This is a genomic window from Fibrobacter sp. UWH4, assembly GCF_900142475.1.
Lineage (GTDB): Bacteria > Fibrobacterota > Fibrobacteria > Fibrobacterales > Fibrobacteraceae > Fibrobacter.
Map to the genome: position 1 here is coordinate 1 of NZ_FRAY01000010.1, position 57,671 is coordinate 57,671.

Below are 57,671 nucleotides of genomic sequence, written 5' to 3' on the forward strand. Positions count from 1 at the left end.
GTATAAAGCCAAACCACCAAGGTATCTGCCCCGACGACTGGCGCCTGCTCACCTACGATGATTTCGTTGTCATTCTCAATTCCAACGGCAACAACCATGGCATCGAGGGAGTCCGTTCCACCTTCGGCTTCGGCGGTTACAACACCACTGGGTATAGCCTTGTGGGCGCGGGGTATAACTGGAATTATGGATTTAAGAATATAGGTGAAGCGGTGTATTGGTTCTATCCAGAAGAAGATGCAGATTCTCCAGCAACAAAGGCTTCGGACTCCTTTACGGGGCAGTCCTTAAATAGTTTTGCGAAATATTCAACGAAAAAGATAAATGGTTTTTCCGTCCGTTGTGTTAAGTCAAAATAAAATTTATAAGTAAGATTACAAAATGAACATGAAAAAAATAAAGAAATCCGCCAAGAAGTCCACCAAGAACAACTACCGTATTGAGGCTCTTGAACCTCGTCTGATGATGAGCGCCGACCCAGTCATTGATGTGGACGATCTCAGTAACCTTTCTACGCAATTCGAGACAATTTCGGATAGAGTATTTGACGAAACGACTTCTTTGTTCAATACGTTTTGCGTGATTGACGCGGAACTGGATAACCTTAATATTGTAGACAGGGTAAATAACGGCGTCAATTCGATCAAGGACCTTGTCGAGGATTCGCTCGCTACCGCCAAAGGAACTCTTCAAAACCTTCTTGGTGAGGCTTCAACCTATATAAAGGGCGAAGTAGATAATTTCAATGATAATATTGCTGCACAGGCAGAAAACACACAAAGTGCTATAACGCAAATAAGCCTCAAAGATTTTGCCACGAAGTACTTAAAGGATTTCGTTAATGCTCACCCTGAATATAAAGATTTCACGTTTAACTATACAGACTCAAAACTTGTCGTGGAATATGACCTTGAGACAGTTAAAGAAATTGGGAGCCTCGAGATTATCGCCGGAGGTGAGACCTTCAATTTGACTGGCGATGGAACAAACCTTGCCGTCAATGCAAGTATAAGTGCCGAAATAGAGCTGGATGCGGATGTATCTGGTACAATGCTGGACAATGTTAGCGATATTGGCTCACCGACCGTTGCCGCAAAAAGCCTTGATGTTTCGATTGCCAACCTCGGCCTGAATGCAGAATTCCTCGGGTTTGGGATAACTGAAGTAGATAACGATTCCACGCCGGATCTAAAAATCAGCTATAATGCGGAGCAGGAAACCCCGTCGGCTTCCGTTGATGTTGATTTGGAGTTTAGCCTGTCTCCTGCAAATGCAGATAGTCTCCCCTTTATGTTCAAAGAAGGGGAAATGCTTAAAATATCCAAGGTTGGGACGGATTTCGAACTGAAAATTCCGGATATCGTAAAAAATGAAAGCTTTACTCTTGCGGATTTTGCCGGATCGCTGAAAAATATAGAACTTGATAAGCTCCCCTTCCTGAAATCCCATGCAAGCGAATTGAAAAATGCCTTGGATAAGATAACGGAACTTGAAAATTATTGGGCGAAAGTTTCCATGGCCTTCGGTGGTGCCGTTGAAAAAGTCGAAGGGGAAACGGATGCCTTCCAGCTAAAAATCAACCAGCTGGCCTCGTGGCTTGGAAAGTTTGTCGGTGACAAAGCCGACGAAATGAAGGAAAATGTAAAGCAAATAAGCCTAGCGACGCTCAATGGAGGAAATGTTGGCTCTTTGGTGAATGTGTTCGATGGCGTTACTGACTTTACAAGTGCGACCGATACCCTTGGGTTGAAGACAGGAGACAATACCTTGAGGCTTTTCCTGACTGCAAATTCGGGAACCCTTGAAAAGCTCAATCTGAACTTGATTGAACTCGAAGATTTGCTCATGGAAGCGACAATTGAGCTCGATGTGACCATAAATGTCAGTTCCGAAGGCAAGGTGAGTTTCGGGTCTGTTGCTGTCGGTGACTTTACAGCCTCAATTACTAAAAAAGAATCGGTGACCAAGGAGTTGGATTTAGGGCTTTTTACGGCGTCCATTGAAAATCTCAAAGCCAAGTACCAAATCAAAGTTGACTCCGCTAATGGTTCAAAGGTGACAAGCACGCTTGAATTATCCTGTGGACAACTATCTCTCAAGTCTGGCTCGATCGATATTTTTGGACCGGTAGCAGACCAGAATATTTCGTACAACTTTAGCGAAGACATCTGGATTTTCCCAGAAGCAATCAAAAAATATACCAGCCTTACGGGTGATACCTTGGTGAACCAGGTCGCTATTTACCTGGATACCGTGCAGACGGCGCTCCGTGGCTTGATCGAGAAGAATGTGAAACTGGACTTCTTGGGCGGTTCGACAGATACGATTGTCAATATTGTAGATAAAGTCGAAAAAGTCGTGTTCGGTGAAAAGGGTCTTGACAGTCTAGGTAAAATAGATGATTCTTTGGTGAAGGTTGGTTTGCTGAAGTATGTGGACGGAGCCTATACAAAGAACTTTGCCGATTTTGCGGATTTTCAGAAGGTATTCAATTACTCTTGGGCTCATTTTGTTCTGGGGAAGGACCTTAATCAAATAGAGACTGTCCTAAAATCGACCGATATGGAAATCCAAAAATCTCTAGACTTTCTTGATATAGAGTTCATGGATAAAAATGGTAAAGAGCTTGTCCAGAAAATTGAATCCGATGTCGAGGAGGAAGTTGCGGCTGAAGTTGCTGATGCTACTGAAGTTGCACTCCTCGATCATTGTAAACTGACATTTAATTTGGGCTTCAACTTAGCCAAGGTCTTTGACCTGAACTTTGAGAATACATTGAAAAGCGATGGCCTAGTGGGCGTGTCTACGAACGGTTTTGCGACGGCAAGCGGGAATGCCGGTATGAGCTTTACCCTAGACATTCACTTTAGCTCCGAGACCATCGGTGAAGATACCGAGCTGCCTGCAAGTATAGAAAGGGAGAATAGTTCCTATTCGATTTTCTCCCTGCCTGAGGAATATACACTGGACAGTGAATTGACATTCAATGTCATCAACAAGAACGGTAAATCGAAACTCGCTACCATCAAAGGCCAGGAGAAATACGGGATTTCTGGCACGTCGACATGGACTGTGATTCCTGAAGGGACATCCGGCAAAAATGTCAAAATTTTCGCGACATCTTCAAAAGACCGCTTGCTTGTCACTAATGATGCCAAATTTGATTTGGAAAGAGGTAAAGATGTGAACGCCTTCTCGGAACTTCGTCTTACTAGCTCGAATCTGCAGACGACCTTCCTTGCAGAAAATGTTTCGGAAGATGGAAAAATAAAAATCTACGTCAGCAAGCAAGATCCTAGTGCTTCGCCGACATCTGCAGGGAATCCTGTCGAGATTGAAATAGACTTGGCCGAGATTATGGGCGGGGATTTTTATAAGGAAATCTTGTGGGAGAGTGATTTGAAGGGCCGGCTCAATGAGTTCTTCTCGCTGCAAAAGTCGGACGGCATTCCCCTTTTGGAGGTTAAGGACTCTATTATTGGTAGCGGCCGTTCCGTCATGAACACTTTTGGCCTCTATGTAGTGGATTCTACATATAATAGTGATACTAAAAAATACTCGATCCGGTTTGGCTGCGACCCGAAACGTTTGCAAGATTATGTGCAGGGCGACAATGGCGACCCCAGCGGACTTTATTATGAACTTTGCGATGCCGAGGGTTCTAATGTCACCTATATGCGCATTTCCGGTGAAATCAAGCCGAATGCCACCTTGGGCGAGGCTGGTATTTTAATTGGAAAGGATACCTTTTTCCCAACCGAAATGGTGTATACCTTATACGAAACAGCAACGGAAAGAGATAATGTCCTCAGTGATTTTAGAAAAAATCATCCTATCTTGGAATCAGTATTGACGTATACTTCATTTGATGTGGAGGATGCCAATGATGCTAGCAAAACAAAATATGGCGTTTCGGTTTCTGGAACAGATGTGACTATCAGTAATAGCGTTGCCCAGTTGGTCATTTCCAAAACGGAGGGCGCTTCAACGACTTCGGACACGTATATTGTTAATACCGAGAACAGTCATAACCTTTCAAGCCTTGCAAATGCAATCAGGGATGCCTATGTATCTGGAATCAAGGATGTTCAGGTCATTGACAGTAAACTTGTGTTTACAACTGATGTGGATGTGACCGTAACCCTGGAGGGGACTCCATTAGACGCCGAGAAGGGTGATTTTAAGATAAAGGGGCATGATCCCATCGATTTCCAGGACCTCAAGAAGGGCACTGAAGAGCTAACCCTTGATGACTCTACGACTATATACGATATCGTAGCGGCTGTTAATCAGGAGTTGGATGGCAGTGACGTTTCTCTGTATTATAACGATACTAAAGGCAATGCCCTGGACCACTTGGAGTTTCGCAGTGCCAATCCGTTTTCCTTAGAAAATATCGGTGCCAGTACGGTACTGCAGGGGCTCGGGTTCGTGGCTGGCGAAGCCCGTGCAGATAGTAATGGCGAGTATAGGATTGTGGGCGCCACGCTTACGGGACCTGACTGGTCGAAGCTTTTCTCGTTGGAATCTATAGAAGATGCTAAAATCAAGTTGAGCGCAGATGCGACGTTCCAAATCGGTGCGGATATCAGTTTCTTCAAGGATCCTGTAGCGTCTGGAGATAACTATAAGATTACCCTTTCTGAAGAATCTGCCCAGTATCCGATTGATGAAGGCGGCCTCTTGATGGTGGGCTCCGACTATTATCGTGTACTGGGTGTGGAGTCGGAAGAAGTTTCCGGAAAAACGTACAAAGTTATTATCGTATCAAAAGGTGCCGTAAATGCTGAAGGGTCGGACTTTGTGGCCACGAAGGATAGCGTTGCCACCTATGTGGCTAGCGCAAATGCGAGCGTCGGCTTCTTGGGTGTAGATGCCGCTGTTGACGGCAGTATTAGGGTCTCCGCAGAAATGAATCTCAAGAAGGATTCTGTGGCCACTGAGACTTCTTCGGATAAGGATGCTATTACAGGCAATATCCTCGGGTTTGACTATGAAATGACATTCGATGTGACATCCGCCGATACAGAAGAGGAAACCGATGCGGATGTACCTAAGTTTGAGCTAATGGCATGGAGCTCAATTGGCGACAAAACATATAAAGTAGCAAGCGGCGATGTATCGTTGCGAAAACCTGTAGATGGTGTTCCTATTTCCCCTTCTACCACTGTAGGTCCCTACGCTGTTACGTCAAGTTTTAATTTAGATGATGGCTTTTCACAAATGGTGGGGGATCTGAAGAGTATTTCCGTTGAACAGATATTTACGGTTCTGGAAAATGTCATTAAGCGCGTTACGGATATTCTCGATAAAACGAATGATGTGAAGATACCCGTCATAAACAAGTCGGTGGGTGACCTCGTGAATGTGGCCAATGACCTTCGCGATATCGTGAGAAAATTGCGTCAGGAGAAGGTGACAAACTTCCAGCAGCTGGTGAAACTGCTCAAGGCGCAGCTTGAAGATTTCGGGCTTACTGCTTATGAGGGTGCAAGCGGCGCTGTGAAGGATTTGATAGGGCTTGATGTTGTCCCTGTTGAGGAAGGTGGGATTACCAAGTATCAGCTTGCCATTGACTTCAACATCGATAAGGGTTTCAAGGATTCTTACGAGTTCAACTTCGGTAATGGAACTGTTGGAGTAAATGGCAGTGCTGCCCTTGAAGTACAAGGAGACTTCTGGTTTACCTTGGGGGCAAAAATTAACCTGAATTCTACGAGCATAGATCTTTCGCTTGAAAACGCTATTCAGTTCGGCGCCAATGTCGAAATTCTGGGCGATAAGCTCAGCTTCAACCTCGGGGTGGATGGCCTAAGCGATTCTGCTGCGGGCGCGTTCCTCAAGAACCTCATTACCGTAGGGGCCAAGGACAATACGGCGTACGTGTACGGCAAGGCCGAACTGCTTGGGTCGTATGGTAATAGTGGTTTATCTGTCACTAGCTTTGATGCTTTGCATACTCCCTTTAATTTCGCCCTTCCGGCGGTAGTACTAGGCAAACTCCCGGTGAGCGTATGCGGCGTGGACATGGGCGAGATAAAGCTCGGCGAATGGGATGGCTCTGTAAATTGCCCCGATTCTGCAGATGAAGCGAAAAATGACCTGACTTCCATATTCGATGATTTCAAAAATGCCTGGTTGGCAACAGCCAATGGTTCGGGTGATGCTGCTAGCCTGACGACAGCGAGAAACGATTTGAATGCGAAGGCCATTATCATTGAAAAGGGTACTTTTGCTGAATCCTCCAGCAAGTCAAACTTTGATTTCGACCTTTATACCGGTCCCAAAGATGAAACTCCCGATTCCGGCACCTTAGTAGCCGATGTTTCCGGTGTGTACGACAAGATTATCGAGTACTCCAACTTTGGTACCATGGACTGGTTTGAAAAAATCAAGCTGGTCGTGGGCGCTCTCAACAACATGCTCGATTCGCTCGAGGGGAACCTTAACGGCAACCTTGCCAGCACCATGAAATCGATGCCGGTTATTGGCGATGCCCTTTCGAACGGAGTTGACTTCTTGAGTGTGCTCAAGAAGAAGGTTCTGGAACCGCTTTCGAACTACCTGTATGAATCGACTGGCCTTACCGCCGAACTTCTCGCTCAAAAACTGGATTCTCTGTTCTCTGGCTATTTTGATGAGGAAACTTTCGCATTGTTGCCCCCGGTGGATAATAATGACCTTTGGAAACGTTCAAAGCAAGGCACCTGGTACCGTTCTGGGGATGGTTTTGCCGAGTGGTACTTGAACCTTGGGCAGGTCTATTCGCTGGGCCGTAATATCGATTTGAACCTTGGGCTACCAGGCCTAGGCCTCGAGACCAATGGCGGTGTAAGCATTTCGCTTGATTGGAACCTGCAGTTCGGTTTTGGTGTCTCACAAGAGAAGGGGTTCTATTTTATTTTTGATGATGGTAACGAACTCGATGTGACTGCGCAGGCGAGCCTTAATGGCAAGGTCATCGGCAAACTGGCTGGCCTCGGGCTTGAATTGGACGCCTCCGATGCTGATGCGGCGAAAATAAAACTTTCGCTCGGTGTTGACCTCGGTGGAAATGGGGGGAAGGCTGATGTAGGCAACGGGCTTTTGCTCGATGAAACTGAGAAAGCTGCCTATGATGCCAAGTCTAATGAATCCGAGAAAAAAGAGTACTTGGAAAACCTTAGGGCTGATGCTGCCCGTGAATTGAAGAATCTCAGTACCGTCAATGTTGCCCAAGCCATATCAATGCCTGTGTTCAGCTATGATGCGAGCGTGAACCTCAATCTCGGCCTTATGGTGGGTATTGCTAGTGACCTCAAGATTTCGGATGAAAGTACGCCCAAGTTCCCGAACATTACAGGAATGTTTGTGTTCAGTTGGGCATATGGTAGTGCATCAGAATCTACTGATAATGCTATCCAACGACTTGGATTCCAGAATTTGGAATTTGATATGGGCTCGTTTATTGGCGGCGTATTGGGTCCCATTGTTTCTAAAATCCAGAAGGTGGTAGAACCTTTGGAACCGCTTATCGAGTTCCTCACCACGCCGTTCCCAGTTCTTGACGATTTGGGTATAGAAATTACACCACTTGACCTCGCGAAGAAATTCGGTAATGCAAAATCGTTTGATGACAGCATGGTCTATGCCATCAAGGATCTCATTGCCATGAGCAAGAAAATTTCTGCGGCAAAGGGAAAGAGCCTGAAACTGAGTTTGGGTAATTTTGATTTGATAGGTGGAGATGGCGACTATTTTGATGCTTTGGATGTCTTAAATGGCTATAAATCAAAAGATTCTTTAAATTCGTCTATAGCTGATTATGCGCCTTCGTTAAATACTGCACCAGACAGTAAAAATTCCATCAATAATCAAGCCAATTCTATGATGGCTGCAAATGGCTTCAATAAGTCGGAAAAAGATGGCAAAAGCGATTGGACGTTCATTTGGGATGAACCGTCAAAAATCTTCCAGTTGCTGCTGGGTAATGATGTGCCTCTTGTTGAATACGATATGCCGGCTTTGAGGTTTGACTTCAACTGGGATACCTTTGTCCGTATCTGGGGACCGTTGGGTGTGCGCCTGGGTGTTTCGTTCAATGCGTCTATCGACCTTGCCTTTGGCTACGATACTCTGGGTATTCGCCAATGGGTGGGTGGCGGCTACAAGGATTTCGGCTCACTTCTGAACGGCTTCTACGTGAACGACCTCGACAAGAATGGTAATGACATCAATGAACTTTCGTTCTATGGCGGTGTAAAGGCTTCTGCAGAACTCAATGCAGGTGTAAGTGCTGGTGTTGGCGGTGGCGTCGGTATCGATGTCGGGTTCAACCTGTACGACCCCAACAAGGATGGCGAAATTCGCTTGAACGAAATCGCGACCTTGTTCAAGGAAGAGGGCCTGTTCGGGTTCTTTGATGTGAATGGTAAGATTACGGCGAAGCTGTATGCGTATGTTGACCTGTGGCTCACCAAGAAGGAATGGAATATTACAGACGATATAACGCTGTTCAGCTTCGAATACACGCATAGTACACCCCCTGTCATGGCGTCTGAAGCCAATGGCGACGTGGTAGCGAACATTGGCCCGAATTCTACGAGCCGCGTGGCGACTGATGATATAAATCCGTCTCTTGATGATGGTGATGAAACGCTGAATCTTTATCTTGATGACTCATCTGTATATAAAGAAAGTGATAAAGAAAAAAAGTACGGCTCAATTAAAGAAAATGACGGAAAATTATTGGTTGACGCTGGTGCCGGAAACGATAGAATTACTTTATTTGGAAATTTCAATCGCAATATTGAAATCAATGGCGGTGACGGAGACGATTTCATAGACCTTTCCAGGTTGACAATCAATGGAGACCATTCCGTTATTATTTGGGGTGGTGCGGGTAACGATACCATCATCGGTGCCGCAGGCCTCAACATCATCTTCGGCGATATGGGTGTGGCCCGTATCGAGGAAAAGGAAGAGGAAGAAGGTAACAAGAGTTATAAGTATGTTGCCGAAGCGAATGTGGACGCAAACGTTGCTGGCCAGGATACCATTTATGGCGGTTCCAACCGCGACATCATATTCGGTGGTGCCGGTATAGACCAAATCAACGGCGGTACAGGCAATGACCTCATCTTTGGCGATGGCGGGCGAGCCTTGTTTGATGGTGCGGATAATTGGGCCAGCGTGGATGGAAACGATAAGACGACATATGATTATACGAAAATATTTGGGGATGTTAAGACTAACAGCGCGGCAATCGATCGTACGGACATCAGCCTCGATGGTGCCAATGATGTTCTGATTGGCGGCGCCGGTGACGACGCGATTTATGGTGGCGGCGGTCATGACTACATCGATGGTGCTGCCGGTGAAGACACCCTTGATGGTGGTAAGGGTAACGATCGCATTCTTGGCGGCTCTGACAGTGATAACATAAGCGGCGGCGAAGGCATGGACATGATTTTCGGCGATCGCTTTGCGGACAGCGGTGCTGAATTTTTATTTAATTTTGTGGCGCCCTTCACAGCAGAATCCTTTAGCGAAGACTTCAAGGCCGCATACGATGTGACTGACCAAAAAATCAATGCAAAGTACTTCGACATTAATTTGGATGAAGACAAAGGTCGGGGAATAAACAAAAATAAGTATAAAGCAAATCTAACCAAAATATTGGGCTCTGATGCCGTGAAAAAGGTATACGTAGCGGATACCACTACGACTCGCGCTACCGACTACATTTCTGGCAACGATGGCGACGACCTCATCTTCGGTGACGGTGGTGCACATGATGGCGAAACAGATTACATTGAAGGCGGAATCGGTAACGACCTTATCGATGGCGACGGCGGCAATGACACCATTAATGGTGGTATCGACAACGATGTGATTTACGGCGGCGCTGGCGATGATATCATTGATGGCGGAGCTGGGAACGATAGTCTCTACGGTGATGAAGGCTTTACTGCGTATGGCGAAAAGGAAGGGTTTGAAACGCTGGCGGATGGTTCCGTTACTCCGACAGATCCTGCCGACATCAAGGAATACATCGATAACAAGCTGGCGTTTGGTGATAACCTCGGGATTGGCAAAAAGCTTTATACCAATGCTAAGAGTACGACTACGGAATCTGGCAACGACAAGATTGTTACCGGTCCGGGCATGGACTTCGTGGATGGCCAGGACGGTAGCGACAAGATTATCGTGAACCTCATGGGCGAAAGCGTGACAAGCTACGCAAACGTTACTGATTCCGGTGTGAATGGTTCTGATTCTCTGACGGTCGAGGGGACCGAGGTCGACGACGATTTGCTTATGCGCATGAACAAAACGCATAAACTTGGTTTCGTAGCTCTGCTACCCGATACTTTGAATCAACTGGAGGGCGAGCAGAAGACCGCCGATGATCTTTCGAAGAATACGAACATCGAACGCGTCAATTTTACAAATGCGATGGATGTCGTGAACCTGAACGGCAACGGCGGAAAGGACACGATTAGGATTGACGGTACGGCGAAGGTCACGAATGTGGATGGTGGTGCAGGTTCGGATACTATCCAGGTGGGCCAACTCTACAACTCGGAACGCAACGACCAATCTTCTGCGGTTGTTACCGTGAATGATGCCTTTGATACAGTGAAGACCTCCGAAGAGAAGTACCTGAGCGATGGCGTTACCGATAATACAACGCTCAATGTGGATGGAGGCCTTGATGAAGATTTCCTGCTTACGCTGGGCAACAAGGGCCGTCTGAATATGGCCGGTGGCAAGGGAGACGACGCTTTTGTCATTGCAAGCTATAGCGTGGAAGACCCGGATAATATGGTTGAGGGCCCTGACGGAGTTAAAACCCCGAAGCTTGTCGCCATCAAGAAGGGGCCCGTTTCCATTGACGGTGGCGACGGTAATGATTCGCTGCTGATTGGCGGCACGAATGGCGATGATAGTATTGTCGTTTCCAAGGAAGGCGTGTTGAGCAACGTGGTGGGTGTTAAGGCGGCCGGTGTCGAAAAGACAACGTTCGACGCGGGCGCCGGGGATGACATCTTTGACGTGGTGAGCTCCAATGCGAATGACGCGACCATCATCAATGGCGGCAAGGGCAACGATACTGTTGTCGCGGGCGGCCTCCAGGAATCCATGACTCTGTATAGCGCGGAAACCGATGGACAGTCATGCTTTGTGAAGTACGAAGTCTTCGAACCCGCTGAAGAGGGCAAGGATGAGAAGGTCCTTGAATCCCATTCCGACAAGTTTGTTGTTATCGACACGTCCTTGAATACACCTGCGGTATTCATTTCGGGCGACGCCCAAACGATTACCGACCCGCAAATTTCTATTTCGGAAGGTTCCGCGAAAACATTCTACCTTCGTGCATCGAATATCGCTGAAGGAGAGACTGTCAAGGTGCAACTTATGGCGCCGATGGTTTCCTCAAATGACTTTATGCGTGGCGATCGCGGACTTTTGATTGCAGCTTGTGTTGGCTCGAAATTGTACAATGGTACGGTCAAGTTTGATTCTACGGGTGCCGTCATCGAAGGCTCTGACTCCAATTGCGTTTCTGGCTACGGAGAAACCATCGACCTCTACCTTGATGCCTCTCACACTAGTGTGGAAATTAGCGTATTCGCCTTGAATGATCTGTTTGTGGAAAGCGAGGCGAGCAAGTCCATCTCCATCTCCAGCGCGCAAGTTAATGCAGCTGGTGAGGTTGTCAAGGAACTCTCGAAGTCGATGACCGTTGCCCCTGTCAAGGTGGTTTCGGATTCTGGTGCGCGCGACACGATTAATTTGCTGACCTATGCCGAAGAGTTTTCGGGCTCTGCAAGTGTTTCGCTCCCGAAGGGCCTTGGGAGTAAGGTAGCGGCTGTTTATGCTGCAGGTGTAAATAATGCTTTGACCTTGGGTACCGACTATTCGGTTGATATCGATACGCTTAACATAAAGACCGCCACGTATATCGGTAAAAAGATTATGGTCTTGTTCCGCGGTTCGAATATGCGAATTGATGGGGCAAAAGCGACGCTTGTTTACGATGACTTGAGTCAGCTTGATGTCCAGTTCACAGATGAAGCTGGTTCCCAAAAAACTGTCCTAGCTGAAGGTGCGGTGAGACCCGCTGGCGTGACTGCGCTTGAGGGCGTATACTATAGGCTTGAAGGGAACACCATAGTGTTCTTCAACAGCGGTAACAAGCGCCTTATGACGTTGCACGGCACCCTTAGTGTAAGCCTCAAGACCAGTGCGCCAGCTGCACCCGCTGGCGTCGCAGCATCGGGTACGACTTCAACGCCTACGGGCTCAATCCCGAATGAAGCAGTCACTGGCGAAACCCAGCAAGTGTCTGTCCCAGCTATTTCTATAGCCGAACACTCTTCTATGTTGGTGGAAACAGAAGGCGAAAATGAACCGAATTCTGTGACGTATGCGGTAACCTGCAATAAGGATATCGCCGAAGGCGAAACCCTGACTGTCAGGATATCTGCGATAGACGCTGTCCGCGATATGGGTGAAGATCCTACCCAGCAGCTCACGATCGGTGCGGTTATCCCTGAAGAAGTCCTTGCCGCCCTTGTTGCCGAAAACAGCGATTTCAAGAGCGATGATTTCATTGCCAAAGACAGCGCTAACAGCAAATATGTCATATTGACATTTACGTCTAAGATTAAATCGTTCAACATTACTGTTACTGCTAAGGCCGACGATGTTTCTGAAACCTATGGCGTGACAACGGTTATGGAAGGGGACAACCTCATTGGCGACATTGATGGTGCTGTATATGCCTATGGCGAAGGTACCAGCATGGATATTTCGACGGATTCTCCGTCGCTCCTCAGGTACAACCATAGGATAGAACTCGACGATGAATCGGAACAGGTGGGTGTCACATCTGAACAGGCGGAACTTAAATATATTGTCGCGAGCAAGTACAACGAGAAGAACGAGTATCCTTCTGATGCCTTGAAGGCGATTGGGAACCTTGATGCCAAAACATTGACCGTTGCTCTCACCGCTATTGATCCCGAGGCCGATGCAGAAGGCTACAAATTCGAAGAAGGTAAGTATAAAGGAAAGACGGTGCGTTTTGTCGCCAATGACAGCGAGAATGGCATCAAAGTTGGCGAAAATGAAAACGCGAAGGAATCGGAATGGTTCCGGATAAACGAATGCAAGCTCTCCGAAGGCAATATTGTGCTTACCTTGAACAAGGCTGTCGTTGGTTTCGATGCTGCCAATTCGATGGTGTTGTTCTCTACGCCCAAGGATTACCTCTTTGTGGATGAAAAGACCTGCGTCGATCGTATTTTCGTGAATAACCAGGCTGCTTCGAGGGATGCAAATAGTACATTTGAAGCCTTTGCCACCAAGCTCGCTGAAATGAATTTCGACCCCACCAAGACTTATACCAGCGAAGAGGTTGCCCAAATCGCGGCGGAACTTGGCTTGGTTGGCATGGATGCCGAAAATGTCCTGAGTTTCTTTAAGAATGTAAGCGAAACGGAAGGCTCCATGAACAAGGATCCGAACGCGTTGCGCTTCACGCATACTGAAATCGGTAAACGTGGTATTTCTGTTTCGGATTTCGAGTTCGGCGAATACAACCTTGGCACGGGTTCCGATACAGTCGATATTTCCAAGACGCTGCACCGCGAAGACGGCTTCCAGACATTCACGGTCGTGAATACGGGTGATATCAATTCCGCAAAGAGTAATACGGTTGGCGAGGTAATCGGGACTGCTACTTTCAGCGCCTCTAGTGTTTCTGCCGCAGGCCTTTTCCATTATGACATAGCTGTCGATACGGGAGTAACGTTCGAAAAGACCGCGGAAGATACCAGAATCTATTACGTGGATGCCGAAATCGTCAAGACAGAGAATGGTGAAACAGAAGTCGTGGGCACTCAGCGCCGCGAGATTGTCGGTGTGTTTGACTGCATCTCGGGTTTTGATGTCAAGGATGACTTTATCCTTCGCGACGGTGAAAGTATTGCTGGGTTCACGTTCATTCAGGCAAAGTTCGATGACATCATCAATGTCAACAGCTACAAGGAAGATGTGGCCTCTACCGTCATCGCGGAGAGCGTTGTGGTTGATTTGGATGAAGAAGAAACTGACGAATCGCCTGCTACTGAAACTGAAGAGTCCGATACCGAAGAAACCGTCGTAATGGATGGTTTCGCGTATAACTACACGATTAAGGACGAATACGCCGCGACAATCGAAGCAAGCGCTGCTGCCGCTACCGAAGCGGGTAAGTCAATCTATGTAGATGCAAAACTCAGCGATGGTACTATCCAGCGTAGGCTAGTCGTGGCTGGGTCGCTCACATCCTCGAGTTTCCGCACGGATCGCGCATTCACGCTCCCATCAGATGATTCCATCTACATTAAGAGTTTCTCGTTCGGTTATGGTTACGTGGGTGACGGCCAGCTCGTCGTGAACGCCGAAAGCGGCAACGACCAAATTTTTGGTGTCAATCCCGATGTTACGCGTAATGACATGGTGCTTTTCGGAGGCAAGGGTGCTGACTATATCAACGTGAGCCAGGGTGGTATTGCCTTCGGTGACATGGGTGTGGTTGAGTACGCTAGCCTTACGAAGGCTGATGAATTTACAACCAGGCTCGGTTACGAGCTTATTGATGATGAACCCGAAACCATTCACACGACTATTGCGAAGGATGCCAGTGGCAAGCTTGACAAGCAGACCGATGGCATACGTCGTAACGCTACGAATGTCCGGTCGGTCGCCGATGATATTGGCGATATTGACATGATTACTCTCGGCGGTACGGACAGTAACGTGATTGGTGGTGCAAAGGGCGATGTGCTCTCGGTTTCGGGAAACATGAACGTGGTGCTTGGCGATAGTGGCTCTGTGCAGTACGACGCTGGCAACCTTGAAAATGCCGTGTACGGTGATTCCGTGGGTAAGGGCTTGCATATCGTTGAGACGACCTCCGATGACATCGGTGGTGTGGACAACATCTCCATCAGTGGCGGCAAGAATATTGTGATGGGCGGCTTCGCTGGCGATGATATCCGCATTACGGGCGCAGATAACATTGCTGCAGGTGATGGCGGTAAGCTCGAAGTATTCGAAAAGCGTCAGGTTCTCGAAACGACGAGCGATGAACTCGGTGGCGAGGATTTCATTACCACGGGTGACGGTGCGAACGTCGTGCTTGGCGGAACAACGCACGATGTCATTCACACGGGGGACGGAAACGATACCATCGTGGGCGATGGCGGCAAGGTCGTCATGGATCTCAACCGCAACGCTCTCCTTGTGACGAACGAAGGGCACGACATTCCTGTGCTTGAAGGCGAGGGCGAAAATGCCGCTCTCAAGAGTAGTGCGGGCAAGGACCGGATAGACGCCGGTGACGGTGACAACGTGGTAATGGGCGGTCTCGATAATGATACGATTGACACCGGGACCGGTAAGGATGTCGTCTTTGGCGACAACGCCTATGCGACATTCCGCGGCAATGCTTCCGAGGCGCAGAACCAGTTGGACGAATTCCAAAACATCCCTACCATTTACGATGAATCGACCCTCAGTTTCAACTTCCAGGGGCCTGCCCAGACGGGTGTTGCCGCAAACGAGCAGGCCGGTGCCGTTGCTGACTACACCTTCAGCCAAATGGATGAAACCACGGGCGAGTTCGTGGATGTTACCGAGCATGCGGACTATCGCGTTGGCAACTGGAACAATATCAAGAACCCCTCCGGCATCGAGGCGGGCACCTACGGTAATGAGGATGATGAAATTGTGCTGTTCGACAACGGCTCCCGTGCTAGTGCCGTGAGCGTAACGTACGGCGCAACCGAGGCCCACCGCATTGACACGACTACGGGGCAACAGATACGTTTGCACGGCTACGATCAGAGCAATATGGTTCACGGTTCCGACCCGGGCGACGTAAACCTGATGAAGAGCGGCCTGGATACGAGCCGCAACAACGACCAGACCAAGCTGCTTGTACAGGTTGACGGCCTCTCGCAATACTTTACGGATTATGACGTGGTAGTTTACCTTGATATGGTCCGTGAAAATTCCTGGTCACCCGACAGTGTCCGCATGGTTACTCTCTACCGCGACTATGTGGACAAAAATGGAGTGTCCCACAGCGATGTAGCCGGGTGCTACTTTGTGAATGACCCTGAGTCGAATACGTTCAACGGCAACTGGATTGTCGCCACGGCTACGACTGCCGAACAGGCCAGGAACGCAAGGGATATCGCGGGTAACCCGGTATATGCCAATTGCGTCATATTCAAGGGTATCAGTGGAGACCGGTTCCATGTTGAGATTACCGATGGCGACCCCAGCAACGGTCAGAACGGCAAGGACCGTGCTGGCATTGCGGGCATACAGGTGCGCGGTCGCCACCACAAGCAGGACGTGGCTGCATCGACAGATATTGCCTATGGCGGAAACGATACCGTCAGGACATCCGGTGGCGACGATATCGTCGTGGGCGGGACAGGCAATGACCAAATCAACACTTACGGTGACGAACATTACGGTATCAATGACAATGACGTGGTTTTTGGCGACAATGCCAAGATGCTGTTCACCGACCGCGATGACGCCGCCACTACGGCATCCACGATAACGACCGCGGAATCCGTCATTTCGACTGACATGTCTGCCTCCTATGACGACACCATTTTGACTGGCGACGGTGATGATACGGTGGTGGGCGGCCTCGGTGTCGACAAGATTGATGCTTCTGCGACTCCCACCGCTGATGGGACCCTTGATGGGGTTGATGTCGTGTCGCTCAACTTCGTGGATATCTCCACGCCGGAAAGCCTGCTTATGCGACAGGGCGAGTCTGCCGGTGTCGTTGTCGATTCGAACTGGCACAATGTTTACCAGGCCGGCTCGCAGCAGAGGGAATTCGGACAGGACCCGACGGACGTGCATTTCCGTTACCATATCAACGGCAATAACGACGCCCCGACAGAAAAGGTTAACGCGTCCATGGATGCTGACACCGGCAACAATAAAATGTTCAAGACCTATGTCTGCGGTCAGGCCCATGACACGCTTACGCTTGAACTCTCCAACATACCCGCAAGCGAGAGCGATCCACGCGATGTCTATGTTTACATAAGCGGAATCGACAACGAGCGCGACGGTTACGACTATATTTTCAAGATTACGGGTAGCAACGGCCAGACCTACTTCCTTAACGACTGGATGGGCGACTGTTTCGATGGGGAATACAAGCAGGTCACCTGTACCAGCTATCAGAAGGGGGCTCTTGCATCTGGCATAACACCGAATGTTACGATGATTGGCAACTATGTTGTGTTCCGCAATGTGAAGGCTAGTTCGCTTACGGTAAGCATTAGTCGTTATGATTCCACCATGGGAGATGCGAAGTGGAACAATATTCCCGTATTTAGCGGTGTGCAGATTGTGAAGAGCTCTCTGCCGACCGAGGCTATCGAAGTTGGTGGCGACCACGACAAGGACCTTGTTTTTGGTGACGAGGCCAGATTGCACTTTGATTTGGACATCCCGTTCGCGGGTGACGAGAACATCGTCGACTACAGGAACAGGGTGATTACATCGGAATCGGTTGCAATGACTGATGACAATGTAGCGAAGGGTGCTGGCGATACGATTGTGACTGGCAAGGACCGCGATGTCGTCGTAGGTGGTGAAGGAATTGACGAAGTCTATTCCGGTGCTGGTGACGACGTGGTTATTGGTGACAGGGCATCGCTTAAGGTGGAGCACAACAATCCTGTCGGCGTGTTCAGCCAGAATGTCGAGATTGTCCTTGAGGACAACGACTATACCAAGGCACAGAGGCGGCGTTTCGTCGATGGCGACACCGGTATGAGCGTAAACGAGATGCAAGACCAGGTAAGGCAGGGGCGTATCGAGGGCATAGCCCTTGAGACTGCTGGCGACACGGGCGACCACGTGTATGACGAATCGTCCAAGAACCTCGTGTTCAACGGAAATCTGACTGCAACTGGATTCGAAGTCCCGGACATCGAATTTGCCGGTTCTGAAACGGCTCCGGACGATGGCAATAACCAGACGGAGCCCGACGACAACAATAATCAGCCCCTGGATGGCGAAACCGGGAACGGTGAAACCGGCAACGGGCAAGGCAGTGAAACCGGGGACGGCGAAACCGGCAACGGGCAAGGCGGTGAAACCGGGGACGGCGAAACCGGCAACGGGCAAGGCGGTGAAACCGGGAATGGCGAAACCGGCAACGGACAGGGCGATGAACCTAGCATAACGACCATAGAGTCGTACGACATGCAAACTCCGCTGTTCCTTACTGCCGGTGAAACTGTGAAGGTCGTTTTCCACGAGTTCTACCGTGACACAAACTATGTCCCCAACCTGAAACTTATCTTTATCGGAAGTCAGGGCCGGTTCCCGGCTATCGATGTTGACCTTGAAACTGCTACCGGACCGCTGCACCTGGATATTCCGAGCACGTGGTGGTACTCGGTGGATGTGCCGGACCAGCCGAATGGCGAAAACGGTTGTTTCGAGATCTATTTCAGAGCGGAAGAAGACACCGTAGTGGTAGTATCCATCGCGCAGTAGCGTCTGGCACGGGAAAACTATGCCTCTCGATAAACAGCGCAAGATTTTCCACGAGTCGTGGTACCGCCTTGCGGGGAGCCGTATAGCTCTCCGTTCGAGCGTCCGCATTCACCGCCAGATATATCGGGGCGTCTTGTGGTATGTGCTCTACGAGCCGTTCACCAACCAGTATTTCCGCCTGCCGCAGGGGGCCTATTCCTTTGTTTCTCGACTTTCCGTGAGTAGGACCGTGGGCGAGATTTGGAACAGCATGCTGGAAAGCGGCGAGGGCGACATCCCCGGCCAGGGCGAAGTCATCGAGATGCTTGCGCAACTGTACCAGGCGAACATGCTGCTTTATGACGGCGTGGAAGATGGCACGAAACTTTTCGACCGCGACAAGAAAAAGACCCGCAAGAAGGTCAAGTCCACCTTGCTCAATATCTTTTTCCTGCGAATACCGGTATTCGACCCCGACCCGCTCCTGAACCGTTTACGGTGGCTAATCCGCATCCTGCTCAGTACGCCGATGATGCTGGTGTGGCTTGCGACGGTCATTGTCGCCGTCAAGTACGGTGTCGAGAACTTCGACGCACTCAAGGACCAGGGCGCGGGGTTCCTGGCTCCGTCGAACATTGGCTGGGTGTACGTGTGTACCGTGTTCGTGAAGCTGTTCCACGAGTTCGGGCATGCGAGCGTCGTCAAGAAATATGGCGGCGAGGTCCATACGCTGGGCGTGATGTTCATGCTCCTTGCGCCGCTGCCGTATGTGGATGCCACGGCGAGCTGGTCTTTCCGTAAGAAGCGGCACCGCGCCTTTGTGGGGGCCGCGGGAATGCTCTTTGAGTTCTTTATAGCCTCGGTGGCGCTCATACTCTGGGCGAACCTGGGCGGCGGCACGGCCCGCGCGCTCTGCTACAACGTGTTCATCATCTGTTCGGTCTCTACGGTGCTGTTCAACGTGAACCCGCTCATGCGCTTTGACGGCTACTACATATTGACCGACCTGCTGGACATGCCGAACCTGCAACAGCATTCCGTACGGCACCTGCAGTACCTTCTGGAACGATATGCCTTCCGTAAGCGTGACGCGGAACCGGTCGCCTTCAGGGCGAGCGAGAAGCTGATATACACGGTTTACGGGATATCCAGCGCTGTCTACAGGTTTTTCCTCTTTGCGGGGTTTATCGTCGCCATATCGGCGCATTACCTGATACTTTCGTTTGTCATGGGCGTGCTGCTTTGCCTTACCATGGTGGTTATTCCGGTAGGCAAATTTTTCAGGTATGTTTTCTGGGGGCCGGGGCTTTCGCAAGTCCGCAACCGGGCCTCTGTCCTTACGGTAGCCTTTTTTGCCCTGCTGTTTGCGGCGCTGTTCTACTTGCCCGTTCCCGATACGTTTACGGCCCCGGGCGTACTGGAAGCCCGCCATTACGAGAACACCATAGCGAACGAGGGCGGCTTTGCCACCAGGCTATACCGCGAAAGCTACAGTGCGGTAAGGAAGGGCGACACGCTAGTGCTCCTGGAGAATCTGGAAATCAAGTATGCCGCCGAGGCCAAGCGCTCCGAAATACAGGAAGCGCGGCAGATGTATTACCGTGCACTGAACGAGGCCCCCGAGGACATGCACCCGCTCGAAAAGCGACTTTCGGTATTGAAGCAGGAGCTTGAAGAACTCGAAAGGAGCGAGAAGGAACTTGCCCTGGTTGCTGGGATGGACGGTATCTGGAGTGCGCCCGGCATCGAGGACTATCAGGGGCGCTGGGTAGGCAAGGGTGATTCGCTGGGCATCTTGCTGGATACGACCGCGTTCGATTTTTTGGCAGTGGTAAACCAGGAAGATGGCGCAAGGTTGTTTACGGACAAGCCCGTTCGCGCGTCGGTGCGCTTGCACGGCGATGTATTTAAGGAATTGAAGGTTGTCTCTGCCATGGCTATCCCCAGTGCGCAAGACCGCTTGCCCTCGAATGCGCTGGGTTGGCTCGGGGGTGGGGAAGTCGAGACGAAGAGCGACGGGTATTCGGAACAGACGGCGGAACCCGTTTACCTTGTAAGGGCCGAGATGCCCGATTCGATGGATGTTCGCCGTCTGCACGGAAGGACGGGAAAGATTCGTATTCAGCTTGGCTATGCTCCCTTGGCCGTCCAGGGGATACGCAAGGTACGGCAGGCGTTGCAAAAATACTACAAGATGTGATGGACTTGACTGGCGACTACAGGCTTACTTCGTTGAAACGCGTGGAGAAGATTCCCGTGGGTATTGACGCGTTTGTGTTCCGGCTTGTCGGACGCTTCAGGAGCCGCCGTTCCGTTATCAGGCGTATTCTGCGGACCGCACGGAAAATAGACAGCCTTGGCCGTAGCCTTTCGGACCAGTCTGACGCCGAGCTGAAAGGGCGGATAGAAGGGCTTGCCGCCCTGCTCAAGCGTCCTGTCAATGACTCGACCCTTTGCGAGGCATTCGCGTTGATGCAGGAGGCCGCTTTCCGGACGATGGGGTATAGGCCTTATGTGGAGCAGATTGCGGGAGCCCTTTGCCTTTATCATGGCTATATCGCCGAGATGTCCACCGGCGAGGGCAAGACGATTACCGCCGCCATGTGTGCAGCGGTGCGCGGCTTGTCGGGTATGCCGTGCCATGTGATAACCGCCAATGATTACCTGGCAAGCCGCGACGCACAGATAATGAAGCCGCTGTTTGACTATTGTGGCCTTACCGTGGGAGCCGTGACCGGTGCGATGAAGCCGGAAGAACGAAGGGCGGGCTATGCCGCCGCGATTACCTACTCTACGGCGAAGGAAGTGCTGGCCGACTTCTTGCGGGACCGTATCGCCATGGGAAAAATGCAGAACTTTTCGAAGCGGCTTCTGGACCGTTTTAGCTTGCAGGGCGGGGAGTTCGGCAGGGGAGTGGTACAGCGGGGGCTATGCACCGCCATTGTCGATGAGGCTGATAACGTGTTGATTGACGAGGCCGTGACGCCGCTGATTATTTCTAGAGAAAACAAGAACGAGGGCTTTAACGAAAGCTGTAGACAGGCCTACGAACTTTCGGGAAAGTTGCAGGAAGGAATCGACTTCCTTGTCGATGGCAAGCTGCGCACAATCCATTTCTTGACGGACATGGACGAATGGCTCGAAGGCCCCGCGTCGAGCGGTTTTTCCAAGGCTGCATTCCTGAAGGACCTGATTCGGCAGGCGCTGACGGCGCGATACCTTTTTGTAGCCGGTCGCCAGTATGTCGTGGAAGAGGGGAAGGTCGTAATCGTGGACGAGTCCACGGGCCGCAAGATGCCCATGCGTTCCTGGAACGGCGGGCTTCACCAGATGATAGAACTGAAGGAAGGGCTGGAACTTTCGGGGCTCAAGGAAACTGAGGCCCGAATGAGTTTCCAGCGATTCTTTAGGCTCTACAAGAATTTCTCGGGTATGACGGGGACCGGTAAGGAGGCCCTCGGTGAATTCTGGACTATTTACGGGTCCCCGGTCCTCTGCGTCCCGAACCATCGCCGCTGTCTTCGCAAGATTTCCATGCTCAGGATTTTCTCTACAAAGGAAAGCAAGCGTGTCGCCATAGTCCGTGAAGTGATGAATGTACATGCGACGGGCCGCCCCGTGCTTATTGGGACGAAGGATATAGACGAAAGCGAAACGCTGGCCGAAATGATTACGGCTCTCGGGCTTGAATGCCGCGTGATAAATGCCGTGCGTAGCGATGACGAGGCCGCGATTATCGAGCGTGCCGGACGCCTGGGCGCGATAACTGTCGCGACAAACATGGCCGGGCGTGGCACGGATATCAAGATACCGGACAAGGTAAAGAAACTTGGCGGACTGCACGTGATTGCCACGGAATGTAACCCGTCGTCCAGAATCGACCGGCAGTTGTTCGGGCGCGCCGCAAGGCAGGGCGACCCCGGCAGCGCAAGCCACTACGCAAGTTTCGAGGATGATGTGCTGCGCCGGAACCTGCCGGGACCGCTGTGGACCCTTATGCGGCATCTCGGACGGCTCTCTGCGCTCGCCGTGAGGTGGGCGCAGTATTCGGCGGGCAGAAAAGCGATGAAAAGTCGCCTTTCGGTGCAGCGGACAGACACCTGGCTGGAAGATTCTCTCGGCTTCAGTGGGAACGGCGTGTAGGACTGTGTAGAATCTACACATCGCCGTGACACAACTTTTACAAAAAATAATGCAACCCAGACAAAGTTTTTAGTTAGTTTGTACTCAATTACACTTTGTCCTTAATTTTTGTTTTTTCGTCGGAAACGGGCATTTGGGGTGATACGCTTTTGAAATTTTGGCGGTATCTTTGAAGACAAGGGAACGCAAGAGTTCCTGAGACAAAAACCGACAACCTTCAAGAACGAGGATAGAATCATGATGAAGATTCACGCTCTCAACTACAGAACACTCCGCAACGAAGAATTCCTGGGACTCCACAAGTACTTCGTTGAGCAGACTGCAAGCATCACCAGCGAAGAGATTCGCAAGTCCATCGAAGCCTACCGCACCTCTGTAACCGAATACGCTAACCTCATTGAAGTGTCTGTCGACGAATCTGCCGCAAGGGCCGTCAGCCGCCTTGATTCCGAACGCAATGCCGCCTACTCCTCTTGCAGGAACTTTGCGAAGAGCCTCAAGTCGCTTGCCGACGGCGGCGTGGTTGCCACGGGAGAACGTCTCCGCAAGATCTTTGCCGAGAACGCCGACCCCACGAGGCTGAATCAGGACCAGTCCACGGGTACTTTCACGAACCTCATCAATACCCTCAAGGAAATTGGTGATGACAAGTTGAGCGCCTGCGGATTCAAGCCCTGGCTCGAAAACCTCGAAAGCAAGCACAACGAATACCTGACGGCGGTGCAGAACCGCAACAAGGAAATCGCTTCGAAGGTGGCCGACGCCAACAAGGTGTATCGCGAACGCTGCCTCGAAGGATTCGGAATCGTGACGACGCTTGCTATCGGCAAGGCCACCCTTGACAAGGACGAAGGCTGCATCCAGTTCATCAACGCTGTGAACAGCCACATCGACCAGAAGAAGGTGCACCTGAAACTTCGCAAGGGAAAAGGGAAGAATACGACCGTGTCTCCCGAGACGACCGTGGTAGATTTCCCCACCGAAACGAAGGAAGAGGAAAATGCCGCATAGCTGTAAACGACATAACTTGAATAACATTGCTCCTGCCTGATAAAAAATCAGGCAGGAGTTTTTTGTTTTACAGGGCGTGGCAGATTAGGCCGTGCCCTGTGTTGCGAGGGGGAGCGGGGGGCCCCCCGCAGCGTTAGGGATAGTGACCCCTTGGGGACAAGACCCGCGCAGCGGGGCTTGGTTCTGGGAGGTGAGCGGCAAGCGTAAGCGAAGCCGATTGCCCCCAGAATATAGCCCGACCCACACGACAGTGTGGGGAACGCCTATGCATCGACAGCGATATCGGCGAGATTGTTGCGGCTCTCTTCTAGTGCTCTATAACGCCATGACTATTTATGCAAAAAAGGCTTGACTTAGAGTGAACTCTAATGTTTATATTATTCATAAAAAAGGAGACGTGTTATGGAAAGAATCAGGTTGAACGACGGTGTCGAAATTCCGGCAGTGGGATTTGGCGTATTCATGATTCCGAACGGTGGCGAAACTTACTGTGCCGTGCTGGACGCACTCAAGGCGGGGTACCGACATATCGATACGGCAGCCGCCTATATGAATGAAAGCGATGTAGGCAAGGCCGTCCGCGATTCGGGTATCAAGCGCGACGAAGTCTTTATTACAAGCAAGCTCTGGCTGCAGGATTACGGCTACGATGCGGCCAAGAAAGGTGTCGATACATCCCTCAAGAACCTTGGCATGGATTACATGGACCTTTACTTGCTGCACCAGCCCTACGGCGATGTCGAAGGGGCCTGGAAGGCCCTAGAAGATGCCAAGAAGGCGGGGAAAATCCGTTCTATTGGCGTAAGCAACATGACGCCGAAAATTTGGAACAGTTTCGTGCCCCGTTTTTCGACAATTCCAAGCGTGAACCAGGTGGAATGCAACCCCTATTTCCAGCAGAAGGAACTGCGCAAGATTCTTGACCCGCAAGGTGTCAGGCTGGAAGCATGGTATCCTCTGGGACACGGTGATAAGGGTTTGCTTGCCAACGAGACTGTCGTTGCGCTGGCAAAAAAATACGGCAAGAACGCAGGGCAGGTGATTCTCCGGTTTGAAATCCAGAGCGGAATCATTGTATTGCCCAAGTCTACCAACCCGGAGCGCATCAAGGGGAATCTTGATATCTTCGACTTTGAACTCTCCGAAGACGAAATGGAGCAAATGAGGGTTTTGGACAAGGGGAAAGGGACCCACGATCCGGAAGCTCCCGGCGTAGGCGAAATGCTCCTGAATAATTACAAAATTCACGAGTAAAATGTAATTAAAGGAGTGAAAATGGATTACAAACAAGGTTATGTTTACGAATTGATGGATAACGGCGGGCCTACCAACGTTCGGGAAAGTTATTTCAAGGAGGCCGTTGACGAGATGATGCGGTCGCGTGTTCTTTGCGCCAAGGCCAACGCCAAGTTGCCCGACGATCCCGGCTATGTCAAGGACCTAGAAGAACTATTCGGCCGGAGCCTCGACGGAATCCGAATTTTGACCCCGTTCATTTGCGATTTCGGGAACCGCGTCAAGTTCGGCAAGGGCGTATTCATCAACCATTCCGCCATACTGAGCGCTTCTGGCGGAATCGAGTTTGAAGACGGGGTTTCCATTGCTCCGGGAGTACGTATTGCGACAATCAACCACGATTTCAACGAACGTCATACCAAGTACACCTACGGCAAGGTCACCATCAAGAGAAATGCATGGATTGGCATGAACGTGACGATTTGCCCGGGCGTAACTGTCGGCGAATATGCAGTGGTTGCTGCGGGAGCAGTACTCACGAAGGATGTGCCCGCCTATGCTGTGGTGGGTGGCGTCCCTGCGAAAGTCATCAAGATGCAGGACCCAGCTGAACAGAAAGAAAGGTAAAAAACGTGCGGTCAGCCGAATAATTTCATTTCAAAGGAGATGTCGCCGCGGTCGTAGGGGAATTTTCCCTTGTCGACGGAGATTTTTATATTTAAGAAAGATAGCCCAAAAGGAACATTCCATGAAAAAACTCGCTAGAATTTACACTCTTGTCTTAACGCTTGCGCTTGCCCTGCTTTCCTTGGTGGGCTGCGCCGAACGCAACAGGGCCGACCAGAATGCCGATGCGGATTTCTCGAAAAAAGGCGATGTGCTGGTGGTGTATTTCACCTGGTCTGGGCACCTGCGGAGCATGGCGCACTGGATTGCCGACGAAGTCGGAGCCGATTACGCCCGCATCTTGCGCAAGGAAGAATACCCTGTTAGCTACAACGAAACAGTCGATGTCGCCAAAAAGGAAAAGGACGGAAACATTTATCCCGAGATAAACCTCTTCCTGAGCGACGAAGAAATGAAACGTTACAAGACTGTGTTTGTCGGCTTTCCGGTCTGGTGGTACGACGTGCCGATGCCCGTGATGACATTCCTAAAGCAGGTAAACCTGCAAGGCAAAAACGTCTATGCGTTCTTCTCTCACGAGGGGTCCTCTGACGGTGCCGGGAGCCTCCCTACCCTCGAAAAGCTGATGCAGGCGAAGGGTGCTGCATTCGACAAGAAAACCGCCCTTTCTGTGCGTGGAAGCAAGGTCAAGGATTCCGAAAACGTTGTCCGCGATTGGGTGAAGGCGCTCTCGAAATAATAAACGAGGTCAAATCTTGATTTTTCGTCTAGACAAAATAGCGCTTCGTTGGATAGTGGTTTTGGCTTTTGCCTGTGCCACGGGTTCCGCTGCTGTCGAAGCAGATTCCGTAACAACCTCGGTGACTGTCGATACCGCGCAAAAGCTTTCCCCGTTCGATCACCTGGGCCATAATATGTTGCTGAGTGCGTTCGGCTGGCCGCTCGGGTTCCACATGCTCGGCGGTGCGCTTACGTACAAGTTTTCGATGGAAAATAACGACTTGATGGTGGCGCGTTTTGCGGCCCGTCAGGACCAACTTGTTTACGGCATCGCGTTCACTCCCGGCATGATGATGGGGACATTCTTCCCGATTCTAGTTCCGGGCTACATGTACTTTATCAGCGACAACCGCGCACTGAACAACACCGGCGCCGTCGCCGTGCAGGCTACCGCCGTGGCGTTCCTCTACAACAATATTCTCAAGGCGATTTCGGCTCGCGAGCACCCTGATGCGGAACTCAACAGTGGCGAGCGTTCCCGCGATTTCAAGTGGGGGTTCTTCAGGCGCGGAGTCTTTTACGGCTGGCCCTCGGGGCATTCCATGACCAACGCGGCCATGGCCATGAGCATCGCAAGCTACAACCGCGACAAGCCCCTCGTCGTGGCGGGCTGCGCCCTGTATGCAGGCTACATCGCCACAAGCATGGTTCTCGGCGCAAAAGGGGAGGCCCACTGGTTCTCCGACGCCGTCGCGGGAACCTTGATGGGAGCCTCCATCGGCTGGTATATCGGCAGCGTGTTCTACAAGGAAAAGGTCGGTGAAAGGCAGACCCCACCCAAATTCACCATCGCCCCGCTATTCTACGACGACACCAAAGGCGCCGTGCTCAGCATGAGGATATAAGCCAAACGCTTGGTACACAACCTTGCGTATCGATGAAATTTACTTGTCTTTCGCCAAAACTCATCGTTTTAGCGAGTTTTGGCGAAAATAAAGATAATATCTCGCCAAAACTTAAATTTTTATTGACTTTTGGCGAAAAATGTTGTAAATTTAAGATCATGAGTATAATTGGAAGAAATTCTGAAATCGAACTGCTAGAGCGATATATCGCCTCTAAAAAGGCGGAATTCATCGCTTTATACGGTAGGCGTCGCGTAGGGAAAACCTACCTCATCAACCAAACCTTCAAAGGCCAATTCGCTTTTTCAATGACCGGAGTCTTGGAAGGTAGAAAGGACGACCAAATAGACGCGTTCCTTGACGCCATGGACATCTTCGGTTACAAGAGCAATGAACGTCCTAAAAATTGGATGGAAGCGTTTTCTCAACTGCGCAAAGCCCTTTCGGACAGAATTTCTAACGGCAACCCCTGTATCGTTTTCATTGACGAAATTCCAAGCCTCGATACACAAGGTTCTGGTTTTACAAAAGCCCTTGGGCATTTTTGGAATAGTTGGGCTTCGACCCAAGACAACTTTAAACTCATCGTATGTGGTTCCGCAACATCCTGGATGATAAAGAACCTCATAGACAGCAAGGCCGGGCTGCACAACAGGATTACACACGAGATAAAGCTTTTGCCTTTTACGCTCAAGGAAACCGAGGAATATCTACTCTCAAAAAACTTCACTTGGTCCAGGCAAATGGTCTTGCAGTCGTACATGTTCACAGGCGGTGTTGCCTACTACCTCAGCCTCTTCGACGAAAGCGAAAGCCTTGCCCAAAACATAGACCGACTTTACTTCTCCGAAAACGGGGAAATGCGGCGCGAATACAAGCGACTTTTCAAGACTCTTTTCAATGCGGCAGAACCATACATGCGTATTGTGGAAACACTCGCTCAAAAAAAACAGGGCATGACCCGCAAGGAAATCATCGCGTCAATGAAGGCTGAAAAAGGCGGAACCCTCTCCGAGCAGATTCAAAATCTCATCGAATGTGGATTTATCCGAAAATACATGGTGCGCGAAAAGAAGGTCGTCAAGGAAAACAGCGGCATTTATCAGCTGGTCGATCCGTTTACCTTATTCCACCTATACTTCAACGGCAAAGCCAAGGGCGACACCCGCTTTTGGGAGAACCACATCAATACCCCTGTCGTGAATACTTGGCTTGGGCTTGCTTTCGAAAAAGTCTGCCTGCTCCATACTCAACAAATTAAAGAAGCTCTCAGGATTGATGCGATTTCGACACAGCAGTATTCTTGGCGCAGCAAAGACAAGAAAACACCTGCCCAGATTGACCTGATTATTGACCGGGCCGACGGAATGATAAACCTTTGCGAATTGAAATACTCCGAAATAGATTACACCCTTACCGAATCGGAATTCAACAAGATGGAACGCCGTTTTGCAGCGTTCGTGAGCGAAACCGGAACCCGCAAGGGAATATTCAAAACGCTCATTACGGCAAGTCCTTTGAAAAAGAACCAATATTCAGAATCAATTCCCGTTAAGCTTACTGCGGATTGTTTATATTGAAAAGCTTTTGTTTTCACTATGCGTCCCGCGCATACTGAGCATGAAAAATAAGCATTTTGTGCATGCTTCGAAAATATTTATATTATATGCAAAGCATTTCGGAGTGGTCCAATGAAACTCAAGTTTTTAACAATTTTTTCAATCCTTGCGCTCGCTGCGAGCGTGTTTGCGGAGAGTGCCATGAGCAACATTACGGTAAACCTGCGCTATACGGGTAAGAACGGGGCGGCAAAGAAGTTCGCCGAAGAGATGGTTTCTAGCGGGACGGTGGCGAAAATCCGTGCCGAGAAGGGCAACATCCGCTACGAATATTTCCAGTCGCTGGACGATCCCGAGACCATCTTGCTGATTGACGCGTGGGAAAGCCAGGCTGCCATCGATGTGCACCACGCCTCGCCCATGATGAAGACGATTGCGAAGCTCCGCGACAAGTACGACTTGAAAATGACTGTTGAACGCTACACGCCCGACAACACCATGCCCAAGACCGACGAAAAGTTCATCAGGAAGTAGTCCGATGAAATCGCCCGCGTTGTTTTCGACATTGCTGCTGGCTCTGTTTTTGGGCTTCTTTGCCGCGTGTTCCGACGACGGCTCGTCTTCTCCGACAGGCGCCGGGGAAGCTGTCGAATCCAGCGTCTCGCAAGACGGCAAAAGCTCCGCGACTTCAAAGGACGAAACTTCTTCAAGTTCGGAATCAACCGTTTTGAGCAACTCGGCTAATTCAAGTTCGGCGACATCCAGTTCCGCGACATCGGCGAATAAATCCCGCGGCAAGACGCTCGTGGCTTACTTCTCGAGAACGGGCAACACCAAACCGCTGGCCGAATACGCCGCGGAATACCTGGACGCAACATTATTCGAAATCACCGCAAAAACCCCTTACACCGACGAAGACATCGCCTACTATACGGACTGCCGTGCCGACCGCGAACAGAAAGACGAATCCGCCCGCCCCGAAATCGCGACCGCTGTCGAGAACATGGACGAATACGATACCGTCATCATCGCGCACCCGATATGGCACGGGATCGCACCCCGCATCATAAGCACGTTCCTCGAAAGCTACGACTTTTCGGGCAAGACCTTGCTCACCTTCTGCACGTCGGCTTCAAGCCCGCTAGGCCAAAGCGCCAAGCTGCTGCAGGAACTCACGCCCAATTCCACATGGCTCGAAAGCAAGCGCTTCGCCATCGGCACCAGCCGCGAAGAAATCGAAGAATGGCTGGAAGAAGTTTTGCGCCCGTAACCCATAGTCGACCATCATCGGGATTGCCATGAATTTTAAGAATTACTTAACTGCAAGCGTTGTTTTGACCGCATTCCTGGCCGCGGCCGCCTTTGCCGGCGGTGCCATCGACGTTCATTCCCACGTGATTCCTGCGGATTATTTGGCCAATTTGCAAAAGCATAACGCTCTGCTGGACGAAGGTTTTCCGCTCCCCAAGTGGGACGTGAGCGCCCACCTGAAATGGATGGACGAAGCCCAGGTGCAGACGTCCGTTTTGACGCTCGCTGCCCCGCAGCCCTATTTTGGCGACGCGAACGAAAGTGCCGCCATCATCCGCAAGGTGAACGAGGCCGGTACATCCCTGAAAAAGCAACACCCCGGTCGATTCATGTACTGCGCGGCACTCCCGCTGCCCGACGTGAAAAAGTCCATCGCCGAAGCGGCTTACGCCATCGATACGCTCAAGGTCGACTGTATCAAGCTTGCGACCAACGTAAAGGGTCAGTACCTGGGCGCGCCCGAACTGGACCCCCTGTTTGATTACCTGAATAAAAAGCACGCCGTCGTGATTCTGCACCCTCACAGGCCGGAGCCCGTCAACAAGGACGTGATGAAGCAGACGCCGCTTGCCATGCAGGAATACCTTTCCGAAACGACCCGTGCCGTCACCAACATGATTTCCAGGAACGTGCTGGCCCGCTACTCGAACGTGAAGGTGGTGGTGCCCCATTGCGGTGCATACCTCCCGCTCGCCTTGCCCCGCATGAAGTCGCTGATTCCCGTGATGCAGCAGAACAAGCTCATCGGGAAAATCGACTGGGAAAAGAACCTGGCATCGCTCTATTACGACCTTGCCGGAGCGCACTCCGCAGAGACCATCCGCATGATGCTCACCGTCACCACGCCCGATCACCTGCTTTACGGCTCCGATTACCCCTACGTGGCACCCAAGGTGCTTACCGCGAGCATCGAACGGCTCAAGGCCTACCTGAAAAAAGAGGCCGACCTTGCGCCCTATTACGACATGATTCTTGAAGGCAACGCCCGCGCGCTGTTTGGCGATAGGGCGACCAGCGGGAAATAGATTCTACGCTAGCGTCACTTTGAAAAATTCCACGTTCATTTCGCGGTCGGCGAGCGGTACAATCTTGCGGTCCTTGGGAATTTCGTAATCGAACTGGTGGTCCGAAACGAATGTCAACAGCGAAGACTGCTCAATGAGCTTTGAAATGCCCTTCGTGCTGTCGTGCTTGATGAATATGGCGTCGGGAATCTTCTTGCGCTTGACCTGCTCCCAGAAGCCCACGTTGCTGCGCTGGATGATGGTTTCGCCCTTGAGTTCCCGGAGCCGGATGGATTTGCGCTTGGCCAGCGGGTGCTTTTTCGGGAGCGCAATCGAGAGCCGCTCCTGCATGTATTTTTCGGCGCGGTATTTCTTTGCGCGGGGGGCCTTGAGCGTGATGCCGATATCCGCCGTGCCCTCGTTCAGCGCCTTCAGCACCCCCGCCTCGTTGTCGATAATCTTGTAGGTGACCTGTGCCCCCGGGTGCTTTTCTTGCAGTTCCTGCATCATCCGTACTGCGGGGAGGATCGCCATCGATGCGATGGAGTATGTGCGCGTGCCCGCTCCCTGCGGGCTGACCTTTTCCATCATCTCGCTTTGCAAGTCCATGATGCGCTTCGCGTATTCGGCGACCGTGCGTCCCTTCTCGTTCAGCTCGATGCGGTTCTTTTTGCGCTCGAAGAGCGGAGCGCCGATTTCGTCTTCCAGCTTTTTGAACGCGCGGCTCACCGCCGGCTGCGAAGTGTAGAGCTTGTCCGCTACGGTAGAAAGGGTCCCGTATTCTAGGAACCCGGCCAGCAAACGCAAAATGTAAGTCTCGACAAACATAAAAAGCCCCTTTTGGGGATGAATATAATAAATCCGCTATGCGTCAAGCGAATAGTGGGGGAGTTTTTTGAATTAAAATGCACTATTTTCCTTTTGTATTTTGCTCCACTTTCGCAATGACTTCGGCGGGTGTCACGAAATCTAGCACGCTAAAAGCAGTCATTTCGTTACCCATATCTTTAAACGAAGCTCCAAAGTGATATACAGTGTCGTCGACCAGAAGAAAACGGTCGTGAATCGTGCGCATGGTCTTCAATTCTAGTTCAGGATATTGCTTCTTGTGCAAGTCTGCCGCAGTCTTGAATTCAGGTGTAATTCGTGAGGAGTAGATTTTTGCCGAAACGCCTTTTGCTCGCATGGCAGCAAATTTCAGCACCTCGATGGTGGCATATGGGTCAATAAATACCACGGACTTTTTTGCCCTCTTCACAAGATCAGAAATCAGCACAAAACCGTCAAACCGCGTTCCGGTCGCAAGAATCCCACCCGTTGGAGTTTGTGCCGCATTCACGAAAAAATCTATACGTTGTTCGACTGCTGAAAGTCGGGAGTCCTGTTCGCCGAGACGTTTTTCTGTGGTGTTCCTAAATTCCGCAATTTCTGCGCCCTGGTCTTCGATGAGTTGCCGCTGTTCGTGCAGACGGTCCACAATCTGCAAATCGGTCGATATTTTTCGCTGGTTTATGGCGTAACCCTTGAGCATGTATTCCTTGAGAACTTGGTTTGCCCAGCGGCGAAACTTGACTCCGCTTGCGGACTTTACGCGATATCCGACCGAAATGATTACATCAAGGCTATAAAAAGCAACCGGTTGCTTTACGCCATCAACACGCAAAAAATGCGTGTTGTTGTCTTTCTCGACTTCCTCCGAAAACACGTTGTTGATGTGCTTTCGTAACGTTTTCTCGTCTCGATTGAAAAGACGCGCCATTTGGTTTGCCGTGAGCCACACGGTCTCGTTTTCTACACGCACCTCCAGCCGGACTTCGCCTTCCGGCTGGTAAAGCACGATTTCGCCCCTGTTTTCGTTCCCGACCTGGTCGCGAATCTCAATTTTATCCTTTTTGCTCATTTTTACTCCATAAAAAAAGCCGGCCTTTGGATACATTAAAAGCCCAATTTCCATTGGGGATATACCAAATAGCCGACTTTTCTAGTCGAACGTGGCTTGCAGGCGGAAATCCGCTGCCAGTGCCTTTTAGGGGATAATATACAAAAATTTAGCCCCAAAACGTTTTTTTATTCAATAAATGCATTGTATTGGATAAAAAACACACTTTTTTATCCAGTTTGACTAAAATTTTGACGATTTTCACCAGTTCTCGTAGCGGTGGCCCGTATCGAGGGCGGCGATTTGCTTCATTTCGTCGTCTGTCAACTCGAAATCGAAAATCGATATGTTTTCTGCGATGTGGTCGGGGTTCTTGGAACCTGGAATGGCAATGTAGCCCGATTGCACATGCCAGCGCAACACCACCTGTGCGGCCGATTTCCCGTGAGTCTTCGCTATCTTTGCGACAACCTTGTTCCCCAAGACATCTTCGGTGTGGCCGCGCCCGCCCAGCGGGTAATAAGATTCTACTACAGCGCCGTATCGTTTTGCGTATTCCTTGAATTCCGTGTTCTGGTAAAACACGTGGTTTTCGTTTTGCACCACGGCAGGCTTGATTTCGAAATCGGCAAAAAAGCGCTTCGCCGTCTTTTCGGTGTAGTAATTCGATATGCCGATGGAACGGATTTTCTTCGCCTTCACCGCACGTTCCATAGCCTTGTAAACCGCCTTGTCCTCGGCGTCGCTCCCGTGCTGGTGCAACAGCATCAAATCAATATATTCGAGCCCCAGCTTTTCAAGAGAGTCGTCGATGTCTTCGTCCAGGGAACTGCTCCACGGCACCAGTTTCGACGTCACGAATAAATCTTCGCGCTTCACGAGCCCCTCGTCAATCGCCCGGCGGATTCCCCTACCCACTGCTTCTTCGTTGTCGTAATATTTTGCCGTATCAATCAGTCGATACCCGTTCTTGATGGCGACATAGACTGCGTCTTCAGCCACCTTGCCGCGCAAAGTCCAAGTGCCAAGCCCGAGAACCGGCATATCGAAACCCGAATTCAACTTGACCGTTGGGGCCGCCCCTTTGCTATTCTGCACGATTGAATCTCCTTTGTCCGAAACCTTCGGCACCGCCTGCGACGCCGCATCGCTCGAACACGCCATGAACAGGAAAACGAACAAGAAACTGAACCACCTCATGCCCTAAAAATAACCAAATTCCGCCATAAATCAAAATACTTATTTCGCATAAAAGATATGCTTTGAAAGCATAGTTTTACATTTTTCATCAAAATGTCATAATATGACATTGCAAGAATGTATATTTGCAGTGAGCAAAAAAGACCCGCAATTTCAAGCTTGTTTGCGGGCAGGAGCGAAAATGAAGAAAAAGACCGGAAAAGGAATAGAGATAGCCCAAGCCCAAAGCAATGGGTACAAGAATCTTGTAACGCAAATAGGCTCATTGCTGGTTGAAAGCCGTAAACAGGTGTTTCAAGCAGTGAACACCACTCTCGTAAATACCTATTGGCAAATCGGTCGTCATATTGTAGAATATGAACAAGATGGCAATGCGAAAGCCCAATATGGGGCAGAACTGTTGGATAACCTTGCTAAGGACTTGACTGCGCAATTTGGAAAAGGGTTCAGCCGATCAAACCTATTCCAAGTGAGGCTATTTTACCTAAAATTCCCAAAAATCCAGACACTGTCTGGAAAATTGACCTGGAGTCATTATACAGAAATCATCAAGGCAAACTCTGACTTGGAAATTGGTTTTTACACAAAGCAATGCGAAAACGAGAACTGGAGCGTCAGGGAACTCAAGCGTCAGATGAAAAGTCTGCTGTTCCATAGGATTGCCTTGAGCAAGGACAAGAAGAGCGTGCTGGAAATAAGCAAGCAAGGAATCCAAACGCAAAAGCCCGAAGACATCGTAAAGGACCCTTATGTTCTGGAATTTCTTGGGGTAAACGAAGACCAGAAATACCTTGAAGGAGATATCGAGGAGAAGGTTGTCGCCAACTTGCAAACGTTCTTGTTGGAGTTCGGCAAAGGCTTCGCTTTTATCGGACGGCAGTACAAGATGCAGATTGGTGCCAGACAGTTCAAAGTAGATTTAGTGTTCTACAATTACAATCTCAAATGCTTTGTTCTTATTGATTTAAAACGTGGCGAAATCGAGCATTACGATGTGGGGCAAATGAACATGTACCTGAATTTCTTCAAAAAAGAGGTCTGCGCCCAAGACGATAATCCGCCTATCGGAATAGTACTTGGTGCCTACAAGGACCAGTTGTTGATGGAATACGCGATGCAGGGAATAGAAAACAATTTATTCGTAAGCAAGTACCAACTTTATCTCCCCAAGCGCGAGGAATTGCAGGGCGAACTTGAAAAACTGCTTTCGGGAAAGTGACATAAAGACTCGCAATTTCAAGTTACTCCCTGTTCGCAAATGCCTTGATGCCGCCTTCCATGAGGGTTGCGGCGAGGTCAATCATTTGCTTAAGCGGGATTTTGCGGCCGTCTTGCACCCACTGGCGGTATAGCGCGAGCGTGGTGTTGTTGAACGCTCGCACGATATTCTGGACGCAGACTTGCTTGGTGTGGAGTCGCGTCGTTTTGGAATGGGTGTGGGCCAAGACCTTGCGTTGCATGGGTTCGCGCACGTAGTCCAGACGGCTGTCGCAGGTGATTTTCTTGAAGAACTCGTCTTGCGATTCCATGAACTCGAAAAAAGAGCGTACGATTTCCTTCTGGTTGTCGAGGTAGTTGTAGTCCTTCACGAGCTCAATATAGCGTTCCATGTAGCCCGCCTGGATTTCGCGGAGCACGTCGTCGGTGCTTTCGTAATGCAGGTAGAACGTGTTGCGGTTGATCATGGCGCGGTCGGCGAGCGCCTTGACGGTAATCTTTTCGTAGGGCATTTCGCAGACCATCTGCTTGAACGCCGTGTAGATGGATTCTTTGGTGCGCCTGATGCGCAAATCTTCTTTGTGGGAGGCTGGATTCATGCCGTAAAATATACAAAAATAATTTGCACTTTTTGAACATTTGTCGCTTATTTTGCACTAGCCCATAACTTGCCATTTGAATTCGGGCCAAAACAACCTATAATTCAAGTGTAAACAACAAAAATGCGCAAGCAAGGAGCACTTATGGACTGCAAAGAAGAAATCGTCGATTCCCGAATCCCGGACCCCGAGGCCTTTGAAATCGGCTCGAAGAACGCCCAGATTCTGTTCAAGTTGAACCACACCATGCCCATGACCGAGGAATACGGCAAGGTGGTCAAGGAACTGTTCGGCGACAATATCGGCGAAGGCACGATGCTCACGGCTCCGCTTCAGGGCGTGTGCTTTGAGCGTGTGAAAATCGGGAAGAACGTGTATATCGGCAGCAACTTGCTCCTGATGGCCCGCGGCGGCATCACCATCGAGGACGGCGCATGGATTGCGGCCAATGTGCAGTTGCTTTCGAACAACCACGACCTTTACGACCGTGCGGTTTTGCAGTGCAAGCCCGTGCTTATCAAGGAAGACGCTTGGCTTGGCGCTGGAGTTTCCGTGTTGCCTGGCGTGTGCATCGGTAAGCATGCCGTGGTGGGCGCAGGTTCCGTGGTCACGAAGGACATTCCCGATTACGCCGTTGCTGTGGGCAGCCCCGCCAAGGTGGTGCGCATGCTTGATCCGGAGAAATTCGCATAACCGCGGCACTTGCCGCAAGGAGAACCAAAATGAAAAAACTCGTTACACTTTTAACTGTCGCAGCGGCCCTTTTGTTTTCTGCTTGCGACTGCAACAAGGAGACACAAATGAAAATGGAAGAACTTATGGAAAAGCAGGCATTGAAGGAACTGGTGGACACCTTCTCGAATCTGGCCGACATGCGTGACACCAAGACCCAGAGCACGCTTTTTACCGAAGATGCCACCATGACTTCCATTGTGGGCGGAAACGCTTCTACGCTCAAGGGGCGTGACGAAATCGAGAAAGCCTGCGCCAAGTTCCTCTCGTTGTTCGATATGGTTTACCATTCCAACGGCCAGCAGGTAGTGACTGTCGATGGCGACCGTGCCAAGGGCGTGTCTTATTGCACCGTGATGCTCATCGGGAAAAACGCGGAAGGCGTGCGCACGCAGAATTTACAGGGAGTCCGTTATGAGGACGAATACCAAAAGATTGACGGCAAGTGGTATATCGCAAAACGCACTTCCCATTTTGAATGGTCCGATGTGCGCCCGGCGGGAAATTAATAAGGAGAACCAAAATGAACAAGACTGTTGCTATGATGCTTTCGACGGCGGCGCTGGCTGCTGCTGCGGGGACAGCCACCCCGAAGGTGAAACCTGTCACCATCCCGTTGAACGACGGGCGTGCCATTCCGCAGTTCGGGCTCGGCACTTACAATTCTTCGGTGGCCGAGGCGAAGGACGCATTGGCGGTGGCGCTCAAGCTTGGCTACAGGCACGTGGATACGGCTCACGCCTACCGTAACGAGCGTGGCGTCGGCGCTGCCGTGAAGGAGTCGGGAATCCCCCGCGAAGAAATCTGGATTACCTCCAAGCTCTGGCCCACGGATTACGACCACGGCAATGCGGCTGAATCTATCGACAAGATGCTGGAACGCCTGGGCGTGGATTACATCGACCTGGTTTACCTGCACCAGCCTGTGGGCGACTACATGGCGGGTTGGCGCGGCCTCGAAGAGGCGGTGAAGCAAGGCAAGATCAAGTCCATCGGGATTTCGAACTTTGACATGGACGAGCGTGCTTTCGACGAAATCATCGCGAAGGCGAAAATCAGGCCCGCCATCGTGCAGATTGAACTGCACCCGTATGCGCAGCGCAAGGCCTTCCGCGAAAAGTGCAAGAAGCTCGGCATCGCGGTAGAAGGCTGGTTCCCGCTGGGCGGCACCGGCGGCAACGCAACCCTCTTTGGCGACAAGACCATCAAGGAACTGGCGGCAAAGTACAAGAAGTCGCCCGCGCAGATTATCCTCCGCTGGCACGTGCAGGAAGGCTTCTCCACGATTCCCGGCGCCCGCAACCCGGATTACATCAAGGAAAACATCGAGGTCTATAACTTCAAGCTTTCCGAAGACGACATGAAAAAGATTCGCGGCCTCGACAAGGAAAAGCGCTTCTTTACTTCGACTCTCGCCGAAATCCAGCATTTCAAGGACTGGAATCCCGGCGACTAAGGGCCGTCATTGTCGCCGACCGTTTGCTCACTATGCACTACACGCATAGTGGGCATAAAAATTACGCATTACGCGGACGTCCTGAATTTATCTATATTATAATCAACCGGTTCAAGGAAATTTTTAACGAAAAAGGCGGATTCTATGAAAAAAATCACCTTGATTCTTTTATCACTTCTTCTAGGAGTCTCTATGGCAGCAGAAAAGAAAATCCTCGTTGTTTACTATTCCCGCGCCGATGAAAACTACACCGTCGGGAACATTTCCAAGGGCAATACCGAAATCATTGCCGAGATGATTGCGAAAAAGACGGGCGGCACGCTTTTGCATGTGGAACCCGCGAAGGAATACCCCAAGGGCTACGACGACTGCATCAACGTAGCCAAGAAGGAACTTGCGCAGGACGCGCGCCCGGCCATCAAGCCGGTGAACGTGAACCCCGAAGAATTCGACGAGATTTACGTCGGTTACCCGGTGTGGTGGGGTGAAATGCCCATGCCCATGTTCACCTTCTTCGAGAAGTATAACCTGAAGGGCAAGACAATTCACCCGTTCGTGACTCACGAAGGCAGCGGCCTCTCGGGTGTTGCGCGCCTCAAGAAGGTGACCGGCGCGAACGTGACTCCCGGCCTTGCCATCTACGGACACGTGGCCCAGAACGAACGCGACAAAGCCCAAAAGGAAGTCGATAAGTGGGTGAAGTAGGCGGCTTGCGCCTCACTTAGGATTGCTAGTCCTCTTCTTCAATTCAGTCCAAGAGCTAGCTTTCTCTAAAATCGGCCTTGGAGAGAATGTCTCTGGCCTGTCCAATTTGCTTGAATAAAAAAAAGAGATGAATCCTGTTCACCTCGTTTTCTTTTATGTAGCCTTTTTTTACTTTACATCATTCCACTTGCGGGTGAGGCCGGTGTAGATATCCCGCAGTTTTGCAAGGGAAATGTTGGAAATCTGGTTCTGCTTGTTGACAATCACGGCGATACCGTCCCGGGCGATGGTCTGAGGAGTCAGGGCTTCCAGTTCGCTGGGTTTCAGGTTGCGGCTAGCCATACCGATATCGCAGGTCCCTTCCTTGGCAGCCAGCATTCCCGAAGAGGAATCGTTGGTCTGGATTTCGATTTCCATTTCCGGGTTCAGGGCCATGTAGGCCTCCTTGAGCTTTTCCATGACCGGAGACACGCTGGAAGAGCCGGCAATGACGATCTTGCCCTTCAGCTTTTGGGCCTGGAACTTTTTGCCGTCGGAAACTCCGATGTAGCCGTTGCCTTCGATAATGGCCTGGCCGTCGGCGCTGAGAATAAAGTCCACGAAGTCCTTTACGGCGTCGTTCATCTTGCCCTTGGTGGCGATGTTGAAGGGACGGGCGATGGGGTACTTGGCGGCCTTGATGTTTTCCTTGGTGGGGGCGAATCCGTCAATGCTCAGGGCCTTCACGGAACCGTTCAGGGAACCTAGGGAAATGTAGCCGATGGCGTATTCGTTACCGGCTACGGAGCTCATGACACCCTGGGTGCCGTCGATGGTGATGGCTTCCTTGGTGGTATTGTCCTTTTTCTTTCCATCTTGCTTGATAAGGGTTCCCACCAGTTCGTTAAAGGCGTCCCGAGTGCCGGAACCAGCTTCTCGGGCGATGACGGAAATTTCAGGCTGCTTGGTGGTGGCGACTTCGACGTTCTTTTCGTTTTCTCCGTTGCAGGCTGCCGTAATACCCATTACAGCTAAACTAATTACACAAGCGGTTAAAGCCAGTTTTTTCATTCTTGATACTCCTTGGTTGGTTTTGAATGATGACCACAAGTTAGACAAGCTATGTAAAGACCCAATAGCATGTAGGGTAAAATCTTTGTAAAGCCTTTACTCCTCTTTTATTCGTTACAAGAACTTCTCAAATATTTTACTTCGACCCCTCTCCAGTTTTTACAATGACAATCTAAGTTGATGCCGTCATTCAAACAGGGCTTGGCCCAAAGGAGTTCAAAATGACGATTAAGAAATCTTGCATCATCGCAGCTGTTGTTACCACTATCGGCATGGCTAGCGCCGCCGAAGAATCCAAGGCCAGCGGCTTTGACTTGACCGGAAATATTCAAACTCAGGCCTACAAGGCATTTTACGACAATGAAAAGGAAAACACTCTGGATAACTTCTGGTTTCGAGCCAATATCGGCGGAACGTACAGCTCCGAAGATTTCGATGCCAAGGTGACTATCCGCATGTACGCCCCCCACTTTAATGGAGGTGCAGACAAGTTTCAGGCCGATACCTATTACGGAAATTACAAGTGGGCAACTTCCGGACTGAACTTGAAACTGGGTCACTGGAAGACGGATACGGAAGGTGCCGGCAACTTCGGTGCTTACCTGGACAAGAACCTTTCTAAGCGGGGCTTCCTCGCTCGTGACTATTCTCACGATGCCGTGGAGCTGGGCTGGAAAAAGGCCGGTAACCAGCTGAACATAATGGTGGGTACCGATGACGAAAACTTCAACAAGGGTTACCTCCGCGTGAACGACGACTTGAAACTGGGAGATGCCCTGAAGCTCGGTCTGGGTTACCGTGCCAACGTGCTTGATCCGGTGCAGTATAGCGCTGTCCTTACCCATGTGGTGGATTTCCGGGCCCGGTACCAGGCCTCCAAGCAGCTGGCGGTATACGCCGAAGCAGCGGCCATCATGACCGGCGAAGACGACGAGGTAAATGCAGCCTCCATTGAAGCGGGCACTGCCGTAAAGCCCCTCTACGGTCAGGATACCCAGTACTTCCCGGTGTACGGTGGCGTGGAATTTCCTACCGGCGGCATTTTCGACAAGGCCTTTGCCGAAGTGGAATACGTCGCTAACCGTGACGAACTGAACACCGATGCCGATGAATTGGGTTGGGCCGTAGGTTTTGTGAAAAAGATCGGTTCCCACGGAAAAATCCAGGCGACGGTCTATAGCGAAAACGAAATGTCCGATGTAGGCTTCAGCGCCCGCCTCACGACTACCATCAAGTAATCCTATGAAACTCAGTTTATCCAATCCATTTAAGGAACGGGCCGCATCCACCATCTTCCTGGTCTCTGCGCTGGCAAGCATCCTGTTTGTGGCCCTGATCTGCGTGTTCCTTTTTGCAAATGGTGTCCCTGCCATTCTAAAGATAGGCGTTCCGGACTTTTTGTTCGGAAAGGAATGGGCCCCCACGGACGAGCCTGCGATCTACGGGATTTTCCCCATGATTCTTGGCAGCCTCTACGTGACCCTGGGTGCCCTTACCATCGGTGTCTCGGTGGGGCTCCTGTCGGCCATATTCCTGGCCCGGTTTTGCTCCGAAAGGCTTCACAGGACCCTGAAACCCGCCGTGGAACTCCTGGCCGGCATTCCCTCGGTAATCTACGGCTTCTTTGGCCTGGTGGTTATCGTGCCCTTTGTGCGGCAGCACTTTGGCGGGAGCGGTTTCAGCATCTTGACGGCCTCGATCCTGCTCGGAATCATGATTTTACCGACCATCATTTCCGTTTCCGAAGCCGCCCTACGGGCGGTCCCCAACAGCTACTACGAAGGTTCCCTGGCTCTCGGGGCCACCCACGAAAGGAGCGTGTTCTTCACGGTACTTCCGGCGGCCACGTCGGGAATCGTGGCGGGCATTATCCTGGGCTTTGGCAGGGCTATTGGCGAAACCATGGCGGTGATTCTCGTGGCCGGTAACCAGGCCCGAATGCCCGACGGTATTCTCGGGGGTATCAGAACCTTGACCGCCAACATCGTGCTGGAAATGGGTTATGCCACGGACCTGCACCGTGAATCCCTCATTGCCACCGGCGTGGTGCTGTTCACCTTTATCCTCATTATCAACCTGCTGTTTTCCATTCTCAAGAAGAGGGTTATTAAATGATCGGATACTATAAGCGTTCGCCCCTTTCGCTGTTCCTGAGGATCCTCGTGACCCTGGCCATAGCTATTACGGTATGTTCCCTGGGGTTCCTGGTCCTCTATATATTGGTGAAGGGCATTCCTTTCCTGAAACCCTCCCTGTTTTCCCTGACCTATACTTCGGAGAACGTATCTTTCCTGCCCTCTATCCTGAATACGGTCATTATTGTGGCGGGTTCCCTCCTGGTGGCAGGCCCCCTGGGAATCTGTGCCGCCATCTATACGGTGGAATACGCCCGTCGTGGAAACAAGATCGTGGGACTGGTGCGGCTCACTACCGAAACCCTTTCCGGAATCCCCTCCATTATCTACGGCCTTTTCGGAATGCTGTTCTTCGTGACCGCCCTGCATCTGGGATATTCCCTGGTCTCCGGTATCTTGACTATTTCCATCATGATTTTGCCCCTGGTCATGCGCACCACCGAAGAGGCCCTGCGGGCAGTTCCGGATAGCTATCGCGAAGGTTCCTACGGCCTTGGGGCAGGTAAGCTCCGTACGGTGTTGTCGGTAATATTGCCGGCGGCTGTTCCGGGAATCCTTGCCGGCGTAATCCTTGCGGTGGGCCGCGTGGTAGGCGAAACTGCCGCCCTTATCTATACGGCAGGTACGGTGGCGGATTTCCCCAAGGGAATATTCTCTTCGGGTAGGACCCTGTCTGTTCACATGTACGAACTTTCTCGAGAAGGTTTCCATACCGGCGAGGCCTACGCCACCTCGGTCATCCTCATTCTGGTGGTCCTTCTCATCAACTGGATTTCTAACAAATTTGCAAAGAAAATCGGGAAAACCTAATGACCCCTAACGAAAAAATTTCTATTCGCGGCATGGACCTGTACTACGGTAATTTCCATGCGCTGAAAGACGTGAACCTTAACATTATGCCCAACGAGATCATGGCCTTTATCGGGCCCTCCGGCTGCGGCAAGAGCACCCTGCTCAAGTCATTGAACCGTATGAACGATCTGGTGGAAGGTTGCAAGATTACGGGCCACATCCTCCTGGATGGTCAGGATATTTACGGGAAAATGGACCCCAACATTCTCCGGAAAAGGGTGGGCATGGTGTTCCAGAAACCCAATCCCTTCCCCATGAGCATCTACGACAACATCGCCTACGGCCCCAGGACCCACGGTATCCGCAACAAGGCGGAACTGGACGAAATCGTGGAAAAGTCCCTGCGGAATTCCGGTGTGTGGGACGAACTGAAGGACCGCCTGAAAAAGAACGCTCTCGGTCTTTCCGGCGGTCAGCAGCAGAGGCTCTGCATAGCCCGTGCCCTGGCGGTTTCGCCGGAAGTGCTCCTGATGGATGAACCCACCAGCGCCCTGGACCCTATTTCCACCTCCATTATCGAGGACCTGGTTCTGGAACTCAAGAAGGACTATACCATCGTCATGGTGACCCATAACATGCAGCAGGCCACCCGTGTTTCCGACAGGACCGCCTTCTTCCTCTTGGGGGAAGTCATCGAAGTCAACAAGACAGAAACCCTGTTCTCGCTGCCCAAGGACAAGCGCACCGAGGACTACATTACCGGGAGATTTGGATAATGAGAAACCGTTTTGATTCGCAACTGGAAGCCCTGAACAGGGGCATTATAGAAATGGGCGCCCTGGTGGAAGATTCCCTGAAGGCCTCCATCGACGCCTTGCTGGCCTTTGACCGCGAAACCGCCAAGAAAATTGTGGTGGGCGACAAGGAAATCGACCAGAAGATGAAGGAAATCGAGACCCTTTGCCTGCGGCTTTTGCTGAGCCAGCAGCCCGTAGCCCGGGACTTGCGCCTGATTTCTGCTTCCCTGAAAATGGTGGGGGACCTGGAACGCATTGGCGATCAGGCTGCAGATATTGCCGAAATCGTGGCGGAGTGTACAGACCTGGATGGGGCTCCCCTGAAACTGGCCGCCATTCCGCCCATGGGCATTGACGTGCTTAAGATGCTGGCACAGAGTATCGATGCTTTTGTCCGTAAGGACTTGAAGCTGGCCAAGATTGTAATTGAAAGTGACGATGACGTTGATTTCCTTTTCCGCTCTGCCAAGCGGGAACTGGTGGAAACTATCAGGAAGACGGAAAGTGACGCCGAGAGCATTATCCATTCCATTATGATCGCCAAGTACCTGGAACGCATCGGCGACCACGCCATGAACGTAGCCCAGTGGGCCATCTTTGCAGAAACCGGTACTCATCACGGTGTCAGCCTCTTGAACGGGGTCGACGATTTCGATGATAAGTAAAAAAACTCCCGCGTAAGGTTTTACAAAGACCTTATAGTAAGATCATTGGAACTTTACGCGGGCAGTTTATATTTCGCTATGAAATCAGAATTGGTTTAGAGGTTACCATATATATGAAAAATCAGTCGGTACAAATGGTTGTCTTTGACTGGGCCGGAACGACGGTTGACTTTGGTTCACAAGCGCCCCTCCAGATATTTGATAAGACGTTTAGGCATTTTGGACTCAAGTTTACTTTAGAAGAAATTGCGGGCCCTATGGGAATGGAAAAGAAGGACCATATCCGAGCCTTGCTTTCTTCTGCAGAAGGTCAGATGTTCTGGAAAATGGCACAGAGAAAAGAGTGGACTGAATCGGATATAGACCTTATTTACGAATGTTTTGGCGCCAATTTGAAAGCGGTGGTGAAGGATTACAGTCATGTGATAGACGGTGTTCCCGAAACAGTTCAGGCACTTCGTGAAAAGGGGCTAAAAATCGGAAGTACAACGGGCTACTCTTCTGAAATCATGGTGCCGATTCTTGCCCAGGCGAAAAAAGAAGGCTATAGTCCGGATTGCTATGTGACACCGGATATGTGCGGTTTTAGCCGCCCGACTCCTTTTATGCTTTTCGAATGCATGAAACGCCTCCAGGTGTATCCGCCAAAATGCGTAGTCAAGGTGGGGGATACCCTGGTGGATATCGCCGAAGGGAAAAATGCCGGGGCCTGGTCGGTGGGGGTCTTGACTGGCTCCAGCGTGTTGGGTTTTTCCAAGGAACACTACGATGAACTTTCTAACGGAGAAATCTGGAATGCGAAGCGGGTGGCAGAACAAAAATTTTTCGATGCCGGTGCGGATTTCGTAATTGATTCTATATCGGACTTGCCGGAGCTTATAAAGCAAATCGATGAAAAATTGAGGTAACTTTATGGATAGCTTTTATAATTCGGTGCGGGTTTTTCAAGGACGGGGCTGCTTGCGGGAACTCCCCAGTGTCTGCAAGAAAGCCCTGAAGGATGACCTGTCCGCTATCATTCTCATTCTCGTCTGGGACAAGTCTGTCCTGGAACAAAAGGGAATCCAAAAACTCCAGGAAGAGTTCCCCAACACCCTGGTAGAAGAATGTTCCGTTTCAAACCCGGAAATCGAGGACCTTTTCGGCCTTTATCAAAAGTTCTACCGTAAAAAGGTGGATTTGATCATTGCCGTCGGTGGCGGTAGCGTTATGGACCTGGGCAAGTCCCTTTGCATGATCCACGACGAGGAAATTGAATCTGCGGAGGAACTCAGGAACATTATCGCAGAAAAGCGGTACAGGAAAAGTTCCCTGCAGTGGATAGGCGTTCCGACTACCTCGGGAACGGGTAGCGAAGTGACCTGCTGGGCAACGGTCTGGGATATGGAAAACCTGAAAAAATCTTCCATCGAGACCACAGAAAATTATGCCTATGCGGCCTTTGCCGATTCCCGCTTGACGGAAAACTTGCCTATCAAGTTGGCGGTATCTTCCGCCCTGGATGCGGCCTGCCACGCGGCAGAAAGCTACTGGGCGAAATCCACGAATTCCATTTCCCAGATGTACGCTTTAAAGGCGATTCATCTTATTTTCTCTGCGCTTCCCGCTCTAGTAGAAAGGCGAGACCCTATCCTTACATCGGAAATTCTGAGTCGGGCAAGCCTTGTTGCAGGGCTTGCCTTTAGTAACACCCATACGACGGCTTGCCATTCTATTTCTTACCCCTTGACAATGCTTTTCCGCATTCCCCACGGCGTTGCAGTTGCACTGCTTCTTGGGGGAGTCTTTAAGCTGAATCAGTCAAAAATCGAGGATTTACCCGAGTTGCTGGAAAGTTTCGGGGTAAAGTCCGTAGACGATATCCAGCCCCTGGTGGAAGGGTTCTTGACGGCGGCAGGCTTTGAAATAAGGCTTTCGAAGTGGGGGGCGACTGACGCCACCTTAGAAGAGGCTGCAGAAAAGAGCATGACCAAGGGCCGTGCCGACAACAACCCGGTGCCCCTTGATAAAGAAACGGTTTTAAAAATTCTCAACAACATAAAGGGATGACCATCATGAATACTAAAAGGATTTCTAACAAAAAAGACTACGCGGTTTTCGGAATCATAGCGACTATGGTTCTTGCGATCTGCGCCATTTACATTTGCGGATGTAGCGGAGAATCGGTAAAAAACTTCACCATCGCCTACGCGCCAAACGAGTCTACGGAACAGAGTACTGATGCCCGTAACGGTCTTGCAAAGGATCTTGGAGCGTTTCTCGGAGTGGAGGTAAAGGAAATTCAGGCCACGGACTACAATGCGATTATTGAGGCCCTTCGTACGGGAAAGGCCGACATGGCTTACCTGGGGGCCCTTTCTGTTGCCCTCGCCATGGAACGCGCCGGGGCTGAACCCATTGTCATGAAGGCCCCGAAGGGCGACAAGACCCTGGCCACTTACCGCTCCGTGTTTATCGCCAAGAGCGATAACGAAAGGATTAACACCCCCCGTGATGCCAAGGGCAAGAAAATCGCCTTTGTGGACCCGAATTCCACCTCGGGAAACCTGGTGCCTACTTCTGAGATCATGAATGTGTTTGACGACGAAAAACTGAACTCCGACCTGATTCACACCAACGGGAAGTTTTTCGAGGCGGTGAGCTTTTCCGGTAAGCACCAGGCCGGCCTCCAGGCGGTCATCAAGGGCGATGTGGATATTGTCCCCATTTCCGACCAGATCCTTGCTTCGGAAATTGCCAACGGCAATGCGGCTGAGGGTTCTGTAAAGGTTATTCACTCCTCGGCTCCGATTCCTGCCGAAGTCATGACCGTTGGCAAAACGGTTTCTCCGGAACTGAAGGCAAAACTCGTCAAGTTCCTGACGGCCTACGACAATGCAGAATATTTCGCAAAGGTCATCAAGGTGCCTAGCGCCCGGTTTGTACCTTCTTCCAAGGATGATTACGCCGCAATCGTGACCCTTAACCGCAACATCAACCAGTAATCGGAAAATTTGGCAAGGTTATAGTATTTTATGGAACCGATTTTAAGATTCGACCATGTGACGAAACGTTACGGGAACGGGGTCCGTGCCCTGAAGGACGTGTCCCTTTCCATAAGGCCCGGTGAATTTGTATCCATCATCGGCCCTTCGGGCTCGGGAAAGTCTACCCTTCTGCGGTCTATCAACAAGCTGATTTCTACGACAGAAGGGAACGTTTTTTTCGACGGTGAAAACGTGGCGTCCCTTCGCGGAAGCAGACTCCGCAGGAGTCGATCTAAAATCGGTATGATTTTCCAGAATTACAACCTGGTCAATAACCTTTCGGTTCTTCAGAACGTACTCCACGGCCGCCTGGGGCACATGAAGGGTATCCGGGGAATCCTCGGGCTCTATTCCGAAGAGGACAAGGAAAACGCCTGGAACCTTCTGGAAGAAATGGGCCTTGAAAATTTCAGCTATAACAAGGCGGGAACCCTTTCCGGTGGGCAAAAGCAGCGGGTGGGAATTGCCCGTGCCATTATCCAGGATCCTAAAATCCTCCTGTGTGACGAGCCTATTGCCTCCCTGGACCCTTCCAGCGCCAAGGTCATAATGGACCTTTTAAGAAAAATGGCCCAGAAGCGGGGCATTCCCTGCCTGGTGAATCTGCATCAGGTCGATGTGGCTCTACGGTATTCCACGCGAATCATCGGACTCCATGCCGGTGAGGTTGTCTTTGACGGAAGCCCCGAAGAATTGAACGGGACCGCCATGGAGCGGATTTATGGAACTTCGGTTTACAACTTAGTGGCAGGGACCTCCGATGAAACGGAAATGCGGCAAGCCTATGCAGTCTGAAAAGCGGCTCTATAACATCCTGTTCTTCTGCATTGTAGCGTTGTTTGTGGCCAGCACCGCCTTTACCCGCTACAATCCATTTGAGGTATTCTTTAACCTGGAAAATTTCCGTTCCTTTATCGTGGACGATTTCTTTCCGCCAGCCCTTCCTACGGGCCTGAAACTAGAAGCGATTTTTCAGGGAATCCTGACGACTATCTGCATGGCCCTCTCGGCGACAACGGTGGCGGCGCTCCTAGCCTTCTTGACATCCCTCTTTGCCAGTAAGCGGGTGTCTCCTGCTGCCTGGTCCCCGAAGTTTGTCCGCGGCTTTGCCACCTTTCTTAGAAACATTCCCGCTCTGGTTTGGGCCTTTATCCTGTTCTCTTCTTTGGGGATTGGTACGGGAGTTGGTTTTGTCGCCCTCTGCATTAGCAGTTACGCCTTCATGGTTCGCGCCTTTTCCGAAACCATCGACGACATTTCCCAGGACAATCTGGAAAGCTTGCAGGCGGCAGGGGCTTCCTTTATCCAGGTGGTGTTCCACGGCATTTTGCCCTCTTGCTTGCGGGGCTTTATTTCCTGGTTCCTGTACTGCATCGAGGTGAACCTCCGGTCTTCTACGGTGGTAGGCATGGTCGGGGGAGGTGGCATCGGCCTTGTGCTGCTTTCGTACCTGAAAGGCTTCAAGTATAACATGTCCTTTACCATTATTCTCGCTATCGCCGTAATGGTCCTGTTTGTAGATGCTCTTACCAACTATTTACGCAAGGAGCTGGATTTAGAATGACGGCAACAGCAATCCGCAGGACGGCCTCGGGAAAAATGAGGATCGACTGCATCGAAAAGAATCGGTCGGCCTCTGTATTTCTGGTTGTCATGGCGGTTCTCTCCATTTTGGGAATGCTTTACCTGGATATTCCCTGGTCCAAGATGCTTGCCCGTGTCCCTCAGGTGGCGGGAGTGTTCTGGAAACTGGGGCATCTTGATTTTTCGAACTTCGACCTCATCGGTACGGCCCTTTGGGAAACCATTTCCATTACGGTGCTTTCCACTATTTACAGTCTGCTCCTTTCCATCTTTTTTGGCATGCTGGCTGCAGAAAACATTTTTCGGTGTCCCCTCCTTTCCACTTCGGTCAAGGCTGTCTTTTCCTTCCTCCGTGCCGTGCCCACCCCGGTATGGGTCCTCTTGATGATGATCTGTATCGGGATGGGACCTGCGGCTGGAATTGCGGGGCTCTGTGTACACACCACGGCTTTCTTTACACGGGCTTTTGCCCAGAGTTTTGAGGCGGTCCCTACCCAGACCATAGAAGCTTTACAGTCGGCGGGAGCGAGCCGGATTTCCGTATTCTTCAATGCGGTTCTTCCCTCGGCTATCCCGGAACTGGTGGCCTGGACGGGAATGCGCTTCGAAATCAACTTCTCGGAATGTGCCATCCTTGGCATGGTGGGGGCTGGCGGTATTGGCTATGTCATCTCCACTAACATCGAAGGATATGAATACGGTACGGCGGGACTTGCCGTCCTCTGCGTATTCGTCATTGCCTTTTGCATTGAACGGGCCTTTATCTGCATCAAGGCCAGGCAACGGGCCTGCTAACTCACACGGTAACGAAGGAACCATTATGAAACTGACGGAAGAAAACTACATCGAGCGGGATGTGTCGTGGATGCTTTTTAACCGCCGCATTCTGGCGGAAGCCCAGCGACAGGAAATTCCGCTGATGGAGCGGCTTAACTTTTTGGGAATTTACAGCAATAACTTGGATGAATTTTTCCGGGTCCGCGTAGCGACTCTCAACCGCATCGTGGATTTTGCGGACAAGAATTCCAAGGACCTTCGAGAACGTAGCAAGCAGGCCTTAAAGACTATTGGAAGGCTTAACGCCAAGTACGCCCAGACCTTCAAGGAAACCGTTACGGATGTGTTCAACCAGTTGCAGAAAAAACATATCCACCTTCTTTCGGAGCAGGAACTGGACGATTCCCAGAAAGAGGCCGTAAAGGAATACTGCCTCTCGAAACTGGCGGGAAACCTTTCTCCCGTCTGGCTTTCTTCGGTCCAGGGAGTCAATTCCCTGTCCGATGACTCCATCCACTTTGTCGTCCGCCTCAAAAAGCAGGACGAGCAGAAGAAGGGGCGCCGCAAGGGCTATGCCATTATCGAGATTCCCGTCAAGAAGTTCGGCCGTTTCGTGCAACTGCCCGATGTCAGTTCCGGTAATGTTACGGACCATTACGTCATGTACCTGGACGATGTAATCCGCTGCGCCTTGCCCTACCTTTTCCCGGGTTCCGGCTTCAACCGTTTCGAGGCCTGGTCCTTCAAGTTTACGAAGGATGCGGAAATGGAACTGGATACCAACATCCAGGGCGGTACGCTGCAGAAAATCGCCAAGGGGGTCAGGAGCCGCAAGAACGGCTTGCCAATCCGTTTTATCTACGACGAGAAAATGCCCCGGGAAGTGCTGAAGAAATTGCTGGAACAGCTGAAGCTTTCTTCGGTGGACGCGAGCCTTCCTTCGGGCCGCCATCAGAACCATAAGGACCTGATGAAGTTTCCGCGGTTTGAAGCTCCTAGGGGAACGAAGTTCGAATACCCCAAGTGGCCTTCGGTCATGCCCGCCTGGGCCATGGCCCCCACCCTTCTGGATGTCATCCGCGAAAAGGACCGCTTCATCCATGTGCCTTACCATTCCTTCGATGCCTACATCAACCTGTTGCGGGAAGCCGCCATCAATCCGGAAGTCAAGGGAATCAAGACCACCCTCTACAGGCTCGCCCGTGATTCGAAGGTTATCGGTTCCCTGATCGCCGCGGCCCGTAACGGCAAGAAGGTGACGGTGGTCATCGAGCTCTTGGCCCGCTTTGACGAGGAATCCAATATCGACTGGTGCAAGAAAATGGCCGATGCGGGTATCCATGTGATTATGGGGGTGGAAGGCCTCAAGATTCACTCCAAGGTGACGCTGATTACGGCGAAGAAGGGAAACCTGGCCTGTATTTCTACGGGCAACTTCCACGAAGGAAACGCCTGCGCCTATACGGACTTTCTGCAGTTCACGGCGCGGCAGCCTATTGTAAAGGATGTGGAGCGGCTCTTCGACTTTATCGAGAAACCCTATATGTCCGTCAAGTTCAAGGAGCTGGTGGTTTCACCCAACGACATGCGCCGTCAGTTGACGCGGCTCATTAACCAGGAAATCCGCAACCATAACCTGGGCTACCCGGCCTATATCCTGTGCAAGCTCAACCATGTCACTGACGAAAGCATGGTGAAAAAAATTTACGAAGCCGCTTCGGCGGGTGTCAAGGTGGATTTGCTGGTGCGTGGCAACTGTTCTTTGGTGCCTTCCTTGCCGGAACTGGGCGGAAACCTGCGGGTAAACGCCATTATCGACCGCTACCTGGAACATTCCCGTATCCTCATCTTTGCTAACGGTGTAGATCTGGAACACCTGGGAGTGGGCGAAGAAGACGGAAGCTACCACGACTACAAGGTTTTTATCGGTTCGGCCGACTGGATGCCCCGAAATCTGGACCACCGCATCGAAGTCTATTCTCCGGTTTTCGACATCGACATTAAGCGGGAAGCCCGGCTCGTCGTGGAGCAGGGCATGCGCAACAATTACAATAGTTTCAGGTCCCAGGCGGAACTGTACAAACATTACAAGGCAGTAGAAAAGTAAAATGAAACGTGCAAGAAAGAATCCTATCAACCTGGCCGCCATCGATATCGGCTCCAATGCGGCCCGCCTTCTCATCAAGACCGCCACTTTCCAGGAAGACGGCTCTGTTAACCTGGAAAAGCAGCAGTTTATCCGCTTTCCCCTGCGCCTGGGCGTTGACGTTTTCCAGGACGGGAAAATCAGCGAGGAACGGGAAGAACAGTTCTTGTGCATGATTAAGGCCTTCAAGCAGTTTATGAACATATACAATGTGGCGGATTACCGTGCCTGTGCTACTTCGGCCTTGCGGGACGCGACCAACGGCCAGAAAGTGCTGCGCCGAATCCGCCGCCGTACCGGAATCGATATCGAACTGATTTCAGGCGAAGAAGAAGCTCGGGTCATTTACGACAACCACACGGAACAGCTCCTGGAAACCGCTCCTCGAAAAAACGGCCTCGAAAGGACCTACCTTAACGTAGATGTGGGCGGCGGTTCTACCGAAATTAGCCTCATTTACCAGGGCCAGCTCATGGGAAGCCGAAGTTTCAATATCGGTACCCTGCGGTTGCTCATCGGCCTGGTGGACATGGATTCCATAGACGACATGTGCGACGAAATCCGCATGATGATGGTGAATCGGGGGCCCGTTTCTATTATCGGTTCCGGCGGAAACATCAACAAGCTTTATCGTCTGGTACCCAAGAAGGTGCGGCGGGATAATCGCCTTTCCCTGACGCAACTAGAACAGCTTTACGACAAACTTTCTTCCCTCAGTTTCGAGGAACGGATGAAACAGTTCGACCTCCGCTCCAGCCGTGCCGACGTCATTGTACCGGCGGCCCAGATCTTTATCTCTATCGCGAGGGCAGTCAAGGCCACCGAAATCATCGTCCCCACCATCGGCCTTGCCGACGGCATCATCAAGGAACTCTGCACAAAGATACAGACGGGGGGGAAGCGTCGGGAAATTGGTAAAGACGCAGAACGCAATTAGTGCAATGTATTTGCGCAAAAGCAACAGCTATACGGAAAATACCGTTTATCCGGGGCTTCGCGAAATTGATATTAAACGCGGAATGCTTAAGAAGGCCAAGGATTTGATTCGTTCCATCAGGTCCAATCACCCGTGGCTCAAATTGAACAAGGAAGAATTTTTCAGAGCGGCTGGTTTGATTCGCTATGATTCTACCATTGGAAAGTCGGGCTATACGCTTGCTGCGCTTATGCTGGTCGGTACGGACGAAGCGATTTCAAGTTATTTGCCATATTATAAAATTGAAGCAATAGTTCGCAAACAAGACCTGATGCGCTACGATGATCGCTTGACCGTCACATGCAATCTGATTGATGGTTACGAATTGCTGAACGGGTTTATCGAAAAGCATCTCCCTGACAAATTCTATTTGGATGGGAAAACTAGACTCTCTTTGCGTGACAAGATTTTTAGAGAAGTGATTGCGAATATGCTGATACATCGTGAATACATGAATCCGATTCCAACAACGCTCGTTATTTATAAAGATAAGCTTGTGACGAATAATGCGAACAAGCCCTTTGCGTACGAGAAATTAGCATCTCAACTTTGTTCTTATCCTAAGAATCCGCATATCGCCACAATGTTTGCACAGATGGGGTTTGCGGAATACCTTGGTATGGGTAGCCGTAGTTTCAATATCGGAACCCTACGGCTGCTCTGCGGCCTGGTGGACATGGATTCCGTAGACGACATGTGCGACGAAATCCGCATGATGAAGGTGAACAGGGGGCCCGTTTCTATTATCGGTTCTGGTGGAAACATCAACAAGCTTTACCGGCTGGTGTCCAAGAAGGTGCGGCTGGACAATCGCCTTTCCCTGGTCCAGCTGGAACGGCTTTAAGAAAATATAAATCACCCGAAGGACTATACCGTCGTCATGGTGACCCATAATATGCAACAGGCCACCTGCGTTTTCGATAGGACCGCCTTTGACCCGACAGAGCCATAAGTGGGTGGAATAGGCTTGCTTCTAGCAGAAAGTCACGGTTATTTCCGTGCCTACGCCTATGGCGGATTGTAACGAAATCTCTGCATGGTGCACTTCGGCGATATGCTTCACGATTGCGAGGCCTAGCCCCGTGCCGCCAGTGGCCTTGGAACGGCTCTTGTCTACCCGGTAAAAGCGTTCGAAGATGCGAGGCTGATTTTCTTCGGGAATGCCAATCCCAGTATCCTTCACAGCAATGGATTTTTGTTGCACTAGAATACTCACGGAACCACCCGTTTCTGTATAGCGAATGGAATTGTCGACCAGGTTGTAAAGCATTTCAAAAAGGAGTTTGTAATTGCCCTGTACCTGAGCGGCAGCATCCCCTTCCAGGGACACTTGGATGTTTTTCTTGCTGGCGTTAAGGGACAACTCCTCGATGCAACCGGAAGCTAGGGGCCACAGGTCTACAGTCTCGTTCAAGTCTATCGCAGATTCTCCCGGGGCATCCAGCTTGGAAAGAGTCATGATGTCATTCGCAATGGAAAGCAGACGGTTCGCTTCCTTGTGGATTTTTCCGGCAAAGAGTTTCACATCTTCGGGTTTCGCCATGTCATTTTCGATGAGTTCCGCGTAGCCCGAAATGGAGGTAAGAGGTGTTTTCAACTCGTGAGAAGCATTAGCGGTAAACTCGTCACGCATCTGGGCGGTCTTCTTCTTTTCTTCGGAAAGTTGCTCTATGGTGAGTTGCAGTTCCCGGTTCTGCTTGCGGATGGTTTTGACAAGCGGTGCGATTTCCTTGTAAATTCCCTCGTCGTCCATGAGCTCGGGCTGCCCCAGGTTTTCAGCCAGTTTCTGCACCGGCCGCACAAAAAACCGGCTCAAGCCAAAGGCAATCAGTATAGACACTACCACGATGGCAGCCAAAAGGGCAATCAGGTAAGGCGTGGTCTTGGATACCGATTCATGGAGGCTCGCCAGCCTGCGGCTGAGGCGCAACACATTTCCATCGGAAAGGCGCTCCGCAACGTAAAACACCTTGGCATTCAAGGTCACGGAGTAACGGAGGTTTTCACCGGAGCCCTTGTTGATGGCCTCCTGTATTTCCGGGCGGTTCCGGTGGTTTTCCATTTTGGCCGCCTCGGCATCGCTTTCGTAAATCACCTTGCCGTCCCTATCTACCAAGGTAATGCGCAGGTTCTCGCTGGCAAAATCAGGCAGGCACGCTACGGGTCCATCAGAAGAATCCATCTTGCCGTAGGCGACTTCAACGAGATGGGCTGTTTCCCGCAAGTCCCGTTTCAACTGCTCCGACATTTCGTTCTCGAAAACCTGCGCCGTGAAATACACCGCAAAGAGAGCGGCGAGTACTCCGACATAAATCAAGCTGAAGCGGATGCTGTTTTTCATAGAGCCTTGTATCCTACGTTTCGCACGGTCTGTACGATAGAACCATGCGACCCCAGTTTTTGACGAAGGGTTTTCACATGCATATCTACGGTGCGGGTGTCCATATCAAAATCAATGCCCCAGATCTTTTCCAGAATCTGCTGCCTAGAGAAAACAGTTCCCGGTCGGGACATCAGAAGTTTTAAAAGTTCATATTCCTTAAAAGTAAGTTCTACAGCGACTCCGTCGACAGTTACCGAACGACGCTGGTCATCAAGAATCACGCCTCCGAGAGCCAAGTTCGACGCCTCCGTTCTTTCGGCAGGTCCTTGTCCAGAACGGCGAAGTACAGCCCGCACGCGAGAAATGAGTTCCAGAATGCCAAACGGCTTTGCGATATAGTCGTCGGCCCCTAGGTCAAGACCTTTTACTTTGTCCAGCTCCGTACCCTTGGCCGTGAGCATGATTACCGGGACATTTCGCGTATTTTCTTGGTTACGGAGGCGTTTCAGAATACTCAAGCCGTCTTCACCGGGGAGCATGATGTCCAATATGAACAAATCCGGAACGACCGATTTCACCTGTTCATCCAGTGCCTTGCCGCAATCGAAAGACATCACCTCGAAACCGCTACTCTTCAAGGCGTAGGTTTCCATTTCACGGACATCGGCGTCATCTTCCACAATATAGATCATAGGTCCATCCTCGGGATTAAGGTTTAGCGGTCAGGAACTTCCTGCTGGCCTTGGCGACAGACCCTACCGAATCCAGCAAAGCCCAGGACTCGTAAAGGATAGTTAAATAAAGGATTTCTGCGCGGATGTTTTCGGAACCGGCCTTCATCATCTCGGCCTTTCGCTCAGCAAATATCCTGGAACCTTCTTCCCGCAGCTGCCCCCGGACTTGGTCGTAACGGCCAAAGTCCATGGTTTCCACCATCCCAGCGACACTCTCGATACGCTCCTTCACGTGGGCCGCTGTTCGCAGGAGCATCTTCCGCTTCTCGTTGTCCATCGGGTTAAAACCATTGTCCACATGGTTCTTGCAGGGCGAAGAAATCTGCTCTAGGCTAAACAGGGCGTCCCCCATAAAGTCATTGGCCTGGTACAGGAAAAAGTTTTTGACCACCAAATCTTCTTGGGCGAGCCTTTCTGTACACAGGGTTCCGTGGCGACGGTTCCGCTGCACATGTTTCTTTAGGATTTTAATTTGTTTGTTCTCCGAGCGGAGCTTTCCTAAATCTTCCCGCAACAAGCCTATCAGCAGCTTTTCATAGCAATCGGCACACCAGCGGAGAATTTCGCTCCATTCGCCCCGACTGTATTCCTGTATAAGGGGGTATATCTTTGTCTCGGGGGGAGCCGTCAGGATGTTATCAAACAATTCCTCCGCCTTACCCTTCTTGTTTTCTCGGTATTTCAGGTTCGAACGAATCAATACGAAAATGACCACGGCAAAAAGACCGAATATGGCTGGGAAACCGCCAAAGTAAAGCACTGTCGCCACAGCAGAAGCACTGGCAAATGCGGCGAAGGCCGTAAGGAACCATCCGCCAATTACCGAGAGTACCCCTGTAATGCGGTATACGGCCGTTTCACGGTTCCATGCCTTGTCGGCAAGACTAGTGCCCATAGCCACCATGAATGTCACGTAGGTCGTAGAAAGGGGGAGTTTCAGGGACGTGCCCAATGCAATGAGGGAGCTTGCAAGCATTAGGTTTACGCAAGCCCGCAATAAATCAAAGGCGGCGCCATCCTCTTCCAGAATCATTTCCTTGGTATTAAAGCGGGTGTTAATTTTATCCGAAATTTTCCTTGGAATAAATTCTGTTACAAATTTTACGACACCATTAGAACTGCGAACTAAGGCGCGAGCGACCGGATTTGTACCAAAGATTTCTTCAGAAGAATTTTGGGCCGCGAGGGATACGGAAGTCTTCACCACATTCCGGGCCTTCTTGGAAAACACAAGGGAAAATACCATGGTAAGCCCAGCAACCATCAGCAAGTACCACTGTCCTGGTTCCGACTCCAGCAAGAAGGACATGTTGAAATCCTGAGGGTTGCCCCCAGCAGCCATCAAGTGCTGCACCGAAGAAAGACTGGTGAGGGGCACACCCACAAAATTTACAAGGTCGTTTCCGGCAAAGGCTAGGGCCAGAGAAAAAGTCCCAAAAGCAATGATTACCTTGAGCACGTTTACTTTTACTGCATGGAGCAGGTGACAAAGGATGAAAAACGCGACGAACATGCCTGCTACAAGAACGGTCTCATTTTCTGCGAGAAACGCCTTGTAGCCCGGCCCCACGAAACTCATATTTTTGAGGCCCTTGATAAGGATAAAATAAAATATGGACGTCAGGGAAACGCTTCCAAAAACGCCAATAAAGTATCGAATATACTTCTTGTAGCCAAAGGAGAAAACCAGGCGCGTCACATACTGCACCGCAAGGCCAACTACAAAAGCGATGGCCACCGAGAGGAAAATGCCCAAAATCACCGTCAGAGCCTTAGAGGTGTTGATGAGGTTTCCCAGTTCCA

At 50.9% G+C, this 57,671-nt stretch carries 40 protein-coding genes (1 of these 40 running past the window's edge); 32 read left to right on the forward strand and 8 right to left on the reverse strand.

Features of this window, described 5'->3' with window-relative positions:
• The 13 genes from BUA93_RS13950 to BUA93_RS14010 all read left to right on the forward strand — a co-directional run.
• On the forward strand, positions 1–359 hold a 359-nt coding region (locus BUA93_RS13950), incomplete at its 5' end, for a fibrobacter succinogenes major paralogous domain-containing protein (protein WP_175547460.1).
• A 28-nt stretch (positions 360–387) separates the two neighbouring features.
• Positions 388–18,579: a calcium-binding protein gene (locus tag BUA93_RS13955; protein WP_175547461.1), complete on the forward strand. Its 18,192-nt coding sequence runs from the start codon at positions 388–390 to the stop codon at positions 18,577–18,579.
• Positions 18,580–18,598: 19 nt separating this feature from the next.
• A complete protein-coding gene (locus tag BUA93_RS13960) occupies positions 18,599–20,758 on the forward strand; it encodes a hypothetical protein (protein ID WP_072980434.1) in 2,160 nt (719 codons plus the stop codon).
• Positions 20,758–22,701, forward strand: coding sequence for a preprotein translocase subunit SecA (locus BUA93_RS13965; protein WP_083597482.1), 1,944 nt, complete (start codon positions 20,758–20,760; stop codon positions 22,699–22,701). Before BUA93_RS13960 ends, BUA93_RS13965 begins: the two co-directional genes overlap by 1 nt.
• Before the next feature lie 237 nt (positions 22,702–22,938).
• Complete coding sequence (locus BUA93_RS16365) at positions 22,939–23,712, forward strand: DUF6261 family protein (protein WP_072980436.1); 774 nt, start codon at positions 22,939–22,941, stop codon at positions 23,710–23,712.
• Positions 23,713–24,114: 402 nt separating this feature from the next.
• Positions 24,115–24,966 carry an aldo/keto reductase gene (locus tag BUA93_RS13975; protein WP_072980438.1) on the forward strand — a complete coding sequence of 284 codons (852 nt, stop codon included), beginning with the start codon at positions 24,115–24,117 and terminating at the stop codon, positions 24,964–24,966.
• A gap of 21 nt (positions 24,967–24,987) precedes the next feature.
• A complete protein-coding gene (locus BUA93_RS13980; RefSeq protein WP_072980440.1) occupies positions 24,988–25,575 on the forward strand; it encodes a DapH/DapD/GlmU-related protein in 588 nt (195 codons plus the stop codon).
• A 121-nt stretch (positions 25,576–25,696) separates the two neighbouring features.
• Positions 25,697–26,314 carry a flavodoxin family protein gene (locus BUA93_RS13985; protein ID WP_072980442.1) on the forward strand — a complete coding sequence of 206 codons (618 nt, stop codon included), beginning with the start codon at positions 25,697–25,699 and terminating at the stop codon, positions 26,312–26,314.
• A 61-nt stretch (positions 26,315–26,375) separates the two neighbouring features.
• A complete protein-coding gene (locus BUA93_RS13990; protein ID WP_072980444.1) occupies positions 26,376–27,200 on the forward strand; it encodes a phosphatase PAP2 family protein in 825 nt (274 codons plus the stop codon).
• Positions 27,201–27,358: 158 nt separating this feature from the next.
• Positions 27,359–28,780 carry an AAA family ATPase gene (locus BUA93_RS13995; RefSeq protein ID WP_072980446.1) on the forward strand — a complete coding sequence of 474 codons (1,422 nt, stop codon included), beginning with the start codon at positions 27,359–27,361 and terminating at the stop codon, positions 28,778–28,780.
• 180 nt (positions 28,781–28,960) lie between these two features.
• Positions 28,961–29,293 (forward strand): putative quinol monooxygenase, encoded by a 333-nt coding sequence (locus tag BUA93_RS14000; protein WP_072980505.1) that lies wholly within the window; start codon positions 28,961–28,963, stop codon positions 29,291–29,293.
• Between the two features lie 4 nt (positions 29,294–29,297).
• The gene (locus BUA93_RS14005) at positions 29,298–30,029 is read left to right on the forward strand and encodes a flavodoxin (protein ID WP_072980448.1); all 732 of its coding nucleotides are present in this window, start codon (positions 29,298–29,300) and stop codon (positions 30,027–30,029) included.
• Positions 30,030–30,057: 28 nt separating this feature from the next.
• Complete coding sequence (locus tag BUA93_RS14010; protein WP_072980450.1) at positions 30,058–31,095, forward strand: amidohydrolase family protein; 1,038 nt, start codon at positions 30,058–30,060, stop codon at positions 31,093–31,095.
• A 3-nt stretch (positions 31,096–31,098) separates the two neighbouring features.
• Here BUA93_RS14010 and BUA93_RS14015 read toward each other — a convergent pair whose 3' ends face one another.
• The 3 genes from BUA93_RS14015 to BUA93_RS14025 all read right to left on the reverse strand — a co-directional run bounded on the left by BUA93_RS14015 (position 31,099) and on the right by BUA93_RS14025 (position 34,153).
• A complete protein-coding gene (locus tag BUA93_RS14015; RefSeq protein ID WP_072980452.1) occupies positions 31,099–31,902 on the reverse strand; it encodes a LysR family transcriptional regulator in 804 nt (267 codons plus the stop codon).
• An 82-nt stretch (positions 31,903–31,984) separates the two neighbouring features.
• The gene (rhuM, locus tag BUA93_RS14020) at positions 31,985–32,974 is read right to left on the reverse strand and encodes a RhuM family protein (protein WP_072980507.1); all 990 of its coding nucleotides are present in this window, start codon (positions 32,972–32,974) and stop codon (positions 31,985–31,987) included.
• Between the two features lie 240 nt (positions 32,975–33,214).
• Complete coding sequence (locus BUA93_RS14025) at positions 33,215–34,153, reverse strand: aldo/keto reductase (RefSeq protein ID WP_254793996.1); 939 nt, start codon at positions 34,151–34,153, stop codon at positions 33,215–33,217.
• 181 nt (positions 34,154–34,334) lie between these two features.
• Here BUA93_RS14025 and BUA93_RS14030 point away from each other — a divergent pair, with 181 nt between their 5' ends.
• Complete coding sequence (locus tag BUA93_RS14030; protein WP_072980511.1) at positions 34,335–35,372, forward strand: PDDEXK nuclease domain-containing protein; 1,038 nt, start codon at positions 34,335–34,337, stop codon at positions 35,370–35,372.
• Positions 35,373–35,394: 22 nt separating this feature from the next.
• Here BUA93_RS14030 and BUA93_RS14035 read toward each other — a convergent pair whose 3' ends face one another.
• Positions 35,395–35,970: a TetR/AcrR family transcriptional regulator gene (locus BUA93_RS14035; RefSeq protein WP_072980454.1), complete on the reverse strand. Its 576-nt coding sequence runs from the start codon at positions 35,968–35,970 to the stop codon at positions 35,395–35,397.
• A 144-nt stretch (positions 35,971–36,114) separates the two neighbouring features.
• Between BUA93_RS14035 and BUA93_RS14040 the strand changes: the two genes are divergently transcribed.
• The 4 genes from BUA93_RS14040 (at position 36,115) to BUA93_RS14055 (ending at position 38,863) form a co-directional block, all read left to right on the forward strand.
• Positions 36,115–36,663 carry an acyltransferase gene (locus tag BUA93_RS14040; protein ID WP_217651017.1) on the forward strand — a complete coding sequence of 183 codons (549 nt, stop codon included), beginning with the start codon at positions 36,115–36,117 and terminating at the stop codon, positions 36,661–36,663.
• A gap of 29 nt (positions 36,664–36,692) precedes the next feature.
• A complete protein-coding gene (locus BUA93_RS14045; RefSeq protein ID WP_217651018.1) occupies positions 36,693–37,211 on the forward strand; it encodes a nuclear transport factor 2 family protein in 519 nt (172 codons plus the stop codon).
• Between the two features lie 14 nt (positions 37,212–37,225).
• Positions 37,226–38,158 (forward strand): aldo/keto reductase, encoded by a 933-nt coding sequence (locus tag BUA93_RS14050; protein WP_083597486.1) that lies wholly within the window; start codon positions 37,226–37,228, stop codon positions 38,156–38,158.
• Between the two features lie 192 nt (positions 38,159–38,350).
• Entirely contained in the window at positions 38,351–38,863 is a 513-nt protein-coding gene (locus BUA93_RS14055; RefSeq protein ID WP_072980517.1) for a flavodoxin, read from the forward strand.
• A 168-nt stretch (positions 38,864–39,031) separates the two neighbouring features.
• Here the strand turns inward: BUA93_RS14055 and BUA93_RS14060 are convergent, their stop codons facing one another.
• The gene (locus BUA93_RS14060) at positions 39,032–39,913 is read right to left on the reverse strand and encodes a substrate-binding domain-containing protein (RefSeq protein ID WP_072980458.1); all 882 of its coding nucleotides are present in this window, start codon (positions 39,911–39,913) and stop codon (positions 39,032–39,034) included.
• 221 nt (positions 39,914–40,134) lie between these two features.
• Between BUA93_RS14060 and BUA93_RS14065 the strand changes: the two genes are divergently transcribed.
• The 14 genes from BUA93_RS14065 to BUA93_RS14130 all read left to right on the forward strand — a co-directional run bounded on the left by BUA93_RS14065 (position 40,135) and on the right by BUA93_RS14130 (position 53,655).
• Positions 40,135–41,151 carry a hypothetical protein gene (locus BUA93_RS14065; RefSeq protein WP_072980460.1) on the forward strand — a complete coding sequence of 339 codons (1,017 nt, stop codon included), beginning with the start codon at positions 40,135–40,137 and terminating at the stop codon, positions 41,149–41,151.
• Between the two features lie 4 nt (positions 41,152–41,155).
• Positions 41,156–42,028 (forward strand): phosphate ABC transporter permease subunit PstC, encoded by an 873-nt coding sequence (gene pstC / locus BUA93_RS14070; protein ID WP_072980462.1) that lies wholly within the window; start codon positions 41,156–41,158, stop codon positions 42,026–42,028.
• Positions 42,025–42,858 (forward strand): phosphate ABC transporter permease PstA, encoded by an 834-nt coding sequence (gene pstA / locus BUA93_RS14075; protein WP_072980464.1) that lies wholly within the window; start codon positions 42,025–42,027, stop codon positions 42,856–42,858. The genes pstC and pstA overlap by 4 nt, the downstream gene beginning before the upstream one ends.
• Positions 42,858–43,616: a phosphate ABC transporter ATP-binding protein PstB gene (gene pstB, locus BUA93_RS14080; protein WP_072980466.1), complete on the forward strand. Its 759-nt coding sequence runs from the start codon at positions 42,858–42,860 to the stop codon at positions 43,614–43,616. The genes pstA and pstB overlap by 1 nt, the downstream gene beginning before the upstream one ends.
• Positions 43,616–44,302, forward strand: a complete 687-nt coding sequence (gene phoU, locus BUA93_RS14085) for a phosphate signaling complex protein PhoU (RefSeq protein ID WP_072813056.1) — start codon at positions 43,616–43,618, stop codon at positions 44,300–44,302. Before pstB ends, phoU begins: the two co-directional genes overlap by 1 nt.
• 113 nt (positions 44,303–44,415) lie before the next feature.
• Positions 44,416–45,210 carry a phosphonoacetaldehyde hydrolase gene (gene phnX / locus BUA93_RS14090; RefSeq protein WP_072980468.1) on the forward strand — a complete coding sequence of 265 codons (795 nt, stop codon included), beginning with the start codon at positions 44,416–44,418 and terminating at the stop codon, positions 45,208–45,210.
• 4 nt (positions 45,211–45,214) lie between these two features.
• Positions 45,215–46,351, forward strand: a complete 1,137-nt coding sequence (locus BUA93_RS14095) for a phosphonoacetaldehyde reductase (RefSeq protein WP_072980470.1) — start codon at positions 45,215–45,217, stop codon at positions 46,349–46,351.
• 65 nt (positions 46,352–46,416) lie between these two features.
• Positions 46,417–47,286, forward strand: a complete 870-nt coding sequence (locus BUA93_RS14100) for a phosphate/phosphite/phosphonate ABC transporter substrate-binding protein (protein ID WP_072980519.1) — start codon at positions 46,417–46,419, stop codon at positions 47,284–47,286.
• A gap of 30 nt (positions 47,287–47,316) precedes the next feature.
• The gene (gene phnC / locus BUA93_RS14105; protein ID WP_072980472.1) at positions 47,317–48,123 is read left to right on the forward strand and encodes a phosphonate ABC transporter ATP-binding protein; all 807 of its coding nucleotides are present in this window, start codon (positions 47,317–47,319) and stop codon (positions 48,121–48,123) included.
• Positions 48,113–48,892, forward strand: a complete 780-nt coding sequence (gene phnE / locus BUA93_RS14110) for a phosphonate ABC transporter, permease protein PhnE (protein WP_072980474.1) — start codon at positions 48,113–48,115, stop codon at positions 48,890–48,892. The genes phnC and phnE overlap by 11 nt, the downstream gene beginning before the upstream one ends.
• Complete coding sequence (locus BUA93_RS14115) at positions 48,889–49,707, forward strand: PhnE/PtxC family ABC transporter permease (RefSeq protein ID WP_072980476.1); 819 nt, start codon at positions 48,889–48,891, stop codon at positions 49,705–49,707. Before phnE ends, BUA93_RS14115 begins: the two co-directional genes overlap by 4 nt.
• A 25-nt stretch (positions 49,708–49,732) precedes the next feature.
• Complete coding sequence (locus BUA93_RS14120) at positions 49,733–51,796, forward strand: RNA degradosome polyphosphate kinase (RefSeq protein ID WP_072980478.1); 2,064 nt, start codon at positions 49,733–49,735, stop codon at positions 51,794–51,796.
• Between the two features lies 1 nt (position 51,797).
• Positions 51,798–52,772, forward strand: coding sequence for a Ppx/GppA phosphatase family protein (locus BUA93_RS14125; RefSeq protein ID WP_072980480.1), 975 nt, complete (start codon positions 51,798–51,800; stop codon positions 52,770–52,772).
• Positions 52,773–52,776: 4 nt separating this feature from the next.
• A complete protein-coding gene (locus tag BUA93_RS14130) occupies positions 52,777–53,655 on the forward strand; it encodes a hypothetical protein (protein ID WP_072980482.1) in 879 nt (292 codons plus the stop codon).
• 129 nt (positions 53,656–53,784) lie between these two features.
• Here BUA93_RS14130 and BUA93_RS14135 read toward each other — a convergent pair whose 3' ends face one another.
• The 3 genes in view from BUA93_RS14135 to BUA93_RS14145 are tightly spaced (at most 16 nt apart) and all read right to left on the reverse strand, a layout consistent with a single transcriptional unit that may run on beyond the window.
• Positions 53,785–55,152 (reverse strand): sensor histidine kinase, encoded by a 1,368-nt coding sequence (locus tag BUA93_RS14135; RefSeq protein ID WP_072980484.1) that lies wholly within the window; start codon positions 55,150–55,152, stop codon positions 53,785–53,787.
• Positions 55,149–55,826, reverse strand: a complete 678-nt coding sequence (locus BUA93_RS14140; protein WP_072980486.1) for a response regulator transcription factor — start codon at positions 55,824–55,826, stop codon at positions 55,149–55,151. The genes BUA93_RS14135 and BUA93_RS14140 overlap by 4 nt, the downstream gene beginning before the upstream one ends.
• Positions 55,827–55,842: 16 nt before the next feature.
• Positions 55,843–57,671 carry the 3' portion of an inorganic phosphate transporter gene (locus tag BUA93_RS14145; protein WP_072980488.1) on the reverse strand. Its footprint extends 406 nt past the window's final position, so only the last 1,829 of its 2,235 coding nucleotides appear in the window; its start codon lies beyond the right edge, outside the window — the gene reads right to left on this strand; the stop codon is at positions 55,843–55,845.

What these genes read in the sequence shown, in the direction of transcription:
- BUA93_RS13955 (WP_175547461.1), top strand. Translation starts at nt 388, where the DNA reads ATGAAAAAAATAAAGAAATCCGCCAAGAAGTCCACCAAGAACAACTAC.
- BUA93_RS13960 (WP_072980434.1), top strand. Translation starts at nt 18,599, where the DNA reads ATGCCTCTCGATAAACAGCGCAAGATTTTCCACGAGTCGTGGTACCGC.
- BUA93_RS13965 (WP_083597482.1), top strand. Translation starts at nt 20,758, where the DNA reads ATGGACTTGACTGGCGACTACAGGCTTACTTCGTTGAAACGCGTGGAG.
- BUA93_RS16365 (WP_072980436.1), top strand. Translation starts at nt 22,939, where the DNA reads ATGATGAAGATTCACGCTCTCAACTACAGAACACTCCGCAACGAAGAA.
- BUA93_RS13975 (WP_072980438.1), top strand. Translation starts at nt 24,115, where the DNA reads ATGGAAAGAATCAGGTTGAACGACGGTGTCGAAATTCCGGCAGTGGGA.
- BUA93_RS13980 (WP_072980440.1), top strand. Translation starts at nt 24,988, where the DNA reads ATGGATTACAAACAAGGTTATGTTTACGAATTGATGGATAACGGCGGG.
- BUA93_RS13985 (WP_072980442.1), top strand. Translation starts at nt 25,697, where the DNA reads ATGAAAAAACTCGCTAGAATTTACACTCTTGTCTTAACGCTTGCGCTT.
- BUA93_RS13995 (WP_072980446.1), top strand. Translation starts at nt 27,359, where the DNA reads ATGAGTATAATTGGAAGAAATTCTGAAATCGAACTGCTAGAGCGATAT.
- BUA93_RS14000 (WP_072980505.1), top strand. Translation starts at nt 28,961, where the DNA reads ATGAGCAACATTACGGTAAACCTGCGCTATACGGGTAAGAACGGGGCG.
- BUA93_RS14005 (WP_072980448.1), top strand. Translation starts at nt 29,298, where the DNA reads ATGAAATCGCCCGCGTTGTTTTCGACATTGCTGCTGGCTCTGTTTTTG.
- BUA93_RS14010 (WP_072980450.1), top strand. Translation starts at nt 30,058, where the DNA reads ATGAATTTTAAGAATTACTTAACTGCAAGCGTTGTTTTGACCGCATTC.
- BUA93_RS14015 (WP_072980452.1), bottom strand. Translation starts at nt 31,902, where the DNA reads ATGTTTGTCGAGACTTACATTTTGCGTTTGCTGGCCGGGTTCCTAGAA.
- rhuM (WP_072980507.1), bottom strand. Translation starts at nt 32,974, where the DNA reads ATGAGCAAAAAGGATAAAATTGAGATTCGCGACCAGGTCGGGAACGAA.
- BUA93_RS14025 (WP_254793996.1), bottom strand. Translation starts at nt 34,153, where the DNA reads ATGAGGTGGTTCAGTTTCTTGTTCGTTTTCCTGTTCATGGCGTGTTCG.
- BUA93_RS14030 (WP_072980511.1), top strand. Translation starts at nt 34,335, where the DNA reads ATGAAGAAAAAGACCGGAAAAGGAATAGAGATAGCCCAAGCCCAAAGC.
- BUA93_RS14035 (WP_072980454.1), bottom strand. Translation starts at nt 35,970, where the DNA reads ATGAATCCAGCCTCCCACAAAGAAGATTTGCGCATCAGGCGCACCAAA.
- BUA93_RS14040 (WP_217651017.1), top strand. Translation starts at nt 36,115, where the DNA reads ATGGACTGCAAAGAAGAAATCGTCGATTCCCGAATCCCGGACCCCGAG.
- BUA93_RS14045 (WP_217651018.1), top strand. Translation starts at nt 36,693, where the DNA reads ATGAAAAAACTCGTTACACTTTTAACTGTCGCAGCGGCCCTTTTGTTT.
- BUA93_RS14050 (WP_083597486.1), top strand. Translation starts at nt 37,226, where the DNA reads ATGAACAAGACTGTTGCTATGATGCTTTCGACGGCGGCGCTGGCTGCT.
- BUA93_RS14055 (WP_072980517.1), top strand. Translation starts at nt 38,351, where the DNA reads ATGGCAGCAGAAAAGAAAATCCTCGTTGTTTACTATTCCCGCGCCGAT.
- BUA93_RS14060 (WP_072980458.1), bottom strand. Translation starts at nt 39,913, where the DNA reads ATGAAAAAACTGGCTTTAACCGCTTGTGTAATTAGTTTAGCTGTAATG.
- BUA93_RS14065 (WP_072980460.1), top strand. Translation starts at nt 40,135, where the DNA reads ATGACGATTAAGAAATCTTGCATCATCGCAGCTGTTGTTACCACTATC.
- pstC (WP_072980462.1), top strand. Translation starts at nt 41,156, where the DNA reads ATGAAACTCAGTTTATCCAATCCATTTAAGGAACGGGCCGCATCCACC.
- pstA (WP_072980464.1), top strand. Translation starts at nt 42,025, where the DNA reads ATGATCGGATACTATAAGCGTTCGCCCCTTTCGCTGTTCCTGAGGATC.
- pstB (WP_072980466.1), top strand. Translation starts at nt 42,858, where the DNA reads ATGACCCCTAACGAAAAAATTTCTATTCGCGGCATGGACCTGTACTAC.
- phoU (WP_072813056.1), top strand. Translation starts at nt 43,616, where the DNA reads ATGAGAAACCGTTTTGATTCGCAACTGGAAGCCCTGAACAGGGGCATT.
- phnX (WP_072980468.1), top strand. Translation starts at nt 44,416, where the DNA reads ATGAAAAATCAGTCGGTACAAATGGTTGTCTTTGACTGGGCCGGAACG.
- BUA93_RS14095 (WP_072980470.1), top strand. Translation starts at nt 45,215, where the DNA reads ATGGATAGCTTTTATAATTCGGTGCGGGTTTTTCAAGGACGGGGCTGC.
- BUA93_RS14100 (WP_072980519.1), top strand. Translation starts at nt 46,417, where the DNA reads ATGGTTCTTGCGATCTGCGCCATTTACATTTGCGGATGTAGCGGAGAA.
- phnC (WP_072980472.1), top strand. Translation starts at nt 47,317, where the DNA reads ATGGAACCGATTTTAAGATTCGACCATGTGACGAAACGTTACGGGAAC.
- phnE (WP_072980474.1), top strand. Translation starts at nt 48,113, where the DNA reads ATGCAGTCTGAAAAGCGGCTCTATAACATCCTGTTCTTCTGCATTGTA.
- BUA93_RS14115 (WP_072980476.1), top strand. Translation starts at nt 48,889, where the DNA reads ATGACGGCAACAGCAATCCGCAGGACGGCCTCGGGAAAAATGAGGATC.
- BUA93_RS14120 (WP_072980478.1), top strand. Translation starts at nt 49,733, where the DNA reads ATGAAACTGACGGAAGAAAACTACATCGAGCGGGATGTGTCGTGGATG.
- BUA93_RS14125 (WP_072980480.1), top strand. Translation starts at nt 51,798, where the DNA reads ATGAAACGTGCAAGAAAGAATCCTATCAACCTGGCCGCCATCGATATC.
- BUA93_RS14130 (WP_072980482.1), top strand. Translation starts at nt 52,777, where the DNA reads ATGTATTTGCGCAAAAGCAACAGCTATACGGAAAATACCGTTTATCCG.
- BUA93_RS14135 (WP_072980484.1), bottom strand. Translation starts at nt 55,152, where the DNA reads ATGAAAAACAGCATCCGCTTCAGCTTGATTTATGTCGGAGTACTCGCC.
- BUA93_RS14140 (WP_072980486.1), bottom strand. Translation starts at nt 55,826, where the DNA reads ATGATCTATATTGTGGAAGATGACGCCGATGTCCGTGAAATGGAAACC.